Genomic DNA, 57671 nt, shown 5'->3' on the forward strand with positions numbered 1-57671 from the left:
ATGTCCGGCCGCCTCACCGACTACCGACCCGAACTCGGTACCGGAAACGTCCCGTACAGGCTCCGTGTTTCCTGTGCGGAGTGCTGGGCGATGGCGAACCTCCCGGTCGGATGCCTCGTCCGCGATAACCCGCGAGTCATCGGTTTTCACGCGGAACGCGGCGTCTCGCTCGACGACCGCTACCTCTGGGACCTCGATTGGGCGCTTCACCGCGACCATCTGACCGTCCTCGCCGAAAACCCCCCCCGCGTTCGGTTGGAGATTCCCATCGACGGCGACGAACTCCGGTTGACGTTCGACGACGGGGGAACCGTCGTTTCGGCCGCCGTCGTCGAAGGCTGAGAACTCGCAGAAGCACGGTCGGTACGCCGTTTGCTAGTTCGCGGACAAAACCTGTTTACGGTATGCTGTCATCCCACATAGTGGCGCAAAATACCAATGATTCAACTCATCGACATCGAGGTCGAACACACCATCGAGGAGTACGCCACCGATACGGTCCTCCGCGATTCTGTCCGAGCGATGCAGAACACGGTTACGGACGACGTGGCGGCGCTCGACGGGCGCACCGTCTGGATGGTGAATTCGACCGCAAGCGGTGGTGGCGTTGCCGAGATGATGCCAAAACTCGTCGGTCTCCTCCGCGCGCTCGGTGTCGAGACGCAGTGGGCGGTCATCGACGTGGACGAACCGGTGTTCTTCGAGTTCACGAAGGAAATCCACAACCTCCTGCACGGCGCGGGCGACCCCGAACTCGTGGACCACGAGCGGTCGGTTTACGAGGCGACGAGTCGGTCGGTCGCCGACGAACTCGAAGACAGAATCGACCCCGATGACGTTCTCGTCGTCCACGACCCGCAACCCCTCGCGGCGGGTGCGATGGTCGCCGACGGACTCGACGTTCCCGCCGTCTGGCGGTGCCACATCGGTTCCGAGGAACGGTCGGAAAAGTCCCGAACTGCGTGGGAGTTCCTCCGTCCGTGGATAGTCGACTACGACCGGACGGTGTTCACGCTCCCCGCATACGTCCCGGCGTTTCTGGAAACCGAGGCCGACATCATCCCGCCCGCAATCGACCCGTTCAGCGCGAAAAATCGCCGTCTCAAGCCACAGGAGGCCGCCACGGTTCTGGCACGGGCGGACCTCATCGACACCGGCCATCCCGTCGAGCGGTTCGACCAACCGGCGCGACGGTTACAGGCCGACGGCACGTTCGCCAGCGCGACGGACCCCGAGGACATCGGGTTGCTCTTTCGCCCCACCATCTGCCAGATTTCCCGTTGGGACGGTCTCAAGGGATTCGTCCCGCTGTTGCGCGGGTTCGCCGAACTCAAACGCGACGCCCGGTCGGCGGTCGATGCGAGTGCCGCCACAAACGGCGGCGACGATTCGGCCGAAGCGGGCCGCTCCGACGCTCACCGTCGGCGAATCGACGACGCTCGACTCCTTCTCGTCGGTCCCGACCCTTCTTCGGTGGCGGACGACCCGGAAGGTCGGGAGGCGCTCGAAAACTTGGAGGAGGAATGGCTCGCACTCGACCCCGAGATCAGGTCCGACATCGCCGTCGTCGTCATGCCGCCGGACCAACACGACAGCGCCCTCGTCATCAACGCGCTCCAGCGGTGTTCCTCCGTCGTCGCCCAGAACTCGCTTCAGGAGGGCTTCGGCCTCACGGTGACGGAAGCGATGTGGAAGCGGGCCGTCCTGATGGGTTCCGACACCGGCGGTATCGGCGCACAGATCACCGACGGCAAGAACGGCAGACTGGTTCCGGACTCCAGCGACCCGGCGTCCGTCGCACACACGCTAGACGACGTACTCGGGTCGCCCGAACGATGGGACGACTGGTCGTACAACGCCCAGCGCCACGTCACGGACAACTATCTCGTCTTCGAGCAGGTGACGCGGTGGTTGGACACGCTCGGTGAGGTCGTCGAGTAGCGCGCCGATTCGGCCCAACTCTTTGCCCACAACAGCTATTTTGCATCCCGAAGTACAGCTTCGTCCATGTCCGAAAAGACGCTTCACGAAGCGAAAGTATCGCGAGAGGAAGCGGCGGACCTCCTCGAAGGTATCGCAGAACAACTTCGCGGCGAGGGGGATGCCGACATCGACGTCGGAAACAAGACGGTCACGCTCTCTCCGCGGAAGAAAATCGGCTACGAAATCGGCACCCGCGAGTCGTCGTCCGTCCTCCGTGGGAACCGCGAGACGGTTTCCATCAAACTCGACTGGAAGCCGAAATAATCCCGTTTTCGCGCATTAAACCGATCGCTCACGGCGTTTCGTTCGCAAAAAGGTCCAGGTGCGAGAATCGAACCGAAGCCAGAGGGTCCTGCTCGCTTCCTGCGCTCCGCTCGGCTATCGCCTCGCGAACCCGCGGTCGCTGTGCGGGCTGCCACTGGCAGGATTCGATTCTCGTGCCCGAACTCGTCGATATCCGGTTTCAAATGCGAAACCGACCACTCACGGCGTTTCGTTCGCAAAAAGGTCCAGGTGCGAGAATCGAACCCGCGTCCCAGCCTCCACAAGGCTGGAGGATAGTCCACTACCCCAACCCGGACACGCATCTCTTGGTAATCGGGAGAGATTAAAATACGTTTCGGAAAGGAACGTCGCGTATGGTGGTTTCCCCCGTGTTACCCCTCCTCACTCCGTTTCGGTCGTCGGGTTCTCCAGCCGAAGTCGTCGGGTTCGATGGCCGTCGAACCACGGGCCGGGTTCGGTCTCCTCGAATCCGGCGCGTTCGGCGACGGAAACCGTGTCGGATTCCGGTTCGGGAAGCAGTATCTCGACCGGCATCGTCTCCTTTTCGGCGAAGCGGACCGGTTCGTCGAGGAGCAGTTCACAGGCCGTTTCCGTACCGAAGAGGTGTGTCACGTGTACCGTCTTCTCGTCGGCTTCGAAGCCGACGAAACCGTCGATGTCCCCGTCCGTATCCGCCACGCGGACGGTTCGGTCGTGAACCACGTCGGCCATCACGTCGGTCGGTACGTCTGCGAGCGCCGCGAGACGTCCTCCGTCTGCCTCCACCGCATCTCGGACGTTCATGATGGATACTTTCCGTCCCGAGCATTAAACCTTCAGCCGAACGCCCCGTCGCCGGTGTGAACGACACCGGTCGCTGGTCGAACGACGTCGTGGTCGACGTATCGCGTGGCCGGGGGCCTCGATTCTGACGCTACCCGTCGGTCCGGAAAGCGATATCTCGAAAAAATCGCGGTTCATTCGCGCGACGGAACCTTCGCTACTTGTCGTCTTTGCCGTGCTTACCGTGCTTGCCGCCTTTGCCGTGCCTCGGCTTACAGTGGTCGCCGCCGTGGTGTCCACCACCGTGGTGTCCCCCACCGCCGTGGTGACCGCGCCGTTTCTTCTTCAAGTGGACGTCCAAGTCGAGGTCGTACCAGATGCCGATGACCGAGTCCCGCGAGATACCGGTCACGTCGCCTTCGAAGCTGACGTTGAGTTTCGAGGCCTTGTAGATCTGACTTCGGAGTTCCCCGTCCGGGTACTCCTCGGTGTGAACGTTCACGTAGGCGTTCCCCGCGCGGATTTCGTGGAGCAGGTCCGCTATCGACTCGCCTTCGAGCGGTCCGACGAGGTCGGACGCTCGAATCGACCCCGCCGAAGCCACGTTGTTAAAGATGAGTCTCTGTTGTGCATCCACGTCTTCACCGATCAGCGACGCGACGACCGGTCCGTTTTCACCTTTCTCGCCGAGATGGATATGCGCGGCCGTGATCTGCGACGTCGCGTTTATGGCGAGCAGTGCGAAGTCGAGTCGCTTCTTGTCCGTCGTCGACCGGAACGCCGCGACGCCCTCTCCGGGGCTATCGTTCGGCGGAACCTCGTTTTCCCCGGTGAGTGTGCTCGTACTGTAAAGTTGTCCTTCGAGCGCTATCTGCGGGTAGTTCTTTCCTTTGCCTTTTCCTCCCTTCGACCCTTTGCCTCCCATCGACGTGTCGTTACCGTTCATCATCGCATTCCCGGAACTGATTCCGGCCAGTGCGGTGAGACCAGTGCCAAGAAGCTTCATCGTTCTGCGTTTTCGTTGATCAACCATTTGTGATCCAATCCTGCGTTATCGCTGTTGTATGTTTGTTATATGCTTCCTGAATACTGTAATATACATCCTGAATACAGTAATACGCGCCCTGATGGCAGTAATATTCGGTTACCGAGTCGATGAGAAATCGGCTCCTCCTCCCGATTATCCGGTTTTTACCCGGTCTACGCTCCGTCGGGAGTAGCTTCATCCCGTTCGGATGCTAACGAACCACTATGAGCGACATATCCGGATCCGCCGACCGGAGACTGTGCGATTTCTGTCGCCTGCCGTGTCCCGAGGAGTCGGTGCAACTCGCCTACGGCGATACGACCTACGAGTTCTGTTCGAACACCTGCCGGGACGAAATGCGGACGAGCGACCGCGTGTTTACGACCTATCACGGGTTTCGGCAGCTAAACACGGGCGTCTCGGCGCTCGACGACCACCTGCCGGAAGGGTTGCCGCGCAATTCGTTCGTCCTGCTGTCCGGCGAGGGCGGAACCCGCGACAACGCCATCGAGACGGAACTCGTCTGGCGGACGCTTCAGCGCGGCGAACCGGCCGTCGTCGTCAGTCTCACGGAACCCCCTATCTCCGTCGTCGAGCAGTTCCTCTCGCTCGAATGGAACGTCCTGCCGTACCTCGAAGTCGGTCTGTTACACGTCCTCGACTGTTTCACCTACCGCGTCAGCGACCGGGATCGGATGTTCACCCGCATGGACGAGTGGAACCAGTACCTCCACCGCGTCACCGCGTCCGCGACGACGACGGTCCGTGACCCCGGCGACACGAGCGAACTCCAAAACAAACTGGACAACTGCCTCGAATCCCTGTCGATGAGCGACACGGGTATCGTCGTCATCGATTCGCTGACCGAGTTCGGAACGCTCGTCCAACCCGTTCAGGCGTACGATTTCGTCAAGGACGTTCGGGCGGACGTCTGCAAAGGTCGCTTCGTCCCCGTCTTCGCCGGAGCCACGTTCACCGGCGAGGAGGACGTCTTTCCGCACGACATGGGCTACGTCATCGACGGTCTCGTCGACCTCCAGTTGAACGGGTCGCTGGTCGAGGACGTGCTCATCAAACGGGTTCGAATCCGGAAGATGAACGGCGTCCTCACGATTCCCGAGTGGGTCGCCTACGAGTACACCGGCGGGGACGGACTGGTCTCGTTTGACCCGATAGAGGAACTCGAAAAAGCGGAGGAACGGGGCGACGAATCGGTCGAATCCGAATCAGACGGGGAAACTCGATCTATTCGAAGCGCCGAATCGGAATTCGACACGTCCGAATGAACGGTAACGGGTCGATTTGAGGACGGCAGGTCCGCCGATAGCGCGTCTCAGACGTCGCCTTCGAAGACGGCGTAGCCGATGGTTTCCGGGTTGTGCGTGTCCTCCCTATCGACGCTTTGTTCCTCTTGAACCTTGATCTCGACGCCGCTTCCGGTGAGGTTTCGATAGCGGAGGGTGGCCGGATCCGTTCCGTCGAACGTCTGCATATCGGCGACGAGGCGGGGTGAATCGTACTGCTGTTCGAACGTAATCTGATTCCATTGGTCGTCGAACGTGTTTGCAGTACGCTGCACTTCGAACGGTTGACCGTCTATTTCTCCCGTCGCCTGTTGAAGCGCGACGTAACCGACCGTCTCGTCCGTGTGGGGTCCTTTGGCTTCTTCCTCCTGCAGTCTCACGGCGAACGAATCGTTCGTGACGTCGTCCAGTCGAGAGATGACGGGTTCCCCGCCGTTGTTCGTCTGTGGCTGTGCCAGCACGACCGGCGTTTGCGTCCCGAAGAAGTCGCCGAGGGAAACGGTGATGAAGTCGGTGTTTACCGTTACCCGTCCCCCTTTCACTCTGAACGCGGTACCGCTGTCCGTCCGGAACGTCTGTTCTCTGGTCTCCGCGCCGAGCGTGTGGAACGTCTCGCTGCCGTGTCTGCCATCGAGGTAGAACCACTCTTGGAGTTGATATTCGAAGCCGCCGTCCTCGACGTCTCGGAGACGAACGAACGTCGCTGCCCTGTCGTTGAACGACAGCGGTTTTGCGATCACGACGCCGTCCTGTGGGACGCCGGAATTCACCTGCCGCCATTGGGTTCTGTTCTTCTGTACGGGAGTGGTAATCCTCTGGGTCAACAGTTCTCCCGCATCGCCCGGGGTGAACGGTTCGCCGTCGACCGTCCAGTTCGCTGGCCCGGTTCCGTCGGTCGAGACGATACCGCCGGTCACGTAAAACACGTACACCTCCCCTGCCGGTATCGTCCCCGACGCCTCTTTCGAGTCATCGATCCGTTTTTCGGGAACGGTGGACGCCCAGTTCATGTACACCGTCGCGCCGTCGTCACCGCCCGGCCCGACGTACGTTCCCGCGGTGATATCGAACGTGGATTCGGTGCTGTTGCCGGTGTTGTCGATGCGGACGACCTGTGCGTTTTGCATCGGAACCTGACCGACCGGTGCGGGAGTCGGGGCAGGGGGGGTCGTGATCGGCTGAGTGGGGTTCCCGTTGATCGTCATCCGATCGCTGATATAGGTCGAGTTGGTCTGCGGGCCGCTTCCACCGAGGACACCCGAGACGGTCCCCCACGTCTGCGGTACCTGGCCGATGAAGATGGCGTACTCGTTGTCGTTGTCGTTGGTCACCTGAACGTTCTGAAGTTGGAGGTAATCGAGATCTCCAACGCCGCCGTTCTCGTGCGTGTAGATGGCGCTGTGATTCTTCGTCGAATCGTAACTGATACGGACGTTTCGGATGTCGATGCGCTGGCAGGGTGCCGGTGCCGTGATCGGTCCGCCACAACTGGACGACAAGTACCGATGTAAAAAGTCGCTTTCGCTGATTGCGAGGGTGCCATCATAGGTGTTGATTCCCCGCGACGGGTCCGCGGCGACCGTCGCTTCGGAGTTGACGCCACGTTGGAGCGACCCGCCCGACCACGCCTGTGTCGGGTGTTGAGCGTTTTTGATGGACACGCAGTTTCTGACCTCGGAATTGCCGCCGAGACGCATTCCGTTCTGCGTGTTGCGCTGGAAACAGTTGTAGATGCTCACCTTTCCCTCGGGATTTTTGGCATAAATCGTGTTTTCTGCCCAGCTTTCGAACCAACACCGGTTGAACGTGAGCGAACCGTTCGACGATTCTACGAGGATCGCCCGCCGGTTACTCGCTTCCGTCGGCGCACAGGACCCGTCCTGAAAGTAGCAGTCCTGTAAGAGCCCACGAGTACCCGCCGCCGATGAGAGGCGGAAGTACGTGCGTGCGTCGCCAGAATTGTTCGACCCGATGTTATTGTCGGTTGCCGCTCGAACTCTCCCGCGGGTGATGAGCCGTCTGAGTTCCCAGTTCCCCGAATTGGAGTTCATCTGTACGTACGGCGGCACCGGCGTGTTTCGCATGTCGAGTTCGAAGCCATCCATCACGAACCCCAGTGAGGAGACGCCGATCCACTGTATGCTGTTTCCCGACTGTCCGGGAACGAGTCGTGCCCCGTTGGGAGCTATAAGCTCGAAATTATCCGTTCCGGAGGGAACGGTGAGGCCGTTGAGTCGGTACGTTCCAGATGGGAATATGACCGTCGTATCGTCGCCGCGGAGACCATTAAGGACGCTATCGATGGGCGTGTTGCCGGTGTTGTCCGCACCTTGGTTTACGATGTTGTACGTCGGCATTCAGACGCCCCCCTTCGGCCGATGTTCCTCGTCGACTGCCCTCGAATCCCGACTCGTCCACGTTCGGTTCGAACGTCCTTTTCTGCGCTGTCGGTCTATTTTCCAGTACAGAGTGTCTATTTTCTTACCTCGTAAATCAGTAATCATTCTCTGAACCATGTGACACTCAAACACTAGGTTAGATATTGTTATACGCTACCTACGATGAAACAAGCACCTCAAGAAGACAACTTCAATAAAAATCTGATTTAAATTCGTGGAATAGGGGTGCTAGAGAGACGTTCGGTACGAACGAGCGAACGAGACGCGAAGCGTCTCGTCAACAGTCTCAGAAATCGGGCATTTCTGGTTGGCGGCTAAATTCCGGATGAAGTCCGGCAACCCATCGTTGTACTCCTGTCTCGTTCGCGCGTTCGATGAGTTGTTCCGCTCTCCCGTTTCTAACCTGTTTCTCGTAGTCGTAGGAATTGATTCGAGCGTGTCATGTGACGCTTCCAGCGATACTTCTTTCGGTGCTTGTCGATTCACGAACCGACGCTGTCCCCCGGATACGGTGTTGATTCAAACCTGTTTATCAAAATTACGTTCTATCATCAAAATAACTGCTTCGCGTTTTATTTTCTTTAGTACTCACTGATTAACTAATGCACGTGAGATAGATGTTGGAACCGAAGATGAGTAAAAACAATCTTGACCACGGTGGACACAACCGTCGGACGTTCTTGAAGACGGTTGGTATCACCTTGGGGGCGGCAGGGTTGGAGAGCACGACCGTTGATTCACAGGAAACGCCCGGAACACCAGCAAGTGGGTGGAACACTCGTCGTGGATCTTCGATTCGAACCGGTGTGATCAACGGTACCGGTCCCGTTCCGTATCCAATGCCCGAGTGGAAGACGGATCTGAACGGTACCATTTTCGGATATGAACCGGTCGTTAGTGACGGAACCCTTTACCTTCCAGTCACGACGGAGAACAGTCCTCCTGCAAACGAGGGGTTTGTCGGCGCGTACGACATCGAAACCGGCACGGAGTTATGGCGACAGTCCACGTTTCCGAGACCGGAAACACCGACAGTCAGCGGCGAAGAGGTATACGTTACGACGGAATTTTCGGAGTCCAACCAACCGCAAGAACTTGGCATTTACGCGCTCGATAGGGGGAGCGGCGACATCAGCTGGAGTCGAACCCAAGAGCCGGACTGGGCCGAGACAGCTGTCAATAACGACTTAGTCCTGTTGGCAAACACTGACGGTGCCGTGGCGTTAGATCCGCCAACCGGCGACCTCGTCTGGGAGACTCCGGGGGTAGGAGGCTTATCCAGCGGGTTCGATGGATTCGTCTGCGCTACCGATGAAACCGTTGTCTACGCCGACGGAACGGCACTCGATCCGGAAGACGGTTCGGTGCTATGGGTGATAGAAGACGAACCGATTCTCGGTGACCCGGGATTCCGCGGAGGGCTCGTGGTGTTCATTCGGACCGAGCTCGCCCAAGGCCAGATGCAGGTCTCCCTCGAAGCGAGATCGGAACAGACCGGAGAACTCGAATGGTCGTACGTTTCCCCCGACAACAGGTGGGGCGGGGACCACGCATTGACCGAAAATTGCGTCGTCATCGTCGAGGCTACCGGTGAAACGTCGAGCGTGATAGGACTCGATCTCTTCACCGGCGAGGAAAAATATCGGACGGAAATCCCGTTAAACTTCGCCAGTAGTCCGGCCGGAGACGATGAAAGAGTGTATATCGGTGGTCAGTATATCCCGAAAGACGACACTGAAGAGCCCAAAGCGGCTATCAGTACGCTCGAAAGATCGAGCGGTGACCTGTTGTGGACCTATCTATTCGATGACAGCGGTCTCCCAACGTCACCCGAAAATCCACCAGCCGCTGGGACGCCCGCTCTATCGAACGGTCAATTGGTTGCTGGAACGTATCCCGGCGGCTCGACACTCGATTACGAGTATCTGCAGTATTCCAATTTCTTCACTTTCGGAACGAGCGAGAGTCCACCGGATGGATACCGACCCCCGAACCGTGGAAAGTCGGACGACGGGGAGTCAGAGGAACTCAATGCACGTATCGACGCGCCCTCGAATCAGGATCTGTCCGACCTCTCTCCCGGCGAGAAAGTCCTCTTGAACGGGTCATCCTCCACCGGAACCGACCCGACGTACGAGTGGGACACCGACGGCGACGGGCAGTACGACACGTCCGGCCAGTCGGTCCGCGTCACCGTGCCCGCGTGCACGTCGTTGACCGTCACGCTTCGAGTCACGAACCCGAACGGCGACACCGATACGGCGACGGCTACGGTGTCGCCGAACTGACGCTGGGTTGCGATTTCGAGCCTCCCGTACCGTGATGACGGCGAATTTTTCCGAATAGTATCAAACGACTAACTGGCAGAAATGCTTGAGATGCAAGCAGTTATCTGGCCGCCGTTGCAATGGCCCCCCATGAATTACCGACCACGGACGGTGGTTCGGTGCGCGTAGTCGCCAAGTTCGGAGGCACCAGCCTCGGAAGCGGTGACCGCATCAACCGTGCCGCAGATTCCGTCGCCGCCGCAGTAGACGCGGGACACGAAATCGCCGTCGTTGCCAGTGCAATGGGCAACACAACCGACGAACTCCTCGAAGAGATTCACTTCGATGCGGACGAACCCGACCGCGCCGAAATCGTCAGCATGGGCGAGCGCACGAGCGTCCGAATGCTCAAAGCCGCGCTGTCCGCGCGCGGCGTGGACGCGGTGTTCCTCGAACCGGGCAGCGAACAGTGGCCCGTCATCACCGACAAACGCGGGGAAGTCAACGTCGAGGCGACGAAGGAACGCGCCGACGAACTCGCATCGGAAATGGACGGCACCGTGCCGGTCATCACCGGGTTCCTCGCCGAGAACGAGGACGGCGGCGTGACGACGCTTGGACGCGGCGGCAGCGACACGACGGCCGTGATGCTCGGCACCTACATGGACGCCGACGAAGTCGTCATCGTCACGGACGTGGAAGGCGTCATGACCGGCGACCCGAGCGTCGTGGAAGGCGCGCGGAACGTCGGCCAGATTACGGTGGATGAACTCCGCAACCTCTCGTTCCGTGGCGCGGAAGTCGTCGCACCCTCGGCGCTCTCGTACAAGGACGACGACCTGCACGTTCGCGTCGTCCACTATCAGCACGGGGACCTGCTCGCTGGCGGAACGAGCGTCACGGGACAGTTCGAGAACCTCATCGACATGCGCGAGTCACCGCTCTCCTGCATGACGCTGGCGGGACGGGCGATTCGAAACCGTCCCGGCATCCTCGCCGACCTCTCCACCGCACTCGGTGCCGGAAACATCAACATCGACGCGGTGGCGAGCGGCATGGACAGCATTACGTTCTACGTGGACAGGGAGGAGGCCGAACGCGCCGAGAACATCCTCCATCAGGAAGTCATCGACGAGGAGTCGCTCTCCAGCGTCACGGTCGATGACCCCATCGCCGTGATCCGGGTGACGGGCGGCGAACTGCCCAACGAACCCGGCATCATCCACGAACTCGTCGCCCCCGTCGCGGAGGCGCACATCAACATCCACGACCTCATCACCAGCGCGACCAGCGTCGCCCTGTTCGTGGACTGGGACGACAAGGAACAGACCCTCGAAATCCTCCAGAATCACTTCCAGCAGTAGGGACCGACGGCCGTCTCCCTTTCGGTCACGCCGACCGTCGTCGAGTGACCGTTCGTGTCGTCCGGGAGATTTCCGTATCCCGCATAAAAGCGGGTATCACAACGATAATTACCCGGCTTGACAACGTATCAATCCATGTTCGAGTCGTGGGACCTTTCGGGAACCTCCGGACGGCGTCTCATCATGGCTCTCGGCGGGATGTACGTCGTCGCCGGTTCCGGAATCTCGTTCACGAACGTCGCCATCGACTGGACGCTCGGTCTCGACTTGACCGTCTTCACCCTCGTCGCCGGTCCCGGCCTCGTCACTCTCTACGTCGGTTATTGGCTGCCCCGGAGCGAGGTTCGAACGGAACTCTTCTCCCGCATCGCCAAGTGGTGCCTGGGGGGTATCGCGATGATGCTCGGTATCTTCCTCTTCATCTATCTCGTCACCACCAACGCCGCTTCGGTCGGCAGCATGCTCATCCTCACGTCGCTCTCCTGTCTCTCCGGACTCGGAATGGGGTACAACGGCGCACGGGCGGGGACGCGAGCGCTCAACGCCGACGAACAACGGCGGGAGGCGGAACGATACAGCAAGGAACTCCAGCGCTACGAAACCATGATCGAAACCGTCAACGACGGTATCTTCGTCATCGACGAGGACGACTACTTCATCCACGTCAACGACGCGTACGCCGAAATCGTCGGGTACGACCGCGAGGAACTCCTCGGGTCGCACACGTCGCTCGTCGTGGTGAAGGGGTTGAACGACCTCTCGAACGAACTGCAAGACGAACTCCTCGCGGACGACGGCGAACCGAAGACCTACGACGCGATTTTGGAAACGTCGTCCGGCGACAGGATAGACGTCGAAGCGACGGTGGCGAACCTCCCGAAACAAGCGGCTAACGGTCGAGACATCGTCGGCGTCGTCCGCGACGTGACCGAGCGAAACGAGCGCGAACGGCAACTCGAACGGCAGAACCAGCGACTCGATAGCTTCGCCAGTATGGTCGCCCACGAACTCCGGAACCCGCTCATGATCGGTCAGATGTACTGCAACGAACTCCCGGCGGACGCGGCCCCGGTCGCGGTCGAGTACATCACCGAATCGTTCGACCGCATCGACGACATCATCGACGTGCTGTTGGTGGTCACACAGGGGCACGAGACGGTGCCCGAAAGTACGCCGGTGCGTCTCGGAGACACGGCGCGGAACGCGTGGAACAAGGTGGACTCCCCCGACGCGACCTTGGAGGTGCTGATGGACGGGACGATTTCCGCGGACGAGACGTACGTCGAACATCTGTTCAGAAACCTGTTCGAAAACGCCGTCGAACACGCTGGGGCGGACGTCACCGTCACCGTCGGCGAACTTCCGACCGGATTCTACATCGCCGACGACGGACCGGGCGTCCCGTTGGACGCCCGCGAAACCGTCTTCGAGATGGGCTACACGACCGCATCCGGTAACGGCGGAATGGGGTTGGGTCTCGCGTTCGTTCACGAGTTGGCGACCGTGTACGGCTGGAACTGTTCGCTGACCGACAGCGCCGACGGCGGCGCACAGTTCGAGTTTACGAACGTCACCGAAACGAAAAACCCCGTCTGAGAGCCCCGTTCGCACCGCTTCCGCACTCACGACCGCTGTATTTTCACGCCCGCTTTCGTTTCCTTCCCGACCCTTCGGTCGCGTTTCCCCTCGCCCATCTCTCGACACAAACTTTACGCGGGAGTCCGAACCGGCCGAACATGAACCGCGAGCGCTCTCGAAACCTGTACGACCGTGCGCTGTCCGTGACGCCGGGCGGCGTCAACTCCCCCGTTCGGGCCGTCCGCCCGTACCCGTTCTTCGTCGAACGCGGCGACGGCGCACACGTCATCGACGCCGACGGGAACAGATACATCGACTACGTGATGGGCTACGGGCCGCTCCTCTTGGGCCACGACCTGCCACAACCCGTCCAGTCGGCGCTCCAGTCGCAACTCGCCGACGGGCCGATGTACGGCGCGCCGACCGAAGTCGAAGTCGAACTCGCGGAGTTCGTCACCCGGCACGTCCCGAGCGTCGAGATGATTCGATTCGTCAACAGCGGAACCGAGGCGACCACCTCCGCCGTGCGCCTCGCCCGCGGCTACACCGGGCGCGACAAAATCGTCGTCATGCAGGGCGGCTATCACGGCGCACAGGAATCGACGCTCGTACAGGGAAAGACGGGCACGACGTCGGAACCGAGTTCGAACGGGATTCCAGCGTCGTTCGCCGAGGAGACCATCACGCTCCCGTTCAACGACGCCGAGGCGGCCCGCGAAGTGTTCGAGAAGCACGGCGACGAAATCGCCTGCGTTCTCACCGAACCGATTCTCGGAAACTGTGCGAGCGTCCCGCCCGTCGACGGGTATCTGGGGACCCTCCGCGAACTGACCGAGGACCACGGGTCGCTCCTCGTCTTCGACGAGGTGATGACTGGATTCCGCATCGGCGGGTTAGGGTGTGCACAGGGCAAGTTCGGCATCACGCCGGACCTCACGACGCTCGCCAAGGTCATCGGCGGCGGGTTCCCCGTCGGTGCCGTCGGCGGACGGGCCGAAATCGTCGAGCAGTTCACGCCGACCGGAAACGTGTTTCAGGCGGGCACCTACTCCGGGCATCCGCTGTCTCTCACCGCCGGACTCGAACTGCTCCGCTACGCCGCGAAAAACGACGTGTACGATCACGTGGCCGCGCTCGGCGACCGACTCCGGTCGGGCTTGACCGATATCCTCGAAGACCGCGCGCCGGAGTACACCGTCGTCGGCATGGACAGCATGTTCAAGGTCATCTTCACCCGCGACGGGCCGCGCGATTTGGAGGGCCAGTGCGAAGCGGGATGCCGCCAGAACCCCGACTGCCCCCGGTTCGACTACTGCCCGAAGGACAAGGGCGACGTGAACCGCGCCGAAACGGAGCGCTGGGAGCGCCTGTTCTGGCCCGCGATGCTCGACGAGGGCGTCTTCCTCACGGCCAACCAGTTCGAATCGCAGTTCATCAGCTACGCCCACACGGAAGAGGACATAGAGGAGACGCTGGAAGCGTACAAAGGAGCCCTCTAACCCGAGTTCTCGACGGTTAGTCTCTCTCCCGAAGGCCGGTTCGGGAGACGACATTCGTTTTACCCCCCGATTCCAAGGAACGAACAGATGCAACGTCCACAACTCTCCGGCGACCGGGTACGCTCGCGCTGGTGGTACTGGATCGCGGCGGTACCCGTGGTGTTCGTCTTCTGGCTCGTGACGGTCGCGTGGGTCACGTTCGCCATCATGCTGGAACCGTCCCTCCTCTCCTTTACGTCCGACTCGCCTGTCGTTCACGCGGTGTCCGTCTCGCTGGTCGCGGTCGGGATTCCGTTCGCCGTCCTCACCGTCGTGTTCCCGTTCGCGGTGTTTCAGGACACGCAGGCCATCCATCGCGCCGAACCGGGGTGGGAACCACCCAGCGGAAACTACTCGCTCGTCGGCCTCCTCGGCCTCGTGGCCGCCGTCGTCAGCGGTGTCCTGACGCGGAGCTTCTCGATTGCGGTCATCATCGGACTCGTTTTGAGCGTTCCGTTCGCGCTCTACTACCTCCGCGAACGACACGACAACCTCGGCGTTCCGTGACCGAGAGCGGCGCTCAGATATCGGTCGTCTCGGGAGGGTCCGCGGCACGCGCGGCAGCGAGTTCCGCCAGCATCTCTTCTTTCGATATCTCGGTATCCGCGTAGGGGTCGGTCACCGCCGCGAACGGTTCCGCGTCGTCGAGGCTCGCGGCGCGTTCGACGGAGCGAGCCATCCGTCCGCCGAAGACGGCTCTCAGCCGTTCCGCCGCTGCCTCGGGTGACATCCACTCGTAATCGTCGTGCTCATCGTTCAGGGTGATTTCCGTCTCGTCCGTTTCGCAGCGGTAGACGAGCGTCACGACCGGATTTCCGGTTTCGGCGTCCAACCACCCGCCGTACGCCGCATCGACCGGTGGTCCGATTCTGGCGTCCACGTCGAGTTCCTCCCGTAGTTCGCGTCGAAGTCCGCCGACGAGCGTCTCCCCGTACTCGAATCGGCCTCCCGGCGGTTCCCAGTGGTCCGATACTTTCGTCACCAGCACGTTCCCCTCCGGGCCGAAGAGGACGGCTTTCTGCGTGATTTGACCGACGTACCGTTCGCGTTCGTTCGTCATGCCTTCGTGTTAGCTCACTAACTATTCAATCTATCTCGACTGTTCGGAAATCATCGACGGTCGCCCGCGACGCCGTTCACGGGGCGTTCTCGCTATTCGTCGGCATCCCGCTCTTGGAAGTGGAAGTGGTCGAACGGTTGCATGCGACGCTGGCGCATTATCTCCGAACTCTCGACCGTGACCCCCGATTCGTGGAGCAGGTCCGTGATTCGTGTGATATCTTGCGTACTCGTTCCGACGACTTCGATGTGGATGTTCCGCCGTCCGGTGAGCATTTCGCGAACGTCGACTACCCCCTGAACGTCCAACATTCGTTCGACGTAGGTCGCTCGCTCCACTGCCGGAACCGTACAGACGAACAACACGCGGAGCGGCAGGTTTGCGGCCTCGTAATCGACTTCGGGATGGTAGCCTTTGATGATGCCGTCGTTCTCCAGTTGTTCGATTCGATTGCGGACGGTACTCGCCGAGACGCCTGCTCATGGCTCTCGATACGTCACTCGTCCGGTTGATTGTTTCCCACCACGCCACCCTTCTGACGGGTTTTCACTGTGCGATGTGGATTTGCTCTCGCGCGGTAATTCGCCGATTTTTGAGCGACGTTACTACCGACAATGTTGTCACTCACTTCCTCAACCTACTAGGTCCTGTGAAATACTCCGGTGTTTAACAAAAGGAACCGCTTAAATCTAGTCAGTGAATACCATGCTAAACCGTCAGCTAGATGTCCTCTCGAACGTTCACCGTCGAAGACTCTTGTTCGCCTTGAGGGACAAAAATCCACAAAACGACGGAACAAACGCGGCCAATGTGGAGAAAAGCCAAAGAGAGCGGGCGATTCTGATGCGACACGTGCATTTACCGAAGTTGGCAGACCACGGGTATATCGACTGGGATCAGGAGTCGAACCGCGTTACAAAGGGGCCACAATTCGACGAAATCCGGCCGCTGCTCACGCTTTTCGTTAAAAACCGAGAAACCCTTCTCGACGATGAGCGGTCGGACTGATTTTTGGTGCTTCTTCCCTCGTCACAAGGGTGATACGGAGTGACACGTGGTTGGGACCCTGTCGAACTCCGTACCATCTAGCCTTTCGGACTACCCCGGTATAACCTTACTGTGATTATCCGGGTGAACAATCTTCCCGCGGTAGCTGTCGATGTGTCCGTTCGTCGTCAACTCCCGTAACTTCTGTTCTCATCGTTCCAAGGGACAAATCAGGGCTCTCTCGTGAGACTGTGAAAAACCGAACTATTACCCACACTATCGCTTCATACCAACCTTATCCTGATGGATGTTGATTATTTCACGATATTGTTGCGGTATAAACAAATAGTATGAAATTTGATAAGAAAGATAATAGTGAGCGAGATACTTCGGATACATATGAAGCTCTGTTTCGCCGGGCGAACTCGATTGGTCAGACGGGAACTGACTTATGAGCGGCGGCAGAACACCGCAAACGGTACCGGAATCTCCGGTGGCATGGTTGGGACCCATGAAGGACGTATCTAATCACGATCGAGCTGTCGAATTGCTGCAAAAACTCGGGCTAAAGGAGTACGAGGCGAAGAGTCTCGTCGCGCTGTCGAGGCTACCGAAAGCGACTGCCAAGGAGATAAGCGAGACATCCGAGGTGCCCCGAACGCGCGTCTACGACGCGATACGCGTGTTGGAATCCAAGGGACTCGTCGAGATTCAACACTCGAACCCACAGCAGTTTCGCGCCGTTTCGATAGCAGAAGCGGGCGAAACCCTTCGCCAAAAGTACGAGTCACGAACGGAAACGCTCGTCGAGGCATTGGAGGATATCGAACCGGCACAGTCGACCACCGACGAGGAAGTCACGCACGAAGTCTGGTCGCTCACCGGAGGGACGGCGATTCGGAATCGCACGGCACAACTCATCGACGCCGCCGGAGAGGAGATAATCCTCATCATCGGCCGGGGGGAGGTCATCACGGACGACCTCGTCGAAAACCTGCAAACGGCACAGGAAACCGGAATTCGTGTTCTCATCGGAACGTCGGACGAAACGCTCCGCGAGCGAATTCAGGACGAAATCCCGAACGCCCGTGTCTTCGTCTCCGGGTTGGAGTGGCTGAACAGCTCGCCCGTTCAGGAGTCCGACGATACGGTCATCAGCAGGCTATTGTTGATAGACCAGAACACGATTCTCGTCAGCTCGGCGCAGGAAACGAGTACCGGCGCGATAGATACGGAAAAAGCGGTGTTCGGGAGAGGGTTCGACAACGGTATCGTCGTTATCGCCCGACGACTGATGGCGACCGGGTTGGCACCGATCGACGACCCCGAAGCCTCCGAGTACTAGCGACGGTCGTCACCTCCCTGTACAACTGGTAGCCGGGCCGTAGAAACATTCTCTCTCCACTGGCTCACGTCGTCACGCCTGACGATGGGAAATCGATTTGACGGGTTCCAGTCGGTTATCGCCCGCGCTCAGTCCGAGTCGTTCTTCCGTACGCTGACTTCACCGCTACGCAGAACGGTCACGTCGTACATGAAGGAAACGGAGTCCGTTGCCTCGCATCGGCAACCTGTTCCGGGAGAGACGAGCGCGTCCAACGCGTCCGGGTCGATATACGTATAGAGGGGTTCCATTTCGTCCGGTTCGTCGTTTACTGCCACTGCAACCGTTTCGGCGACGGCGGTACTCGGGGCTTTGGAAGCCCAATCGCACCGTACTCGCACTACTCCTGTCTCCTCTCCGATGTCGTCCTCGTTTCCCATCACGATTGACCTATACTACATCGTAGCGTATAATTGTGAGTGTATGTGCGTAATTATTTGAGGACAATCCCACATCCTCGCGGTTCTAAAGGGAACAGCGAGAGTTCCACGGGTCACCCGACCCGTGGTCGTTTACGCGGGTTTCGAGCCATGCAAGACGGTTGCGAAGGTGGTTTCAATGTCGGGTTCTCAGTTTCCCCTATGAGCAACCGCGGAAAGGAACTCCGTCTCGCTACGCGAGGTTCCAACCTTGCAATCCGACAGTCGGGGGAGGTAAAGGCGGCGTTGGAAGACCGCCGGTTCTCGGTCGAACTGGTCGAAGTGGAAACGACGGGTGACCAACTGGACGACGCACTCATCACGGAACTGGGGAAGACGGGCGCGTTCGTCCGTAATCTGGACCGAGAGGTGCTGGATGAGGCAGTCGACGGCGCGATTCATTCCATGAAGGACATGCCGACCGACCACCCGGACGAACTGGTCGTCGCGGCCGTCCCCGAGCGTGCGAGCGCGAACGACGTCCTCGTGACGCCGGACGGGAAACCCATCGACGCGCTTCCCGAGGGTGCCGTCGTGGGCACGTCCAGCCTTCGCCGGAAAGCCCAACTGCTAAACTTCCGTCCCGACCTGACCGTCGAACCGCTCCGCGGAAACGTCGATACGCGGATCGAGAAACTCCTCGCGCCGACCCTTCGGGCCGAACACGAGGAGCGAACCGAGGAGGAAAAGGAGCGGAAAGGCCACCTCGGGAAGAAGGACAGCTACGAGTTCCCATACGACGAGACCATCGACGAGTGGTTCAACGGCCTCTCGGAGGTCGAACGGCGGGCGCTCGAACGCGACATCGGGACGGAGTACGACGGCATCGTCCTCGCGGAGGCGGGACTCCAACGGAGCGGCCTCGCCCACCACGTCGAGTACGACCGACTGCCGCCGAAGCAGTTCGTCCCCGCGCCGGGTCAGGGCGCGTTGGCGGTCATGACGCTGGATTCGGAACTCGCACAGGACTTACACGCGGTCCTCGACCACCCGCGGACGCGGGTCGAAACGACCGTCGAACGGACGATTCTCCGCGAACTGAACGGCGGTTGTATCGCCCCCATCGGCGTCCACAGCATCATTCAGGGCGAAAACGTCCACGTCGAGGCGCAGGTGTTCAGCCAGGACGGTTCCGAAGCCATCTCCATAAAACGCGACGTCCCGGTCGAAACGCACGTTACCGGCGCGAAGAAGGTAGCGGAGGAACTCGCCGACCGCGGTGCCCGCGACCTCATCGCGGCGGCGCGCGAGGGGAGCGAATGAACGTCGCGGTCTTTCGCCCGGACGACGAACGGTTGGACGAGGCCGTCGATCTGCTGGAATCGCTCGACGTGACCCCCGTCCCCGACCCGATGCTCGCTGTCCGTCCGAGCGACACCGCGCCGCGACAGGCCGACTTCGTCGTCCTGACGAGCAAAACCGGCGTCGAACTCGCACACGAGGCCGGGTGGAGTCCCGGCGACGAGACGGTTTGTGCCATCGGCGAACCCACCGCCGCGACGCTCCGCGAATACGGCTACGATGTCCACATCGTTCCCGACCGGTTTTCCTCGCGGGGACTGGTCGCGACCCTCGCCGACCGCGTGGACGGCAAAACCGTCGAAGTCGCCCGGAGCGACCACGGGAGCGACGTGCTGACCGACGGCCTCGCCAACGCGGGCGCGGACGTTCACGAGACGGTGCTGTACGAACTCGTCCGTCCCGAGGACTCGGGTCGGTCGGCGGAACTCGCCGCCGAAGGCGGCCTCGACGGCGCGCTGTTCACCTCCTCGCTCACCGTCGAACACTTCCTCGACGCCGCCGAAGAACGCGGCATCCGAACCGAGGCGCTGGAGGGTCTCGAAGACGCGACCGTCGGCACCATCGGCGGCCCGACCCGCGACACCGCCCGCGAACGAGGTATTCGAGTGGATGTCGTCCCGGACACGGCTTCGTTCGACCTGTTGGCCCGCGAAGCCGTCGAACGCCTCCGCGACGGCCACGACGAGGCTGAAGTTTAAATCGAAAGCCGTGACAAGGATGTATCCATGAGCAGCCCGGTACCGGAACTGAGTGCGCGTGCGACGGCCTGTGCGGACCGATTACGCGATGCGAACGAGGTCCTCCTCGCCTCGCACATCGACGCCGACGGCCTGACGAGCGCGGCCATCGCGTCCACGGCCCTCGAACGCGCCGGACTCCCCTTCGAGACGGTGTTCTGCAAGCAACTCGATGTCGAGGCGCTCGCGGCAATCGCGGCGACCGAGTACGACACCGTCCTCTTCACCGACTTCGGGAGCGGCCAACTCGACATCATCGCCGACCACGAGTCTGCGGGCGACTTCGAACCCGTCATCGCGGACCACCACCAGCCAGCGGACGCGGACACCGAATTCCACCTCAACCCGCTCCTGTTCGGACTGGACGGCTCCTCGGAGCTTTCCGGGGCAGGTGCGAGTTACGTCCTCGCCCGAGCGCTCGAACCCGAAGCGGGTGACAATCGGGACCTCGCGGCCCTCGCCGTCGTCGGTGCGGTGGGTGACATGCAGATTTCGGACGGCGAACTCGTCGGCGCGAACACGGGCATCGTGGCGGAGGGAATCGACGCGGGCGTGGTCGAAACCGGGACCGACCTCGCGCTGTACGGCAAGCAGACGCGTCCGCTGCCGAAACTGCTGGAGTACGCGACGGACGTGTACATCCCCGGCATCTCGAACGACCAGAACGGCGTCCTCCGCTTCCTCAACGGCGTCGGCATCGATTTGAAGGAGGACGGCGACTGGCGTCGATGGGTCGATTTGACCGCCGACGAACGCCAGACCGTCGCCAGCGCGCTCGTCAAACGCGCGATGCGGAAGGGCGTCTCGGCGAGCAAAATCGAGGGCCTGGTCGGCACCACCTACACGCTCGCCGCGGAACCGGAGGGAACCGAACTCCGCGACGTGAGCGAGTTCTCCACCCTGCTCAACGCGACGGCGCGCTACGAACGCGCCGACGTCGGCCTCGCGGTTTGCCTCGGCGACAGAGACGCCGCCCTGGAACGGGCGCGGACGCTCCTGACCAACCACCGGCGAAACCTCTCGGAGGCAATCAGTTGGGTCCAGTCCGAGGGTGTCACGAAGGAGGAAAACGTCCAGTGGTTCCACGCGGAAGACCGGGTGCGCGAAACCATCGTCGGCATCGTCGCGGGCATGGCCGTCGGCGCGAACGGCATCGACCGAAACGTCCCGATTCTCGCCTTCGCGGAGAAGAACGACGACGAGGTCAAAGTCTCCGCACGCGGGACGCCCGCCCTCACTCGCAAGGGACTCGACCTTTCGGTTGTGATGAAAACCGCCTCACAGGCCGTCGGCGGCGACGGCGGCGGGCACAACGTCGCGGCAGGTGCGACGGTGCCGAAAGGGAAGGAAGAAGAATTCATCCAACACGCCGACGAACTGGTCGGCGAGCAACTCGGCTAGGTTTTCGAACTCGATATCGGTGTTCAGTATTTCGCCGCCAACTCCTCGAACCGTTCGAGGTCGTGGCCGTGCAACACGTCACAGTCGTGGACTCGTTCGAGTTCCTTCAGGGCGTACAGGCTGTCGCGCCACGCGCGTTCGCTCCACAGCAGACCGGGACCGAGCGGAACTTCGTCGGCGTAGTTCGCATCGACGTAACATTCGTCGCCCGCGATGAGAAGCGTTCCGTCGTCCGTGTCGATTCGTGCGCCGAGGACGCCGGGCGTGTGTCCCGGCAGGTGGAGGAGTTCGAATCCGTCGGCCATCGTGTGCCCGTCGCGGTGGACGATTTCCCAGTTCAAATCGCGGTCGAAATCCGAGGCGAGGTAGGCGATGGACCCGTCGTCCGTCTTCGCGGAGTAGTAGGCGAACTTCAGTTCCTCCTCGTGGACGTAGACCGGAACGTCACGGCCCTCGAACGCCCCGAGTTGACCCGCGTGGTCGAGGTGGAGGTGGCTCATCACGACGGCGTCGATGTCGTCGAGTTCGTATCCCGCATCCGCGAGGTCGTCTTCGAGGGCGTGTTCCTCGGCGTCGTAGGCTTCGAACGCGCCGTAGAGCGGGTCGGGCCAGTACTCCGCGGCGTTCGTGGGACAGCCAGTATCCCAGAGGAACGTTCCGGCGTCCGTTTCGACCACGGCGTTCCAGACGACGAAGTCGATGCGTTCGTGGTCGGGGTTCGGGTCCTCGGCGCTCGCCATCGAGTACCCGTCGATGACGTAGGCGGTGTCGGCGCGGACGCGGCCGCGGTCGATGAGCGTGACTTCGGGCATACATGGACGTTCGTCCGTTCGTACATAATCGCTCACGTTTTTACACCCTCGTCGCTACGGTTCCCCGTTTTCCGAGGGATTCGATGGGGTCGAATAGCCTCATTTTTACTTCTCCCTCCCCACGGTTCCGACATGACCGAGTTCGACGCCGAGAAATTCGAGGACAAGTACGTCCACTACTTCAACGAACTCCAGCGGGCGTACAAGAACGCCTTCAACCGCATGAACGACGAGTACGACTCCGAACTGATTCACGCCATCGACCAGCAGGTGTTGAACGAGAGCGAACCGTTTTACGAAGGGGATGGCGAGTTCCGTATCGAACTCCCCGAAAACCCGGTCGATCGCGTGCAGGGCATCCTCGTGGACGACGAGAAACTCGAAGGGGTACTTTCGGCGTACGTGGACCAACTGGAGTACCAACTGGCCCGCGTGTTCGGATTCACTTCGAGCGAGAACTGACCGTAAGGGGCGGTTCGGTCGTCGTTTTCGGAAACTGCCGAAATAGTGCCGATCAGCGGCGATTCGTGCCGGATTTCGCCCGTGAGACAGTGGAAAGGCCTAAGGAGGCTGGCACCATACCCCGATACATGAGCACAGAAACTCAGGAAGACGGAGACGACCTCGAAGAGCGGGTCAGCAACTTCCTGCGCCGTAACTTCCCGCAGATTCAGATGCACGGCGGGAGTGCTGCAATCCAGCAGATCGACCGCGAAACCGGCGAAGTCACCATCATGCTGGGCGGCGCATGCAGCGGCTGTGGCATCTCCCCGATGACGATTCAGGCCATCAAAAGCCGAATGGTCAAGGAGATTCCCGAAATCAACAAGGTCATCGCCGAAACCGGCATGGGCGGCGACGGCGGAATGGGCGGCGGCATGAGTCCGTCCTTCCCCGGCGAGTCGAGCGGCGACGGTGACGACGACGAAGGACCCCAAGCTCCCTTCTAACGGTTGTATTTTTAGTTTTCGGCCGATTCCAGGGCCTGAATCACGATATTTATCCCACCGGACGGTGTAGCAGGCGACAGTATGACGAACGACGACGCCGCGGCGCAAAACGTCGTATTCGTTGTGATGGATACGGTTCGGAAGGACCACCTCTCCGTCTACGGATACGACCGCCCGACGACGCCGGGCCTCGAACGGTTCGCCGAGGAAGCGACCGTCTTCGAGCAAGCGGTTTCTCCCGCTCCTTGGACCCTACCGGTGCACGCCTCCCTGTTCACTGGAATGTATCCCAGCGAACACGGTGCGAGCCAAGAAAACCCGTATCTGGAGGGTGCGACGACGCTCGCACAGACCCTCTCCGCCGCCGGGTACGACACCTCGTGTTACTCCTCTAACGCGTGGATTACGCCGTACACGCACCTGACGGACGGCTTCGACGATCAGGACAACTTCTTCGAAGTGATGCCGGGGGACTTCCTCTCGGGGCCGATGGCGAAGGCGTGGAAGACGATGAACGACAACGAGTCGCTCCGGAAAGTAGCCGACAAACTGGTCAGCCTCGGCAACGTCGCCCACGAGTACCTCGCCAGCGGCGAGGGCGCGGATTCGAAGACGCCGCAGGTCATCGACCAGACCATCGAGTTCATCGACGACTCGGACGGGCCGTACTTCTCGTTCATCAACCTGATGGACGCTCACCTGCCGTACCACCCGCCGAAGGAGTACCGCAAGGAGTTCGCCCCGAACGTCGATTCGACCAAGGTGTGCCAGAACTCGAAGGAGTACAACTGCGGCGCACGCGACATCAGCGACAAGGAATGGGGCGCGATCGGTGGGCTGTACGACGCCGAAATCCGCCACATCGACGACCAACTCCAGCGACTGTTCACGTGGATGCGGGAGAACGACGAGTGGGACGACACGATGGTCGTCATCTGCGCCGATCACGGCGAACTGCACGGCGAACACGACCTGTACGGCCACGAGTTCTGTATCTACGACCCGCTGGTCAACGTCCCGCTGATGGTCAAACACCCCGAGATGGACCCCGGCGTGAGCGACGAACAGGTCGAACTCATCGACCTCTATCACACCGTTCTCGACCACACGGGCGTCTCGGGGTCGGATTCGACCCGCCCGCTCGAAGAGGCGCGGTCGCTCCTCAACGCGGATTACCGCGCGTTCGCGGACGACGTCCCCGGCGACGGCGAGTGTGCCTTCGTGGAGTACTACCGACCCGTGGTCGAACTGAAACAACTGGAAGAGAAGGCAAAGGGTGCGAACATCACGCTGGACGAGAACTCGCGATTTTACTCGCGGATGCGTGCGGCCCGCAGACCCGACGCGAAGTACATCCGGAACGAGCGTATCGAGGACGAGTTCTACCATCTGGACGACGACCCTGACGAACTGAACGATGTCAAGGGCGAGGGAAGCGAGGAAGAGATCGAACTCGAAGCCGCCCTCTCCGCGTTCGAGGAGACGGTCGGCGGCGAGTGGAAGGAGGTCTCCGACGACGACGTCCTCGGCGATATGAGCGACGACGCGAAGGACCGACTCCAAGACCTCGGTTACATCGACTAGCGTGCCCGACGAGTCGGCATCGGACGGCGGGGAGGCGCTGTCCGCAGGACTGTCGGAGCGGTTGGGGACCGGGAAGCTACTGCTCGGGTTCGTCGTCGCGGTGGTCCTCATCTACCTCCTCGTCGTCGCCTCCGGATGGCGGCGGGTGCTCCACACGTTGGCGGGCACGGATTACACGTGGGTGTGGATAGCCTGCATCTCGACGTTCATCGGCCTCGCCGCGTGGGGCAAAGCGTGGCAAATCGTCCTCGCAGTCCTCGACATCGAGGTGGAGTTCAGACGACTCGTCGTCACGTACCTCGCGGCGACGTTCGCCAACTACGTCACCCCGTTAGGACAGGCGGGCGGCGAACCGTTCATCGCCTACATCCTCTCGCGGGACACGGAAGCGAACTACGAGGATAGCCTCGCGAGCGTCGTGACGGCGGACCTGCTCAACCTCCTGCCGTTTTTCAACTTCGCGGCGCTCGGGTTGAGCTACCTGCTCATTCGCGCGTCGCTCCCCGACAACGCGAAGACCCTCGCACAGGGACTCGTCGTGCTGGCGTTCGGCGTTCCGGCGATCGCCTACATCGGCTGGCGATATCGACAGCGCGTCGAGGACCTCGTAATTCGGCTCGCGGAACCCATCGCGAGTCGAACGTCTCGAATCTCGGTCGAGGGGGTTCGACAACGTATCGACCGGTTTTACCGTTCGCTGGAGCGCATCGCCAGCGAACCGCGAGAACTGCTGTTCGCGCTCGTCTTCTCGTACACCGGGTGGGTGTTCTTCGCCTTGCCCCTCTACTTCGCGGGACGGGCGCTCGGACTGCCGCTCCCGCTGGTGCTCGTGCTCTTCATCGTTCCGGCGAGCACGTTGGCCGGACTGACGCCGACACCGGGCGGACTGGCGGGCGTGGAAGCCGCGCTTACCGTCCTCATCGTCGCGCTCGTTCCGGCGATTCCGTGGAGTTCGGGTGTGGCCGCCGCCATCATCTACCGCGTGGCGAGTTACTGGTTCGTCCTCCTCATCGGCGGCATCGCGTCGCTGTTCGTGATCATGCGGTCGTGACCGCTTCCGCCGTCACATTTCGTTCTCCTGTTTTCACTTCACCTGTTTTCACTTCTCCCCTTCCCACGTCCGTACCAGTCCCGCGAGCGTCCGGTTGACGGGCGTTTCGATACCGCGTTCTTCGCCGCGAGCGACGACGTAGCCGTTTATCGCGTCGATTTCGGTCCGGCATCCCGCCTCGACGTCTTGGCGCATCGAGGAGGTGTTCGCCGCCGTCGCGTCGGCGACGTCCCGCATCGCCGCGACTGCGTCCGAATCGCTCAGGGAAACGCCCTCCGCACGAGCGACGGTGGCCGTCTCTCGGGCCGCCGCCGCGGCGAGTTCCGAGCCATCGCCGGTGAGGAGCGCGCCGTTCGCTACCCGTGCGAGTGCGGTGGTCGGGTTGATGCCCGCATTGACGGCGAGTTTTTCCCACAAGCGTCGCGGCATGTCGTCGGCCACCGTCGTCTTTATTCCGGCGGCGGAAAACGCCTCGCCGATGCGAGCGGCCAGCACGGAGCGTCCGCCGTCGCGCCCACCCAGAACGACTTCCCCGATGCCCGTACACTCCACCCGTCCGGGTTCGGTCAGTACCGCGCCGTAGGTCGCGGTTCCGGCGAGGACGGGACAGTCGAGGTGGGAAGCGAGTCGCTCCTCGTTTCCCATCCCGTTCTGGAGGGACAGCACGCCGTCGAACTCCCCGGTCCCCAACTGCCGGGCGGCGGTATCGGTGTGGAAGGATTTCACCGTCACGATGGCACAGTCCGCGCGGAGTTCCGTCCCGTCGGTGGTCGCGTCCAAATGCACGTGAAAGTCGAACTCGCCCCCGACCGACAGTCCGGAGTCGAGGACCGCGCTGGCGTGGGGGTCGCGGGCGACGAGCGTGACTGCGTGCTCACGGGCGAGCAGGCCCCCGACTAACGTTCCGAGGCTTCCCGCGCCGAACACGACGATGTTCATACCCGACCGAGGCGTTCGGGGGTGAAAAAGTGAGTCGTCCGCCGTTTCCGCTCAGTCTTCCGTCCTCTCAATCTTCCGTCCAGTAGTAGAGGTCCTCTTTCCGCACGCCGCAGTTGGGACAGGTGTCCGGGAGTTCGTCGTCCAAGTCGCCCATCTCACCGCAGTTCGAACAGCGCCACATCAGTTCGGCTTCGCCGAGTTCGTGGCCCGCTCGGGCGTGTTCGACGGACAGCGCCTCGAACCCTTCGCGCATGGTGACGTAGAACCCGGCGTCGTCGAAGCCACGGATGCTCCCGAGTTTGTTTCCCTCGTCGTCGTAGACGGCCAATCCGAGTTCGAGTTTTTCCATGTCCACGTCCGCGTCCGGCGTCTCTCCTGAATCACTCACCATGGCGGAACGTACTGCGCTCAGCATCTTAAACCCGACCGCCGTCTTGTGCTTTGCTGGCGTGTTTTCCTTCCCGCCCCGTTTTAAACTACCCTTGAATGTGCAACCGTGGAACTCAGGCGGATATGGGTTGAATAAACGACAACCACTAGATAATACATGTTGCAGAACGAAACCGATCCGAAACGCGGGCAGGTGACGACGAACCATCAGACGATAACGCAGTGGGTGGAGCAACACGGCGGTCGTCCGGCAACGGCCGAAGCGAGCGACCACAGCGTCGGCTATCTTCGAATCAAGTTCCCCGATATGGACGAGGCGGACGAGTTGGCGACCGTTAGCTGGCGCGAGTGGCTGAACGAGTTCGAGGCCGAAGAACTCGCGTTCGTCTACCGCGACCGAGCGGAACAGGACGACCTGAGTGTGGTGTACAAACTCGTCGACCGGACGACGGCCGCCGAACACACATAATCCACCGTTCCCGACGGGCTTTTTGCCTCCCACCCGAAATCACCCGGCATGCAAGCAGTTACCCTCGGACCGGCCGGCACGTACTCGCATCGGGCCGCGAGCGCAGTCGCGGACGAAGTCGAGTTTCGCGAGTCCGTCACTGGAATCGTCGAAGCCGTCGCCGACGGCGACTTTCCTCGCGGCGTCGTCCCCATCGAAAACAGCATCGAGGGGAGCGTCACGGCGACGTTGGACGCGCTCGCCGGCAACGACGTCGCGGTGGTCAGCGAACTCGTCACACCGATTCGACACGCCCTGATGGCACAGAGCGCGGAGTTCGATACCGTCGCCAGCCACGCACAGGCGCTCGCCCAGTGTCGGTCGTACCTCGAAACCGAGTACCCCGACGCGAAACGCGAGGCGGTGACGAGTACCGCCCGCGGCGTCGAACACGCCCGAACCGATTCGTCCGTGGCGGCGATCGCACACCCCGACAACGCGGAGGAGTTGGAAATCCTCGCCGAGGACATCCAAGAGCGCACCTCGAACGCGACTCGATTCTTCGTCGTCGCGCCCGCCGACGAACGCTCGCGTGCGGGCGGGAAATCGTCGCTGGTCGTCTATCCCGGCGCGAACTATCCCGGCCTCCTGCTCTCGCTCCTCGAACCGTTCGCGGACCGCGCCATCAACCTCACCCGCGTTGAGTCGCGCCCCAGCGGCGAACGGCTCGGCGACTACGTGTTTCACCTCGATTTCGAGGCGGGCCTGTACGAGGAGCGCGCGGAGGAAGCCCTCGAAGAAGTCGAAGCGCTCGCCGAAAACGGCTGGGTGAACCGGCTCGGTTCCTACGACACCCAACACGTCCTCGACGGCTGAGAGCGACCCGACAGTCGGCTCACGCCGATGTGTCGACGTGTCCCCGTGGTGTCGCTCGGCGTGAATTTTTAAGCGGTAGCGCGTCGAACGTTCGATGAGGCGATACAATGGCCGGACGACGAAATCCTTTCGACGAAATCGAGGAACTGTTCGAACGAATGGGCCGCCAGTTCGAGGACATGGGCGACCAGTTCGGCTCCCGAGGGGCGGGTTGGCAACACGGCAGTATGTCACTCGACGTCGCGGATCATGACGACGAACTCGTCGTCACCGCCGACCTACCGGGGTTCGAGAAGGACGACATCGACATCTCGCTTCGCGGCGAACGACTGCGCATCTCGGCCGAGAGCCGAGCCGAAACGGAGGCGGAGGACGAAGAGTACCTTCGACGCGAACGTCGCCAGCAGTCGATGAGCCGAACGCTGACGCTCCCGGAAGCGGTGGACGAGTCGGGCGTCTCGGCGGAGTACCGAAACGGCGTGTTGACCGTGACGCTCCCGAAAGCGAGCGGCGGCGACGACGCACACGACATCGAGGTCAACTGACGGTCCGCCACTCTCGGAAACAGTAGACGTATCGTAAACGGCGGGACTTACAGCAACCACAACTCCCTTGCTATCTCGCCGGTAATCGGGGTGTATGACGCTCGATGCAGGCGACGACGCGCCCGACGTGACCGCGCAGAACCAACACGGCGAGACGGTGTCCCCGTCCTTCGAGGAACCGACGGTCGTGTACTTCTACCCCCGCGACGACACGCCGGGATGCACCGTCGAGGCGAAGCAGTTCAACACCGAACTGGAGACGTACCACGACGCGGGCGTGACGGTGTACGGCGTCTCCACCGACGATGTCGAGAGCCACGAGGCGTTCGCCGAGAAGTTCGATCTGGAATTCGACCTGTTGGCCGACCCCGACGGGGAAATCGCGAACGCCTTCGGCATCGAAGTCGAGGACGGTTTCACCCCGAGAACCACGTTCGTCGTCGCGGACGGCACGGTGCAGGCCGTCTACCCCGGCGTGGACCCCGACGGTCACGCTCGTGAAGTCCTCCAGGAGATGCTGGACGACGAACTCGCCGCACTGTAGCGATATCCGAATTTTCGTTCGTCGCTTTTCGTCGTTCACCGATTTCCCTTCGAGCGGACGCCATCACCGGCGGACGCTGGACTCCCCCCCGACGAACCACCGCTGACCGCGCTACTCCTCTTGTTGCCTGCGCTACTCCTCTCCGACTCGCGGTGCGTCTCCGCGAACTTCTCCGACGATTTCCCGAATCGTCCCGTTCGCGACGGTTTCCCATCCGTCGGGCCACTCGTCGCCCCGCTTCGGCGGTTCGAGTCCGAACGTCACGGGGGCGAACGAGACGTGTTCGAACGAGTCGGCGGTGACGTTCCCCACGAACTCCGCTATTTCCCGCTTCGAGGAGACGCCGCCCGATGCCAACTCGTAGTACCCCGTGAACACCTGTACGACCGAAATCCGGTCGTATCCATCCAAATCGCCCGAATCGACGTAGTAGAACAGTTTCGCCGTGTTGTTCACGGGGTCGGCCCTGCGCCACTCCAGTTCGACGGCGACGAAGTGGTCGTCCGCGTGGCCGACGACATCGACGGGAGTTCGCCCGATTCGATGTTCGGTCTCCCAGTCGAAGCGCGGCAGTCGCTCGGCGAGGGTGTCGCGAATGTGGTCGCGAACGGTTTCGGCGAACTCACCCACGAGCTGGCCGACGGAGCGGGTGCCTAAAAACGTTGCAGTCGGTGGACCGGTCTCTCAGTCGATGTGTATCGCGGGCCGACCCGGACGGGCCTTCGACGCCACGTCGTCATCCGCTTCGTCCGCCGTCAGCAGACGAACGTCGGCGTCGAACTCGCGCTGGAACAGCCAGTTCGCCCGTCGAAGCGCTGTTCGCTCCCGTTCCGGCGAGAGCGTTTCCGGGAGCGACTGCCGGTCCTGCTGTAACTCCTGTCCGTACTTCGCGGCGGCATCGCCCTGCTTCCGTATCTCGTCTTTCTGCATGATCTCACCGATGACGTTGTCGGCGTCCGACTCGCGGGCCGCGTCGAGTGCCTCGAACTGCCACGGCGCGGCGACGACGATGTCGATTCGCTCCGGGTCGTCGATGTCCGCGATGGTGACGATGTGCCGAACGTCCTCCTGCGTGTTCTCGACCAACTGTCGGGCGAGTTCGAGTTCGGCGGGGTCCGACTCCGGTTCCGGCCACTCGGCCTCGACGACGAAGCCGTCGCCGCCGAGGTCGTCCCACAGTTCCTCGCAGACGTGCGGGGCGACGGGTGCCAGCAGTTTGACGACGGTTCGCAGTCCCCGTTCGACCGTCGGGCCGTGCGGTACCGTCTCCTCGCGGTAGCGTGCGAGCAGCGAGGTCAATTCCTGTGTCTCGCGGAGCGCACCGTTGAACGTCATCGATTCGAACTCCTCGTTCGCGATGGCGACGGTGGCGTCGATTTCCCGCTCGACGTACTCGGCGATTTCGTCGTGGTCGCCGTCGAACGACGATTCGGCGACCGATTCGACTGCATCGGCAAGTCGCTGGAGAAACTCGTGGCTCGACTTGACGCCCTCCTCGGTCCAGTCGAAGTCCTTCTCGGGTTGTGCGGCCTGCATCGTAAACAGGCGCGCCGTGTCCGCACCGTACTCCTCGACGATGCGCTGCGGCGAGACGACGTTGCCCTTGCTCTTCGACATCTTCTCGCCGTCGAGGAGCACCATGCCCTGTGCCAAGTACTCCGTAAACGGCTCACGGTGGTCGAGCAGGTCCATGTCCGCGATGGCCTTCGTCACGAACCGCGAGTACAGCAGGTGCATGACGGCGTGTTCGATGCCGCCGACGTATCGGTCGACGGGCATCCAGTCGTCCGCCCGTTCGGTGTCGAACGGTGCGTCGTCGAGGTGCGGCGAGACGTACCGCAGGAAGTACCACGACGAGTCCATGAACGTGTCCATCGTGTCCGTCTCGCGCCGCGCGTCGGCACCGCACTCGGGACAGTCCACGTGCTTCCACTCCTCGGCGGCGTCCAGCGGGTTGCCGGTGGTCCGAACGAACTCCGGCAGTTCGACCGGCAGGTCCTCGTCCGGGACGCTGACGGGTCCACAGTCCTCGCAGTGGACGATGGGAATCGGCGTTCCCCAGTAGCGTTGGCGCGAGATTCCCCAGTCGCGGAGGCGGTACTGTACGTCGTGGGCGGCGCTTTCGATGTCGCCCTCCAACCGGTCGCGGGCGTCGTCGCTGTCGAGGCCGTCGTAGCCGTCGCTGTTGACGAGGACGCCGTCCTCGGTGTAGGCCGCTTCGCTCACGTCCGGCACGTCGTCCTCGCTCGGCGCGACGACGGGAACGATATCCACGCCCATCGACGTTGCGAAGGCGTGGTCGCGGGAGTCGTGACCGGGAACGCCCATCAGCGCGCCGGTTCCCACGTCCGAGAGGACGAAATCGGCGACGAACACCGGAATCTCCTCACCCGTCGCGGGGTTCGTCGCGGTCAGGTCGGTGGGGATCCCTTGCGGTTCGTCGCCCTCCGGGTCGGCAACCTCGTTCACGAAGTGCGTGATGTCCTCGTCCTCTTCGGCCAGTTCCTCGGCGATGGGATGGCCGGGGGCGAGCGCGAAGAACGTGACGCCGAAAATCGTGTCGAGTCGGGTGGTAAACACCTCGATGGGACCGTGTCCTTCAACGTCGAATTCGACGGTGGAACCGTGTTGGCGGCCGATCCAGTTTCGCTGCATCTGGCGGACGTTGGACGGCCAGCCGTCGAGTTCGTCCAAGTCGTCGAGGAGTTCGTCCGCGTACTCGGTTATCTTCAGGAACCACTGGTCGAGTTCGCGTTGTTCGACCGGCGTGTCACAGCGCCAACAGAGTTCCGCGTCGCCTTCGACCTGCTCGTCGGCGAGCACCGTCTCGCAGGACGGACACCAGTTGATTTCGGCGGCTTCGCGCTCGACGAGACCCCCCTCGCGGAACTGGGTGAACAGCCACTGGTTCCATCGATAGTAGTCGGGTTGGCACGTCGTGATTTCGCGCTCCCAATCGTATCCGAAGCCCATCCCCTCCATCTGCTCGCGCATCGTCTCGATGCACGAGAGCGTCCAGTCGCGCGGGTTCGTGTCGCGCTCGATGGCCGCGTTCTCGGCGGGTAGGCCGAACGAGTCCCAGCCCATCGGGTGCAGGACCGCATCGCCGTCCATTCGTTTGTACCTGGCGTAGGCGTCCGTTATCGTGTAGTTTCGGACGTGGCCCATGTGGAGTTGACCGGAGGTGTAGGGGAACATCCCGAGGACGTACGTCGGGTCGGACGCGTCGTCCGGGATGTGGAAGACGTCGGCGTCTTCCCACGCCTCCTGCCAGCGGTGCTCGATTTCCGTGTGGTCGAACTGTCGTCGTGTTTGCATGCGAGAATCCGGGTTGTTCACCATTTGTTCCGTTCTGCTTCTATACGTTGTCATCTGCCAGCGCCGCGTGCCCCTCCCGCCGTCCGTTCGCGGTCCTGTCATGTGGACAGTTCTTTTACCGTCGCACGTCTCCGATAGGACATGAACGAGTACGAGCCGCGGGAAATCGAGTCGAAGTGGCAGTCTCGATGGGCGGAAGAGGGCCGGTACGAGGTCGACCCGTCCCAGTCAGAAGCCACCTTCGTCACAGTCGCGTATCCGTATCCGAGTGGCGGCATGCACATCGGGCACGCCAGAACCTACACCGTTCCAGACGTGTGGGCGCGTTACCGTCGTCTGCAGGGCGACAACGTGCTGTTCCCCATCGCGTGGCACGTCACCGGAACGCCAATCGTCGGCGCGGTGGAACGCCTGAAGAACCGCGAACCGCAGCAGATGTCCGTGTTGCAGGACACCTACAACGTCTCCGACGAGGATTTGGCCGGAATGGAGACGCCGATGGGGTTCGCCCGGCACTTCATCGAGGACAGTTACAAGAAGAACATGCAGTCGTTGGGCCTGTCCATCGACTGGCGGCGCGAGTTCACGACGAACGACGAGCGGTACTCGAAGTTCATCACGTGGCAGTACGAGACGCTGAAGGACCGCGGCTTGCTGGAGAAGGGCCTGCACCCCGTCAAATACTGCACGAACGAGGGGAATCCGGTCACGACCCACGACCTGCTGGAGGGTGAGGAGGCGGAGTTTCAGGAGTACACGCTGGTCAAATTTGGATGGCGCGCGGGCGAGAACGACGTGACGGTTCCGATGGCGACGCTGCGCCCCGAGACGGTCCACGGCGTCACGAACGCCTACATCGACCCCGACGCGGAGTACGTCGAGGCCGACGTCGATGGCGAGCGATGGTTCGTCTCGGAATCCGCGGCGGAGAAACTGGAACTGCAGGCACACGACGTCGAGGTTCGCGACCGCTTCACCGGCGAGCGACTGGTCGGCGAACACGTCACGAACCCCATCACGGGCGACGACGTGCTGGTCCTGCCCGCGAACTTCGTGGACGCCGAGAACGCCACGGGCGTCGTCATGTCCGTTCCGGCCCACAGTCCCGACGACTGGGTTGCTCTGCGGGAAGCAAAGGAAGATGGCGCCCGGATGGAGGAGTACGGAATCGACCTCGCCGAAGTCGCCGCAATCGAACCGAAGGCCATCATCGACGTGGAGGGCTACGGCGAGTTCCCGGCGAAGGACGCCGTGGAGGAACACGGTATCGAGGACTCCTCGGATCCGGCGCTGGAGGACGCCACGCAGGAGGTGTACAACCGCGAGTTCCACAGCGGGAAACTGCGCGAGATGTACGGGGACTACGCCGGGGAAATCGTGGAGGACGTGCGCGACGACCTGAAGGCCGAGTTTCAGCAACAGGGGTCGTTCGGCACGATGCACGAGTTCAGCGAGGAGGTCGTCTGTCGCTGTGGCGGGGCCGTCGAAGTCGCGGAACAGGACACGTGGTTCCTGTGTTACAACGACGAGGAGTGGAAGGCGAAGGCCCACGAGGCGGTGGCCGAATTGGACGCGATTCCGGAGAACACCCGCGAGCAGTACGACCACACGGTCGATTGGCTGAACGAGTGGCCCTGCATCCGAAACTACGGTCTGGGTACGCGCTTGCCGTGGGACGACGACTTCGTCATCGAACCGCTGTCGGACTCGACCATCTACATGGCCTACTACACCATCGCTCATCGCATCTCGGACGTGCCCGTGGAGGAGATGGACAAGGAGTTCTTCGATACGTTGTTTTACGGCAGCGAGGCGCAACGCGCCTCGGAAGACGCGAACGGCGACGCCGTGAGCGAGGCCGTCAAAGAACCGAACGAAACCGCGCTCTCGCTGCGCGAGGAGTGGGACTACTGGTATCCGGTCGATTACCGCTGTTCCGGGAACGATTTGGTTAGCAACCATCTGACCTTCTTCCTGTTCCACCACGCCGAGTTGTTCGAACCGGCGAACTGGCCCCAGGGCATCTCCGTGATGGGCATGGGACTGCTGGAGGGCGAGAAGATGTCCTCCTCGAAGGGTCACGTCGTCCTGCCCGAGAACGCCATCGAGAAGTACGGCGCGGACACCGTGCGCTTCTTCCTGATGAACAGCGCGGAACCGTGGCAGGATTACGACTGGCGGAGCGAACAGGTCGAAAGCACGGGGAATCAACTGCGACGGTTCTGGAACCGGTCGTTGGAGATAATCGATGGGCCGGAGGGTGAACGCGATCTGCAACGCATCGATCGCTGGTTGCTGTCGAAACTGCAGGCGACGGTTAGAGAGGCCACCGACGCGATGGACCGGTTCGAGACGCGCTCGGCCAGTCAGGCCGCCTTCTACGGCTTCGAGGAGCACCTGAAGTGGTATCGCAAGCGCACCGACCTCGACCGACCCGGCGCGCGCTGGACGCTCCGAACCGTGCTGAACGCCCGCCTGCGCCTGCTGGCCCCGTTCGTCCCGTTCATGGCGACGGAACTTCACGAGCGCCTGACCGGTAAGCCGATAGACGAGGCCGAATGGCCGGACGTGAACGCCGACTTCGAGAGTACCGTCACGGAAATCGAGGAATCGTTGGTCGAGGGACTGACCGACGACGTCCGCGATATCGTGAACGTGACGGACGCCGACCCCGAGACGATTCGGGTGTACGTCGCCGCCGACTGGAAGCGGACGGTGCTCTCGGCGGTCGTCGATACCGGGCCCGACGTCGGCGCGGTGATGGGCGAAGTCATGCAGGACGAGGAACTGCGCGAGAAGGGAGACGAGGTGAACCAACTCGTGCAGAAACTCGTCGAGGACGTGCGCGAACGCCCCGACGATCACGTCGCGGTGCTGGCCAACGTGAACGAAGTCGAGGTGTACGAGGACGCACGCGACTTCTTCGAACGCGAGTTCGACGCCGACGTCGAGGTGTACCGCGAGGGCGAAGACGTGCCCGACCCGGAGGACAAGGCGCGACACGCCACCCCGATGCGACCGGCCATCCATCTGGAAGGCTAAGGTCGCTCGACCGCTTTCATCACGCTACTCGGTGGACCACACAAGATCCATTTCGTAGTAATTATCAAAATTGTGGTCTGTCGTCAGACAGACCGTTTTTCACCGCTCCCGAGGAGGAACTCGATACGAATCAACTACTGTACGAAGCGCTCCCGCTCGCGAAACTCGTAAAAGAGCGCGAGGGCGACGACCAACGCGAACCCGAACGCGAGGAGGTGGGCCGTGTCCCCGAGCGCGTCGATGGCCGTTCCCATCACGACGCCCGGAAGCAGCGTCGTTACGAACCGGTCGATCCCCGCCCCCACGAAACTCGGCGTCCGCCCCGCGACGGCGAACGAGGCGGCGACGGCCAGCACCCTCCGACGGCGGCGACGAACGCGTCCCGACGTTGATTCATCGTCTCGAATCTGGAACCGAACCCGCAAAGCGGTTGTGCCGTGCGAACGCTTATGATTGAGCCCGTCGCTCGTTTCCACATGAGTCAGGGGGACTCGGGGGACCACCCCGTCACGAAGATTCTACGAACCGTCACACCACCTTCCCGTGGCCACTCGGATAGCGAGATGAACACCATCGGCTTCGCCATGTTTCTGGGGCTTCTCGTCCTGTTGGTTCCGCTCCTGCCGTTCCTGATTATCGTGTGGGTCATCTCGAAACTGACCGACGAACTCGCCGGACGGGCACCGATCGGGGACGAAGAGTAACCAACGGACGACGGGATTCGGTGACGGACGAATCCCGGTTCTGAACTCCTCGCGGAACAACTGTCAGCTAGCGGTCCGGTTCTTCGCTTTTCACGCCCCGTCCGCGTTCACGATGGCGTATCTTTCCACATCCTGAAATCGTTCCGCTCAGTGCGTATATAAAATGGTACTGATATCTCTACTCACGGGTCAGGGCGCGTATTCGACGCGGAATTATAGAACATCTGCCACTCTCGCGCCACTGGCGGTCGAAACGATATCTCATGACAGACGAACTATCGAAAACGGAAATGCAGCGGCGACGGGTACTGAAAACCATCGGTGCGGGAGCGCTCGCGAACGGCCTTGCGGGGTGTAGCTCGCTCTCGACGGGAGATGAGGCCGAGGCGGTGACGTCGGAAGCGACGGGCGGTTCCCCCTCGAAAACGACCGCGGACGGAACGACACCGGGGACCGAAACCGATGCGCCGTCGGGCGGAAAACGGGTCGCCTTCGGGGACTGTACCGGCGTCCTCCCCGAGGAATCCGACCCGCAGCGACTCGAAGCCGACATCGACCAAAACACCACGCTCGGCGACGACTGCGGTCGGTACGTCGTTAGCGGGACCGTCGACGTCACCGGCGCGACGCTCACGGTAAAATCGGGTACCGAACTCGTCTTCGAACAGAACGCGGGGCTCAAAATCGCCACGGACGCGACGCTCGTCGCCAAGGGGACGTGTAAGCGCCCCGTGCTCTTCACCGGTGCGCAAGAGACTCGCGGGTTCTGGCGGGGCATCTACTTCGAAGATTCGAACAAACCGAACGAGATGACCTACTGTGTCGTGGAATACGCTGGCGGTGGGGACGAGTTCTGGCAGGCAGACGTCGAGGCGAACCTCGCCGTCGGCGGGAACTCCCGAATCGCGGCGTCGAACTGCGCGTTCCGCGAGAGCGGGGCGTGGGGGTTCACCTTCGGATCGGAGGTGCACGTCGACGACTTTTCGAAAAACGCCGTCACCGCAAACGCTGCGGGTGCGGGGTTCGTGCGCGACGCCTCCGCCCACCACGTCGACGGGTCCGGAACGTACACCGGGAACGACGACGACGTCGTTCACATTTGGGGTCACGACGGACTCGGCGACGGGTTCGACGAGACGTGGAGCGCCCTCGACGCCCGCTACCGCGTCTCGAAACTCGTCGAACTCGGCACGGACGCCCACCTGACCATCGCGCCCGGAACGACCCTTTCGTTCGAACAGGAGGCCGGCCTCAAAGTCTCCGATTCGTCCCAGTTGACGGCCGCCGGTATCGACCCCGAAACCGAAGAATCCAAGCCGATCACGTTCACCGGCGAACAGAAGACCCGCGGATTCTGGCGCGGCCTCTACTTCGAGACGTCCGACCGCGTCCCGAGCGTCATCGAAAACTGCGTGATCGAATACGGCGGCGGGAGGGAATACTGGAGCGCGGACGCCAACGCCAACGTCGTCGTCGGTGACGGTGCCCGCGCTCGAATCACGAACACCACGCTTCGGGAGAGCGGGGGATACGGATTCAACTTCGCCGAGGAGGTGACGATAGACGCGTTCGTGAACAACACCGTGACCCGAAACGCGAACGGGGCGGGCTACGTCCGCGACGACCGCGCTCACTTCCTTTCGGACACCGGAACCTACGCCGGCAACGATACGGACCGGGTGTACGTCTGGCAGCACGACGACATCGGCACGGACCTCGACGTGACGTGGGACGCCATCGACGTCCCGTACTTCGTCGACACCGGCGCGATAAACACGTACGGCAACCTCACCATCGAACCGGGCGCGACGGTCGAGTTCGGACAGGAGGCCGGGTTGAAACTGCTGGACGGTGGCACCCTCACCGCCGTCGGCATCGACCCCGACACCGAGGTGTCTAAACCGATCACGTTCACCGGCGAGCAGAAGACGCGGGGCTACTGGCGGGGCATCTACTTCGAGAGCACCGACCGCACCGAGAACCAACTCCGAAACTGCGTCGTCGAATACGGAGGCGGCGGGAGGGAATACTGGAACGCGGACGCCAACGCCAACGTCGCCGTTTCCGACGGGTCGCGGGCGAGAATCGACGGCTGTACGATACGCGAGAGCGGCGCGTGGGGGTTCAACTTCGCCGACGACGTCTCCGTCGATTCGTTCACGACCAACACCGTGACGCGAAACGTGGAGGGCGCGGGCTACGTTCGCGACGACACCGCCCATTTCCTCTCCGATACCGGCACCTACGTCGGCAACGACGAGGACCGCGTCTACGTGTGGCAGCACGACGATATCCGCGAATCGATGGACGTGACGTGGGACGCCCTCGACGCTCCCTACTTCGTCGACACCGGTGCGGTGTCGGTGTACGGCAACCTCACCATCGAACCGGGCGCGACCCTCGAATTCGGACAGGACGCCGGCCTTCGGATGTACGACGGTGGCAGTCTCACCGCCGTCGGAACGGAGAGCGACCCCATCACGTTCACGGGCGAACAGAAGACGCGGGGCTATTGGCGGGGCATCTACTTCGAGAACACGAACCGCACCGAGAACAAGCTTCACTACTGTATCGTCGAGTACGCCGGCGGCGGCAACGAATTCTGGAACGCGAAGGAACACGCAAACGTGGCGGTCACGAACGGGTCGCGTCTCTCGATTCAGCACAGTACCATCCGCAACTCTGCGGGCTACGGCTACGAAGTCACCGCGGATTCGACGCTCACCGCGAGCGCGAACTCCGTCGTCGATAACGCGCTCGGTCCAAAAATCAACACCTGAAACGGAGACCCTGACCGGGTCGTATTAGATCCCGAGAAGGTCGAACGGGTAGCCGTTGTCGTTCTCGTTCGCGTGCTCGTAGACGACGTGGGCGGCCGCGACGTCTTGAATTGCCAGTCCGGTGCTGTCGAAGACGGTCACGCCGTCGTCCTCGGTGCGACCCTCCAGTTCGCCGATGACGATGTCGCCGATGTCGCCGTGGATGTCGTCGTCCGTGAGCGTCCCCTCGTTGTACGGGACGTTGATTTCGCCCGAGTGGGTGGTCTGGGCGTGGTCGTCGATGACGAGTTTCGCGTTCAACAGGAGCTCGTCCGCGAGTTCGTGTTTTCCCTCCGCGTCGGCACCCATCGCGTTGATGTGGGTGTGGTCGCCGACGGCGTCGGCGGAGACGATGGGCGTCTCGACGGGCGTCACGGTCGAGAGGATGTCACAGGAGGCCGCCTCGGAAATCGACCCGCTGTGAACGTCGAACTCGTCGCTGAAGTAGTCGATGAACTCCGCGACCGCTTCGTCGTCCAAGTCGCTGATGACGACCTCTTCGATGGGGCGAATCTTCGAGATGGCTTCGAGTTGCGTGTAGGATTGGACGCCGGCGCCGACCAGACCCATGCTCGTCGCGTCCTCGATGGCGAGGTGGTCGGTCGCCACGGCGGCGGCCGCGCCCGTGCGCTTCATCGTGAGTTCCGTCCCGTCCATAATGGCGAGCGGGAACGCCGTCTCGGGGTCGCTGTAGATCATCGTGCCCATGACGGTCGGCAGGTCGAACGACTCCGGGTTGTCGGGATGGACGTTGACCCACTTGATTCCGGCCGCATCCCACGTATCCGCGTCCAAGTAGGCGGGCATCGACCGAAAGTCGCCGTTGTACTGCGGCAGGTCGATGTACGATTTCGCGGGCATCTGTGCGCTCCCGGTCGCGTACGCCGCGAAGGCGTCCTCGATGGCCCGAATGAGTTCGGGCATCTGCGTGTTCTCGTCGACCGCATCCTGATTGAGCAGGAGTGTCTCCATGGTCGGAGGGAAACGCGGTTCCCACTTAGTTCCATCTTTTACCGATTTTTGACCGCTATCCCGCTCTCCTGTGGTGATTTCGAGAATATTTCGAAGGGTGTTATGTGATTATTAATGCCGCGGATGTTCAAACAGAATTCATTTTCGACGGTTTGATTGCATTCTAATCTGGCAATCGAGTCTCGATTCGACGCTGATTCAAAAATAAATCCGAATCCAATAGACAATTCCTTGACTGCGGTTGGGGCGAAAATCTGACAGGGGTCGGTTTTCGTTTCGCGGGTGACGACCGCTTGACGGGAGCGGTTTCGTGGAAACCTCGATTACCTCATTAGCACCCGTTTCCGTCGTCCGTCGCTCCTCCGTGCTGGTGTTGTCGGTCGTCCTCGTGCTGGTGTCCGCTCCCTTTGCCCCCTTCGCTCCCGTCCATCGGGTCGTCTTCTCCCCCGTCTTCGTCGCCGCGACCCACGATTTGCACGGAATCCCGGCCGGAAAACCCGTGTTCGCCGGACTCGTCCCGCTCCCAGCGGAGTTCGGCCTCCGCCTCGCCAGCGTCGAATTCGGCATCCGCAACGGAAAAGTGGAGCACTACGTCGTCGTTTCCGTCCCCATCCACGTCTTCGACGTGCCCGTCGTGAATCGGGCACGCTCCGCCGCCGTCGGCGACGGCGTCCGGAGCACCGAACCGATATCGAACCGCCTCGCTGGTCGGGTCGAACGCGTCGGTCTGGAGGACGGCGACGGGGACGACGCCCCGACTGCCGAGATCGATTTCGTTCGATTCGCTATCCGGTTTCACGTCGATGTCGAGTTTCTGCGGGAAGTGGGCGACCGCGGTACTGCTGAGGGCTGGAACCGTGACTGCGGTCAGGGCCACTCCGGCACCGGCCGTGAGGAGGCGGCGGCGACCGAATTTTCGTGATTGTGCCTCGGACTCGTCCGCGTTGTCTTTCGGTGTAGACACGGTACTTTCGACTCTTCACGGCACGAGAATAGGGATTCTGGCACGATTCTCGAAACGACCTGTTAGAACCAGTGACTGTACCGAAAACGTACCGCTATCCGGTACGGGTCTTCGAAAATCGGTTCGAGTTTAATCGACGATGATTCCTCGGATGGAGATTCAGTCGGCGGTTGTGACCCGTCCCCCTTCCGCGAGCGAAGTTCTCGTGAACGGAGTGAACGAGAGCACGGAAGAGCGAAGCGATTCCGGAGCGAGCGGGCCGACGACCGGACGGCGCAACGCGCCGTCCGGGAGGAGTGCTTTTGGTCGAGCTTTCACAGGGAAGCGACGGCGACTTCGGCGGTCGTCGCCGAAGTCGCCGTCATCTGACCGTCGTAAAAGGTCGTGTTACATCGCGCCGCCCATACCGCCCATGCCGCCCATGCCGCCTGCCGGTGGGCCGCCAGCGCCCTCGTCGCCACCCTTGTCGGTGGAGAGTTCGCCGGCCGAGATGATGTCGTCTATTTTGAGGACGAGGTTCGCGGCCTCGGTGGCACTGGAGAGCGCCTGCTCCTTGGCGTGAGCCGGTTCGACGATTCCGGCTTCGAAGGTGTCCTCGACGTCGCTGCTGAAGACGTTCAGTCCGGCGCGCTTGTCGCCGTCCTCGTGGGCCGCACGGAGGTCCACGAGCGTGTCAATGGAGTCCAGTCCGGCGTTCTCGGCGAGTACGCGCGGAACGAGTTCGAGGGAGTCGGCGAACGCTTCGACTGCGAGCTGTTCACGGCCTTCGACGCTGTCGGAGTAGTCGCGGAGTCGGGACGCGAGTTCGACTTCGATGGCACCGCCGCCGGAGACGACTCGGCCGTCGCTGACGGTCTGGGCCACGACGTCGAGCGCGTCCGTGATACCGCGTTCGAGTTCGTCGACCACGTGGTCGGTGGAGCCGCGGAGGAGGAGCGTGACGCCGTGTGCGTCGTCGCCGCCCGTGACGTAGAACAGTTCGTCGCTCTCGTCGCGGGTGACGCTGCCCTCGGCGACGTCGTCCGCCGAGGCGCTGTCGAGGTCCGAGACGATGGTCGTGTTGAGGACCTCGCGGAGGAACTTGATGTCGCTCTTCTTCGCGCGGCGGACGGCGAGGATGCCTTCCTTGGCGAGGTAGTGCTGTGCGAGGTCGTCGATGCCCTTCTGGCAGAAGACGACGTTCGCGCCGGTGTCCTTGATCTGCTCGACCTTCTCCTTCAACTGGGATTCCTCGCGGTCGAGGAAGTTCTGGAGCTGGTCGGGGTCGTTGATGGAGACTTCGGTGTCGACGTCAGTCTCCTCGACTTCGACGGCCTCGTTGAGGAGGAGGACCTTCGCGTCCTCGACGGCGGTCGGCATGTTGTCGTGGACTGGGTCCTTGTCGATGACCGCACCTTCGAGCAGTTCGGATTCGCCGGCCGAGCGGCCGGTCTGCGTCTCGATGTTGACGTATTCGAGGTCGACCGTCCCATCGACGGTGACGGCTCCGATCGCGTCGACGATGATCTCGCTGAGGGCTTCCTTGTTGAGTTCGGCACCTTTGCCGGTCATGCTGGTTTCGGCGACTTTGCGAAGGAGGTCCTCGTCGTCGGTGTCGACCTCGTCCGCGATGTCGTCGACCTCCTCGCGCGCTTTCTCGCTCGCGAGGTGGAACCCTTTGATGACCGCCGTCGGGTGGATGTCCTGTTCGAGAAGGTCCTGTGCGTTCTTGAGAAGTTCGCCCGTGACCGCCACGGCCGTCGTCGTACCGTCACCCGCTTCGTCCTCTTGGGTTTCGGCGACTTCGATGATCATCTCGGCCGTCGGGTTGTCGATGTCCATCTCCTTGAGGATGGTCACGCCGTCGTTCGTGATGGTGACGTCGCCCATCGAATCGACGAGCATCTTGTCCATCCCTTTCGGGCCGAGTGTGGAGCGTACAGCGTCCGCAACCGCTCGCGCCGCGGTGATGTTGTGTTCCTGCGCGTCCTTGTCCTTGACTCGCTGGGAATCTTCGGACATTACGATCATCGGCTGACCTTGCATGCGCTGACTCATAGTACAAGAGCGACTATGTTTGTGCTTCTATATAAATCTTTATCCACTCTCCGATCACGGCAAACGGTTCGGCCGAATCAGAAATCGGAAAATCACCATACGGCGGTTGAAGAGAGAAATATCCGTGTCATTAGTTAACACGGATCTTTTGGCTCGAACCGCTTTTCGAACCTTTATTTATATACACCGATCCCCCGTGGGTTTCGACCGTTCCCGCCCGTTCTCCATCTCGCTCGGCGCGTCCGCTCGGGTCTCGTTCGATTCCCTCTCCAATTCTCATGGATTACTCCTTCACTTCTCTTCGGGCACTTCCGAATGTCCGAGTCGGAGGTTCCGATAATAGTACATATGAGCGCCACCGGAAATAGTTACCAGCGCGGCGAGTCCGACCGCCCACCCGATGCCCGGAATGTGGCCGAGCGGTCCCGCGTTGAACCACGCCCCCGTCAGTAGCGTGAGGCTGATACAGCCCAGCACGAAATAGTACTCCGACCAGGGGAGGTTGTTGTCCGGAATGATTTCGAGATACGTGTTCAGCGGTTTCGCCCTGTCCGTCAGTGTGACCTCTCCGCGTGCGGGTTCGTAGTCGATGAATCCGGTCTCATCGAGTTTCGGGAGGTGGGCTTGTTGAAGCGTATTATACACCCGCTTGCGTTGTTGTGAGGTCACGTCCTCGACGGTAACGTCGTTTTCCCACGCCGCGATTTGGGTCGCGAGGTCCCCTATCTCGGCCGGCCCCTCGTTTCGCCGCAAGTAGTGGAGCGCGTACCGTCGTCGCTGATTGCTTAGAATCTGGAATATGACGTCTCTCGACAGTTCGGCTTTCTTCACTCCATCGGCTCGTTCAGTCATTGTGTCGTTTCGCACACGGCGAACGTTCGTCTTTGAGACGACTCTCGAACTATTTAATTTTTTGGACCTGGCTCAGCAGAAGTCCTCCGTCGCGTATATTCGCCCGTTCTCGGTGTGATAGACGCCGAGTCCCTCGCGCTGCCATCGCTTCGAGAGGATGTTCCTCCGATGGTCGGGCGAGTGCATCCACTGCGAGACGACGCCGCGAGCGAGTTCCTTCGCGGTTCGATACCGAACGACGTCCCCGCTATCGGTTCGTACCCGCCGGTCGAAGTAGGTGTACGCGATGTTCTCCCCGGCACCTCGGAGGCAGTGATAGTTCGCCCGCCGATAGCGGTCGCCGGGGTCGATACCGGACGGTGAAACGTGTGCGAAGTAGTCATTGCGACCCATATCGACGCTGTGGCCCCGCGCGATGTCGCGCAGTGCCGCGTCGAATTCGAGCGGGGCCAATCCTCGCTGTGTCCGTTGCCTATTTACCGCGACGTGGATGTAGAATTCGACCCACCGACGGAACCGCGTCTCGTGCGGGTCGGTGAGCCGTCCCGGTCGGTCCTGTGGGACGTCGACCACTCGTGCGCCCTGTGCCGAATCGAGCGTTCGCTCGCCGGGGACGTGATAGCCGGCGAAGTACGACCCGAAGAACAGCACCGTCAGGAGGACGAGGGCGACGGGGAGGAGCGAGCGCATTCGTTCCCCCCTTCGACCCCCGTAAAGATGAATGTCCGGGCAGGTCGGCCTGCCATCTACACGATTCAGCGACGGAGCCGACCGAAGAATGGGATGGGTGTCGGTGGATCGAACGCCTGACGGCGTTCCGAAACCGCCGTAAGCACACGCTCGGCGGTGCTCGGCGGTTAACTCATTCGAATACGCCGGGACTGGGATTTGAACTCGCCGAGACGGTCCGGGCGTGCGGCCTTCGGCCGTTCCGGGCATGCGACTCGTCTGCTCAAATCCAGTATGACGTTTTCTCGTTCGCGGCTTCGATGAACACCGCGGAGCGGGTGCTCATCGGGTAGCTCACTCGAAAACGCCGGGACTGGGATTTGAACCCAGAATCCCATACGGGAACACGCTTTCCAGGCGTGCGCTTTGCCATTCGGCCATCCCGGCCTATCACTTCGTTACCCCGTGTCGGTTTTAAACCCTTCTTTTCTAATCGAGTACCCCGTCGGCGACGTAGCTGAGAATCGGCGCGCCGATCGCCACGATGAGCGTCGCCCCTGCCTTCACCGCTACCGAATAGCGGTAGTCGGTCAGCAGTTCGTAGCCTTGCAGGAGGACGAGAAACGAGAGGACGCCGACGACGCCCCACAGGAGACTGGCCTTGACGCGGGGGTCCACGGTTATTCGGTGCTGGCGATGGCCTCGATTTCGACGCCGACGCCCTTCGGCAGGTTGGCGACTTCGACGGCGCTTCGGGCCGGTGGGTTGTCCTGGAAGTACTCCTGATACGACTCGTTCATCTCGTCGAAATCCTCGATGTCGTCCATGAACACCGTCACCTTCAATACGTCCTGCATGGTCAGGCCCTCCTCTTCGAGGATGCCCTTGACGTTCTCCAGACTCTGGCGGGTTTGGACCGCGATTTCCTCGTCGTCGAGGAGATCGCCGTCGGGCGTCATCGGTATCTGTCCGGCGGTGAACAGGATGTCGCCGTTGGTGGTCGCCTGACTGTACGCACCGACCGCCTCCGGTGCATCCTGCGTGCTGATGGTTCGCTTCATGCAGGTGACTTCGGTTCCCAGAACTTAAACCTACGTCAACAGGCGACGAAAAATCAAACGAACAGCAGGTTAGACGAGGACTTCCACGTCGAATCCGTTGTCGCGGAGCGAGTCGAGAAGCGCCTCCACGTGTGCCGGTCCGCGGGTTTCGAGGTCGAGTTCGACCTCCGTCGCGTTCATCCCGATGTCGCGAGAGGTGCGGTCGTGCTGGATCGCATAGATGTTCGCCTGCGCGTCGGCGATGACGTCGAGGAGCGTTCGGAGCGACCCCGGACGGTCCTTGAGGACGGTCTTGAGTTTCACGTACCGACCGGTTTCGACCAGTCCGCGCACGATGACCGTCGTGAGGAGGTTCATGTCGATGTTGCCGCCGCTCAGGACCGGGACGACTACCTCGTCATCCGCGTACTCGAACTTCCCTTCGAGAAGGGCGGCGAGCGGGACCGCGCCAGCGCCCTCCACGAGCGTCTTCCCCCGTTCGAGCAGGTAGGCGAGCGCCACCGCGATTTCCGAATCCGAGACGGTGACGACCTCGTCCACGCGCGTGTCTATCACGTCGAAGGTCCGCTGACCCACACAGCGCGTGGCGATGCCGTCCGCGATGGTGTCCACGCTGTCGAGGGTCTGTACCGACCCTTTCTGGAGCGAGTCGGCGACGCTGGACGCGCCTTTCGCTTGCACGCCGATGACTCGTGCGTCCGGATTTCGTCCCTTGATCGCGGTCGCGATGCCGCTGATGAGGCCGCCCCCGCCGATGGGGACGACGACGGTGTCCACCTCGGGCAGGTCGTCCATGATCTCCAGTCCGATGGTTCCCTGCCCGGCCATAACCCGCTCGTCGTCGAAGGCGTGGACGTAGGTTCGTCCCTCAGTCTCCTCGATTTCGTGGGCGTGCCCCGCGGCCTCGTCGTAATCCTCGCCGTACAGCACCGCCTCCGCGCCGTAGTTCTCCGTCGCACGGACCTTCGAAATCGGAGCGTGTTTCGGCATGACGATCTTCGAATCGACCCCGCTTCGCGTCGCCGCGAGCGCGACGCCCTGTGCGTGGTTTCCCGCGCTGGCCGTGACGACGCCGGCATCCTTTTCGGCCTCCGAAAGCGTCATGATGCGGTTGGTCGCGCCGCGAATCTTGAACGACCCCGTTCGCTGGAACGTCTCCAGTTTCAAGTGTACCTCCGCCCCCGTCATCCGAGTAAACGTGTGAGAATAATCGAGCGGCGTGTGCCGGGCCGTCTCGGCCACCCGGTCCCGGGCCGCCAGCACGTCTTCGAGCTCTAGCATGGTTGTCGGTAGTTTTTGCGACGCTTTATCGTTTGGGAACCAGCGCGGCGGATTCAGTGTCGGTTAGTGGATGAAAGTCTGTTTTGAGTGAACGTCTGGCAAATAACCCGTCGGTTCATATTTCTCCCTCAAGGAGGGTCGTCCGTCGAAATCGATGCTGGTTGGACGCCGTTCAACAGGGCACCGATTTCGTCCTTCGGTCGCTCGTTCCCTCTTCGAACACGACCGTCTCATCGAGCGAGTACCGGTCGTCCCCCGCTTCTTCGCTTCGATGTCGAACCCGAATTCGGTTCGGAACGTCGCCCTTCAGCGTTACCGTCGCGTCGTATCTGACCAGTGCTTCTTCCATCGTGCATCCGCTCATCCCTTGCTCCTTCCTGTCGGCAACCACGACCACGAGCGTCTCGGACCCTTCGTCGATTCCGACCGTCTCCAACGCCGTCTCCATACAACTCCGTCCCCCGCTTTCGATCTGCCCGGCAACCGCAACCCGTTTTTTCGTCGGAATCCGAGCGACCGTGATTCCGTCCTGCCAGCAATCGAACAGCGGTTCCATGTGAGTATCGGCCTCGAATTCGGTGTTTTCAATTCTATCGGTGCTGAGTGACGTACCGCTTCCGAATTCGGTGAGAACACCACTGCAACCGGAGAGAAAAGCTACTGCTCCGCCAACCGACGCACAAACGGTCCGTCGTTTCATATGGAACGGCAGTACCCCTCGTGACAACTATCTTGTCATGACTCAAAGAATCGTTTGAAATACCGGGATACGGGTATTTCGGTGGTCGTAGCGAGTCGGGTACGACCACCGTTCTCATCGACCCGCTACAGAAACGCCTTTCTGTTCCCCACTCCCCCTACGAAACGATGCAGGTCTCCGAGGCGGTTCCAGGGTTCGCGGAGGCGTTCGCCTTCGAGGAGTTCAACCGGATGCAGCGCGAGATGCTTCCCGCGCTGCTCGACAGCGAGGAAAACGTCGTCGCCAGCGCGCCGACGGCGAGCGGAAAGACGGCCCTCGCGGAACTCGCCATCTGCAAGGCGCTGCGCGACGATGGAACCGCGCTGTTCATCGCCCCACTTCGGGCGCTGACGAACGAGAAGGAAAGCGACTGGGAGCGGTTCGAGGACCTCGGCTACTCCGTCTACGTCGTCACGGGCGAACGCGATTTGAATCCACGACGCGCCGAGCGCGCCGACATCCTCGTGATGACGCCCGAAAAGACCGACTCGGCGACCCGAAAACACGATTCGGCCCGCTATTCGTTCATCACGGACATCGACTGCTGTGTCATCGACGAGGTGCACCTCCTCGATTCCGAAAAGCGCGGAGCAGTTCTCGAAGTGACCATCTCGCGCCTTCGCCGCCTCTGTGACCCCCGCGTCGTCGCGCTCTCAGCGACGATGCCGAACGTGAGCGACGTGGCTGATTGGCTCGACGCGCCGCCGGAGACCACCTTCGAGTTCGGGGACGACTACCGCCCCGTCGATTTGCACGCGGACGTGAAGACGTACTCCCACGGTGACAACTCCTTCGCGGACAAGTACCGCAGGCTGTACCGCGCGCTGGACCTCGCGGAACCGCACATCCGCGACGACGGGCAGGCCCTTGTCTTCGTCGCTTCGCGGCAGGACACCGTGCAGGCGGCGAAGAAGGCCCGCGACGAAATCGGGGAACGCGACATCCCCATCGGCGCTCGCGGCGACTACGATTTCCACACCGAAACGCAGGAACTGCGCAACGAAACCCTCCGAAACTCCGTCCTCGACGGGGTGGCGTTCCACCACGCCGGATTGTCGAAAAACGACCGCGATAGGGTCGAGGAGTGGTTCAAGCAGGGAAAGATTCAGCTCCTCTTTTCCACCTCGACGCTCGCGTGGGGTGTCAACCTCCCCGCCCGCTGCGTCGTTTTGCGCGACACCAAACTCCACGACCCGCTCGAAGGCGAGGTGGACATGAGTCCGCTCGACGTGCTTCAGATGCTCGGACGGGCGGGCCGTCCCGGCTACGACGACGTGGGCTACGGGTGGGTCGTCTGTGACTTCAACGACGCGGACAAGTACCGGAAACTGCTGCGCGACGGCAAGGAGATAGAATCCAGATTGGCGGAGGACTTGGACTCACATCTCAACGCCGAAATCGCCATGGGGACCATCTCGGATTTGGACGACGTGATGTCGTGGCTCAGGACGACGTTCTACTACGTCCGCGCCCAGAGCAAGCCCGACGAATACGATTTCGAAAACCACCGCGAGCGCGTCCGAAACACCCTTCAACGTCTCGTCTCGCGCGGATTCGTCGAGCAGGGTGACGACCTCAAAATCGAGGGCACGGCGCTCGCCGTTCTCGCCTCGAAGTTCTACCTCAACCTCGACACCGCGGAACGGTTCCGCCGTCTCGCGGAAACCGAGGAGATAGACGCGTCGAAAATCCTCGAAACGGTCGCCGGCGCGGCCGAGTTCGACAGCGTGAGTTCCCGCCAGTCGGAACGCGACGCCATCAACTCCGTCCTCGTGGGACAGGACTCGGGGGACCTCGAAGCGGGCGGGCGAAAGGTACTCGCCATCCTCCGGTCTAGCATGACGGGGTCGACGCCGGGCGACCTCAGGAGCGACGCGTGGGTCATCCAGCAGAACGCGGTCCGACTGTTCGCGGCGCTTCGGGCGTTCCTGAAGCGACTCGACAGGCCGTTCGCCGCGAACCTCGTCACCAGAATCGAGGCCCGCGTGGAGAACGGCGTGGGGAAGAGCGCCGTCGGCCTCACCGCAATCGACGGTGTCGGTGCTGGCCGGGCGAGCAAACTGGCGACGGAGGGCCTCGAAACGCCCGCAGACGTCTGTGACGCGGGCGTCGATGGTCTCGTCGGTGCGGGACTCACCGACGGCGTCGCGGAACAGGTCGAAGCGAGCGCTCAGAAACTCCCCGACGTCCAAATCGAGTGGGGGTCGTTCCCGACCCGAATCGGTCGCGGCGAAAACGACATGCGCGAAGTCACCGTGCGAAATCACGGGCAGGGCGAGCAGGCCACCATCGACGTGACCGTCAACGGCGTCGAGATGACGACGAAATCGACCTACCTCGACGGTGAAACCACCGTCCCCGTCGGCGTCTTCGGCGGCACCGACGACGAGATGGAGTTCACCGTCAGCGTCGCGTTCCCCGACCTTCCCCTTCTTCCGGTTACCGACGCTCGGTCCGTGCGGGTCGAATAACCCCAACCGGGTTTTATCGTGTTCAACTTGTGTGTTGAGCGCCGATCTTTGCTGTCGTACTTCTCGTTGACGCTTGTTTCGATAGACACCTGTTGTTATCCTCTCATTTCATGAATGTAGTGGATACTAGAAATAAAATCCGAGGCGAGGACTCCATGACAACAATATAGTCAATATGTTTCAGGTGAATTCACAATTCTAACACAAGACATTTATCGCGACCTACGATACAAGTTTACTAAACTTACTGCTAGGTGATATTGTGTCCCCAGATAAAATTTCCCGTCGATCTGTACTCGCCGCCGGTGGTCTCGTCGCCAGCATCGGTATCGTTGCTGGCACCTCCTCCTTCGAGTTCCTGTCGGACGACGGGACACCCGGTGCACTCGGATTTACGGCTGGTACGGCACCCATCGGGAGTGACCCGCTCGTGCTAGTCAACGCTGACGAAATTAGAGAGAACAACACGGCGAAGCGTGTCACCAGCACGCTGTTCGCCGCCAGTCAGTTCAATGACGTTCCTACCGCACTCACCGGAATATTTTCGACCAACTCGTCATCGCAAGTCGATATGAAACGTGTCGGGAAGTTGGTGTTGGTTGGTTCGAACCTATCCGACAATAGCGGTGGGGCCATCGTTTGGGCCGACTGGAACGACGACGATGTCGTTTCTGTCCTCAAACAAACGGACGAAGCGCAGGTTCGAACTGAATCCTACGGAGGCCAAACGCTGTACACGTCCGGTGCGACGAGCGCGGCGGTACTCAGCGACATCGCGTTTGCATTCGGCACGAGCAAGGTCGTTCGTACCATCGTCGATGTCTGGCACAATGATAGCGCCCCTGTCGGTGGAGAGACGCTGGACTCTTTCGAACGCACACCGCTTCGGGCGACCGTCCGATTCTCGTTCGACACTCTGGGAGTACCGTGCAACGACGTATCTTCGTCGAACGTGTACGACAACGTCACTCAAATTTACGGCTCAGTTCCATCTGACGAAAACGCGGTGCGGCTGCACTTGCGCGTCAAATCGAACGACGTTCGCCGCAAGGTCGCAACAGCAGTGATGGACGACCTCGAAACAGCTAGCGTCGAGAGTGAACAGAATCAGTCTAACACCGGCGGTGCGAAGCTACCGTACGATGCTGTCGAGAATATCTCGGTCGATGACAAACATGACACTGTCACGCTCACATACCGTCCAGACAACAAAGACGACGAGTACGTGCGTGCAGTCGTTGAGACGCTCGTGTGTCTAGTCGGTCGTTCACGGTAGGTCTATCTCTGCACTCCCGTTTTCGAACCACGTGGCAGTTTGGACCCTTCCAGCGGAATCTATCCCGTTTCTACAACCTTCGATAGCAGTTCCTCCCGCAACTCGGCGGGCGAGGAGACCACCATGTCCGCCATCGAGAGGTCGAGTTCCTTCGCGCCGTTCGGGTAGCCGACGCAGTACGTTCCGGCCCGAACCGCCGACTCGACGCCGTTTTCGGAATCCTCAACCGCCGCACACTCGTCCGCTCGATAGTCGAATAGTCCGGCCGCGTACTCGTAGATGGCCGGTTCCGGCTTGCCCGGCGCGTCGATGTCGTCCGCGCTGACGACCTCCTCGAACTCCAAATCGAAGCGCTCGGTGACGATTTCTATCCAGTCATGCGGGGACGACGAGACGAGAGCGACCTCCACGCCGTCCTCGCGCAGGCCGTCGAGCAGGTCGTGGAACCCGTCCATCAGCGAGACGTGTTCGCCGTACAGGTCCTCGGCGATTTCGTTGTAGAGGGCGACGAACTCCTCCTTCGTCACGTCCGTTCCGTACTCCGCGTCCAGATAGTCGTAGATTTCGCGGTAGTTCATCCCCGTTATCTCGTCGTCCTCGATGTCGTCGACGCCAACCTCCGGGAAGATGGTCTCCTCTTCGAGTTCCACCCAGAAGTCCTCGGAGTTCACGATGACGCCGTCCATGTCGAACAACACAGCGTTGGGTTCCTGCATTTCTGTCTTCCTCTGTTCTCCCGTTTCCCCCAAAACCCTTCGCCCAAAGATTTAAATCCGAACCCGCGACCAAACCGGCCCATGACCGACACGATTCGCGTGTTCGCCGGCGACTGTACGATTACGACGGACGGCGACACGGAAGAACGGCGGCGCGGCGAGATGGTCGCCCTGCTCAAACCCGACGACACCCTGCTCGTCCACGATGTGGACGGCTACCAGCCCGTGGAGTGGCTCACCCGCGCCGACACCGCCCACGCGTCGCTCGACGGGGATACCTTTACTCTCGTGGCGGCGACCGCCGACCGCCGCGTCCGCGTCGACTGTCACACCTGCCACGGGATTTCCCGCTATCCGGGGTCCGTCGCCGGGATTCCGGTCGGTCCCTGCCCGCACTGCGACGGCACGCTGACGCGAGCGAAGGGGACGGTTTCCTGTCTCCGCTGTCGTCGAGCGTACCCCATTCCGCGCCACGCCAGCGTCGGCGACGATACGTGTGACTGCGGCCTGCCGACCATGCACGTCGAACAGGGAGCGACGTTCGAACTCTGCATCGACCGTGACTGTGGTACCGTTCTGGACGCTGTTCGGGAGCACTTCGACCGCGAATGGGACTGTCCCGAATGCGGGGCCGATATGCGAATTTTACGCCGTGGCGGTATCATCGCCGGATGCGACCGCTATCCCGACTGCGACACCGGATTCGGCGTTCCGAACGGGACGATAATGGACTCGTGTGATTGTGGCCTTCCGGTGTTTCGAACGCGGTCCGGTCGGCGATGCCTGGACACGAACTGTGAGGAATTTCGGGAGGCGTCGCCGGTCAGGTGATGACTTCTCCCGTGCAAAAGTCGCAGTGCCTTTGATGCCCCACGCTACAGAAGAGGTATGGATGGAACCCTACGCGACGACGAAGTCCATGTCGGCGGCGACGCCCGCCAACGGTACTACGATTCGCGTGGATACGGTCGCCCACTCGGGGGCAACGAGGTAGCGTTTTCACGTGTCGAGGCCGCTCACCTGTTGCTCCGGGGCGACCTCGATTCGGTGGATGGCGACGGATTCCAGGAATTTCTACAGGATTCGACGGGGAACGGTTTCGCGGCGCGCTTTCTCGTCTACGCCGACCTGCGAGAACGTGGTTTCTACCTCTCTCCCGACCGGGAGGGATGGGTATCGAACGCGCAGGTGGGTTCGGATTTCGTCGTCTATCCTCGGGGAGGCGGGCCGTGGGACGACGAGGTGCTGTATCGGATTCGTGTCGCCAGTGAACGCGAGACTGTTCCCGTTTCGGAACTGGGCGATGTCGTCCTCGCAATCGTGGACGAGGAGAGCGAGATAACCTACTTCGAAACCGACCACGTCGCGGTCACGGGGACGACGAGCCACGACGTTCCGACCGACCTGTCCGGGTCGCTCATCGCCGACCGCGTGTTGCTGTGGAACCCACCGGACGAACTCCACGGCACGGCGTTTTACGGCCAGCAGATGGGTGGCCGCGATGTGACCGGCATCCTGCAGTTGTCGCTCGTGGAGGCGGCGTATCTCGTCGCGGACGGGAACCTGTCGGTCGACGGTGGCTACGAGAAAATCGTCGAGCGCGGTGAGGAGGTCGAGGGCGAGCGGTTCGACCGGCGGTTGCTGGTGTATCGAACCCTCCGGGAGCAGGGAGTCGTTCCGAAGACCGGGTTCAAATTTGGAGCGGACTTTCGAACCTACGCCGACGTGGAGTCCGTCGACGACCTCGGCCACTCGGAGTTCCTCGTTCGGGTGCTTCGCGACGACCACGAGTTCGTTCCGCGCGACCTCGCGCTGGACGTTCGACTGGCTCACGGGGTGCGAAAACAAATGATATTTGCGCTCATCGCGGAAAACGAACGAATAGACACTTGGCTGTCGGTGACACGACTTACACCATGACACGAGACGATTCATTCGAGACGGGTGTGGAACCCGTTCCCGACGGTGGCACCGCGACGGGGGAGGACGACGTCGTCCTCGACCCATGGGGTTCGGCGACGGTGTCTGACTACCGAAAGCTGTTCGAGGAGTTCGGCATCGAGGAGTTCGACGACGTGCTCCCCGGCGTTCCGAACCCGCACTACCTGATGCGCCGTAGCGTCATCTTCGGCGACCGCGGCTATCGCCGCGTCGCGGAGGCCATGCGAAACGACGAACCCTTCGCCGCGTTGTCGGGGTTCATGCCGACCGGCGACCCGCACATCGGGCACAAACTGGTGTTCGACGAACTTATCTGGCACCAACAGCAGGGCGGGGACACCTACGGCCTCATCGCCGACCTCGAAGCCCACAGCGCCCGCGGTCTGTCGTGGGAGGAAATCGACGAACACGCGCGCGATTACCTCCTCTCGCTCATCGCCCTCGGATTCGACCCCGAGGAGGGCACCCTCTACCGTCAGTCCGAGAACCGCGAACTGCAGGATTTGGCGTTCGAACTCGGGTCGAAGGCGAACTTCTCGGAGTTCCAGTCCATCTACGGCTTCGACGGCGAAACCAACGTCTCGCACGTCCAGAGCGTCGTCACGCAGATGGCCGATATCCTTTACCCGCAACTCTCCGAACCGAAACCCACCGTCATTCCCGTCGGTCCCGACCAGGACCCGCACGTCAGGTTGGCCCGCGACTTGGCGGTTCGGATGCGCTACTTCGGCGTGACCGAAGCCTACGCGAGTTTCGAGGCCGACGAGGAGGAACTGCCCCACATCACGGCGGCGTACGAAGCACGCGAGGAGTACGCAGAGGACCCCGACATACCCCGATGTGAGGACGCGGCGGCGTGGCTATCGGAGAACGGCGACACCGATGTTCCGGCCGTCGAGACGACGATTTCGAAGCTCGAAAACGCCGGTATGGAACCGCTTCGACCGCGCATTCGATTCCTCGACCGCAACGCGACGGAGGACGCATTTCAGGCGCTAATTGAGGCCATCGACGGCGAAAAGCGGGTCTTCGACGAGCATATCGACGTGTTCGACTACTTGCGGGAGGACGCCAAGGCGCTCGCCCGCGACGTGGAGATGGAAAACGGCGGCTACGGGTTCATCATGCCTTCGTCCATCTACCATCGGTTCATGACCGGCCTGACGGGCGGCAAGATGTCCTCGTCGGTTCCGGCGAGTCACATCAGCCTGATGGACGACCCCGAGGACGGCTACGACAAGGTGAAGTCGGCGACGACCGGCGGGCGCGAAACCGCCGAAAAACAGCGTGAGTTGGGCGGCAAGGCCGACGAATGTCCGGTGTACGAACTGTACGCCTACCTGCTCGCGGGGGACGACGACGAGTTCACGAAGCGGGTGTACGACGAATGTGTCGGCGGCGAACGCCTCTGTGGCGACTGCAAGGAACAGGCCGCGCAGTTGATGTACGAGTTCTTGGAAGACCACCAGGAGAAACGCGAGGAGGCAGAGGAACTGCTGGACGGTCTCGACATCGAGTTGGAGTCCTCGCGGCGATAGTGCGACTCGATTCGCACTTCGAAAAGCGCTTTGGGGACGCCCATCTACATCGAAGGGATATGAACCGCCTCCGCTCGCTGCTCGGATTCGGCGCGTTCGGTATCATCGGTGGTGGCCTTTCGATCTGGTACGGGTTTCGACATCAGATGTGTACCGCTGCTGGCGACGTCCAGAACCAATGTGGCCCGAACTTTCTCTTTCTGATTCCCGGCATCATCCTCGTCCTCATCGGAATCGGTCTCCTGTTGATGGCCTACCGGCACGACTCGTCCTCCCGCTCCTCGAACGCGGACGGGTGAGGGGACGACCGCTCCCCGATTCGCCGGTCGCCCTCGTTCCTCCCGCTAGTCGAGCGGGACCTCACCCGTCCGAATCCGTGTCGCCATCGTCGCCGTCCGAGTCCGAATCTCCGTCGTCGCTATCCGAATCGGTGTCTCCACCATCGCTGTCGGAATCCGTATCGCCGTCATCGCTATCCGAATCCGTATCACCGTCGTCGCTGTCGGAGTCGGCGTCTCCACGATTCTTCTCGGAGTCCGAATGTCGTCTCGGCTCGGTATCTCGCCTCGCCCCGGCATTTCTCTCCGATTCAGTCCTCGTCCCCGTTTCGGTATTCGCTCTCGTTTGGGAACTCGGCCGGTCGGGTTCCGTCTCGGATTGTGTCCGCGTCGTCTTTCCGATTTCCGAGTCGAGGCTGTAGAGGAGGACGGGCGGGAAGACGTAGCAGGCGATCGCCAACAGCACGAAGAATCGGTTGACGAAGATGAGCAATCCGAACGCGGTGAGCGCCGCGGCCGAAGCGGCGTGAACCGCCGTCTGGGTGTACTCACGGTAGTACTCCCATAGCCCACGCAGCCATTGTACCGCCGATGATCCCCCCTCGCCGGTCGCGGTTGTTGGCATAGTGAACGACTAGCGACCGACGGCTAAGAAACCTCTTCCCCCTTGCGGTGATACGTTCGTGGTCGGTTCCCGTGCCTACTTTCGGACGACGACGCACGGGGTGGCGGCGTCCACAAACGCCTCGTCCTTGGCGTCGACCAGTTCCCAGTAGTTTCGAGTATCCGCGCCCGTGGCCTCTCGAACGACCTCCTCGCTAATGATGTTCGCGCCGCTCAACACGAGTTCGAACGACTCGCGTTTTCTGCCCTCGAACTCCCTGTCGAACGTCGCTTTGCTCGTTTGGTTCGGGTAGTTCAAGACGAGGCATCCTCCCGCCCGAACGTGTGCGTACAGGTTCTCGATCGCCCGTCGTGGCTGCTCGACGAAGTACAGCGTGGCGACGCAGTACACCACGTCGAATTTCCGATTCCTGTCGAGTTCGGGGAGCGAATC

General features: G+C 61.7%; 55 protein-coding genes and 2 tRNA genes (2 of these 57 only partly in view). 30 read left to right on the forward strand and 27 right to left on the reverse strand.

Annotation, left to right across the window (positions count from 1 at the left end; all coding sequences use genetic code 11):
* The 3 genes from LJF34_RS15825 to LJF34_RS15835 all read left to right on the forward strand — a co-directional run.
* Positions 1 to 342 carry the final stretch of a hypothetical protein gene (locus LJF34_RS15825; protein ID WP_231186254.1) on the forward strand. The gene continues 531 nt to the left of window position 1, outside the view, so only the last 342 of its 873 coding nucleotides appear in the window; the start codon falls outside the window, past its left edge; its stop codon occupies positions 340 to 342.
* Positions 343 to 438: 96 nt separating this feature from the next.
* The gene (locus tag LJF34_RS15830) at positions 439 to 1941 is read left to right on the forward strand and encodes a glycosyltransferase (RefSeq protein WP_231186255.1); all 1503 of its coding nucleotides are present in this window, start codon (positions 439 to 441) and stop codon (positions 1939 to 1941) included.
* Between the two features lie 66 nt (positions 1942 to 2007).
* Positions 2008 to 2247 carry an amphi-Trp domain-containing protein gene (locus LJF34_RS15835; protein WP_231186256.1) on the forward strand — a complete coding sequence of 80 codons (240 nt, stop codon included), beginning with the start codon at positions 2008 to 2010 and terminating at the stop codon, positions 2245 to 2247.
* A gap of 243 nt (positions 2248 to 2490) precedes the next feature.
* Here LJF34_RS15835 and LJF34_RS15840 read toward each other — a convergent pair.
* From LJF34_RS15840 to LJF34_RS15850, 3 genes are all read right to left on the reverse strand, one after another.
* A tRNA-His gene (locus LJF34_RS15840) sits at positions 2491 to 2563 on the reverse strand.
* A gap of 86 nt (positions 2564 to 2649) precedes the next feature.
* The gene (locus tag LJF34_RS15845) at positions 2650 to 3051 is read right to left on the reverse strand and encodes a hypothetical protein (RefSeq protein ID WP_231186257.1); all 402 of its coding nucleotides are present in this window, start codon (positions 3049 to 3051) and stop codon (positions 2650 to 2652) included.
* 196 nt (positions 3052 to 3247) lie between these two features.
* Positions 3248 to 4036 carry a CHRD domain-containing protein gene (locus LJF34_RS15850; RefSeq protein ID WP_231186258.1) on the reverse strand — a complete coding sequence of 263 codons (789 nt, stop codon included), beginning with the start codon at positions 4034 to 4036 and terminating at the stop codon, positions 3248 to 3250.
* Positions 4037 to 4281: 245 nt separating this feature from the next.
* Here LJF34_RS15850 and LJF34_RS15855 point away from each other — a divergent pair, with 245 nt between their 5' ends.
* Entirely contained in the window at positions 4282 to 5343 is a 1062-nt protein-coding gene (locus LJF34_RS15855; RefSeq protein ID WP_231186259.1) for an ATPase domain-containing protein, read from the forward strand.
* Positions 5344 to 5390: 47 nt separating this feature from the next.
* On the opposite strand, the gene LJF34_RS15860 is transcribed toward LJF34_RS15855, so the two are convergent.
* A complete protein-coding gene (locus tag LJF34_RS15860; protein WP_231186260.1) occupies positions 5391 to 7718 on the reverse strand; it encodes a hypothetical protein in 2328 nt (775 codons plus the stop codon).
* A gap of 674 nt (positions 7719 to 8392) precedes the next feature.
* On the opposite strand from LJF34_RS15860, the gene LJF34_RS15865 reads away from it, so the two are divergent.
* The 5 genes from LJF34_RS15865 to LJF34_RS15885 all read left to right on the forward strand — a co-directional run bounded on the left by LJF34_RS15865 (position 8393) and on the right by LJF34_RS15885 (position 15014).
* Positions 8393 to 10048, forward strand: coding sequence for a PQQ-binding-like beta-propeller repeat protein (locus tag LJF34_RS15865; protein WP_231186261.1), 1656 nt, complete (start codon positions 8393 to 8395; stop codon positions 10046 to 10048).
* A 158-nt stretch (positions 10049 to 10206) separates the two neighbouring features.
* Positions 10207 to 11391, forward strand: a complete 1185-nt coding sequence (locus LJF34_RS15870) for an aspartate kinase (RefSeq protein ID WP_231186333.1) — start codon at positions 10207 to 10209, stop codon at positions 11389 to 11391.
* 135 nt (positions 11392 to 11526) lie between these two features.
* Complete coding sequence (locus LJF34_RS15875; RefSeq protein WP_231186262.1) at positions 11527 to 12987, forward strand: PAS domain S-box protein; 1461 nt, start codon at positions 11527 to 11529, stop codon at positions 12985 to 12987.
* A gap of 140 nt (positions 12988 to 13127) precedes the next feature.
* Entirely contained in the window at positions 13128 to 14468 is a 1341-nt protein-coding gene (locus tag LJF34_RS15880) for a glutamate-1-semialdehyde 2,1-aminomutase (protein ID WP_231186263.1), read from the forward strand.
* Positions 14469 to 14555: 87 nt separating this feature from the next.
* Positions 14556 to 15014 (forward strand): hypothetical protein, encoded by a 459-nt coding sequence (locus LJF34_RS15885; RefSeq protein WP_231186264.1) that lies wholly within the window; start codon positions 14556 to 14558, stop codon positions 15012 to 15014.
* Between the two features lie 13 nt (positions 15015 to 15027).
* On the opposite strand, the gene LJF34_RS15890 is transcribed toward LJF34_RS15885, so the two are convergent.
* Together LJF34_RS15890 and LJF34_RS15895 are read right to left on the reverse strand one after the other, a co-directional pair.
* Positions 15028 to 15567 carry an NUDIX domain-containing protein gene (locus LJF34_RS15890; RefSeq protein WP_231186265.1) on the reverse strand — a complete coding sequence of 180 codons (540 nt, stop codon included), beginning with the start codon at positions 15565 to 15567 and terminating at the stop codon, positions 15028 to 15030.
* A gap of 92 nt (positions 15568 to 15659) precedes the next feature.
* Entirely contained in the window at positions 15660 to 15932 is a 273-nt protein-coding gene (locus LJF34_RS15895; protein ID WP_231186266.1) for a hypothetical protein, read from the reverse strand.
* Between the two features lie 1169 nt (positions 15933 to 17101).
* On the opposite strand from LJF34_RS15895, the gene LJF34_RS15900 reads away from it, so the two are divergent.
* Positions 17102 to 17899, forward strand: coding sequence for a helix-turn-helix domain-containing protein (locus LJF34_RS15900; protein WP_231186267.1), 798 nt, complete (start codon positions 17102 to 17104; stop codon positions 17897 to 17899).
* A 128-nt stretch (positions 17900 to 18027) separates the two neighbouring features.
* On the opposite strand, the gene LJF34_RS15905 is transcribed toward LJF34_RS15900, so the two are convergent.
* Complete coding sequence (locus tag LJF34_RS15905; RefSeq protein WP_231186268.1) at positions 18028 to 18318, reverse strand: HalOD1 output domain-containing protein; 291 nt, start codon at positions 18316 to 18318, stop codon at positions 18028 to 18030.
* Positions 18319 to 18519: 201 nt separating this feature from the next.
* Between LJF34_RS15905 and hemC the strand changes: the two genes are divergently transcribed.
* From hemC to LJF34_RS15920, 3 genes are read left to right on the forward strand one after another with little or no spacing between them, the layout of a single operon-like run.
* Positions 18520 to 19620, forward strand: a complete 1101-nt coding sequence (hemC, locus tag LJF34_RS15910; protein ID WP_231186269.1) for a hydroxymethylbilane synthase — start codon at positions 18520 to 18522, stop codon at positions 19618 to 19620.
* A complete protein-coding gene (locus LJF34_RS15915; RefSeq protein ID WP_231186270.1) occupies positions 19617 to 20357 on the forward strand; it encodes a uroporphyrinogen-III synthase in 741 nt (246 codons plus the stop codon). Before hemC ends, LJF34_RS15915 begins: the two co-directional genes overlap by 4 nt.
* A 27-nt stretch (positions 20358 to 20384) precedes the next feature.
* A complete protein-coding gene (locus LJF34_RS15920; RefSeq protein ID WP_231186271.1) occupies positions 20385 to 21797 on the forward strand; it encodes a DHH family phosphoesterase in 1413 nt (470 codons plus the stop codon).
* Positions 21798 to 21820: 23 nt separating this feature from the next.
* On the opposite strand, the gene LJF34_RS15925 is transcribed toward LJF34_RS15920, so the two are convergent.
* Positions 21821 to 22609: an N-acyl homoserine lactonase family protein gene (locus tag LJF34_RS15925; RefSeq protein ID WP_231186272.1), complete on the reverse strand. Its 789-nt coding sequence runs from the start codon at positions 22607 to 22609 to the stop codon at positions 21821 to 21823.
* A 132-nt stretch (positions 22610 to 22741) separates the two neighbouring features.
* On the opposite strand from LJF34_RS15925, the gene LJF34_RS15930 reads away from it, so the two are divergent.
* The 4 genes from LJF34_RS15930 (at position 22742) to LJF34_RS15945 (ending at position 26194) form a co-directional block, all read left to right on the forward strand.
* On the forward strand, positions 22742 to 23071 hold the full coding sequence (locus tag LJF34_RS15930) for a DUF5783 family protein (protein WP_231186273.1): 330 nt from the start codon (positions 22742 to 22744) through the stop codon (positions 23069 to 23071).
* 128 nt (positions 23072 to 23199) lie between these two features.
* The gene (locus tag LJF34_RS15935; RefSeq protein ID WP_231186274.1) at positions 23200 to 23559 is read left to right on the forward strand and encodes a NifU family protein; all 360 of its coding nucleotides are present in this window, start codon (positions 23200 to 23202) and stop codon (positions 23557 to 23559) included.
* 81 nt (positions 23560 to 23640) lie between these two features.
* Positions 23641 to 25143, forward strand: coding sequence for a sulfatase (locus LJF34_RS15940; protein WP_231186275.1), 1503 nt, complete (start codon positions 23641 to 23643; stop codon positions 25141 to 25143).
* 1 nt (position 25144) lies between these two features.
* The gene (locus LJF34_RS15945) at positions 25145 to 26194 is read left to right on the forward strand and encodes a flippase-like domain-containing protein (RefSeq protein ID WP_231186276.1); all 1050 of its coding nucleotides are present in this window, start codon (positions 25145 to 25147) and stop codon (positions 26192 to 26194) included.
* Between the two features lie 48 nt (positions 26195 to 26242).
* Here LJF34_RS15945 and LJF34_RS15950 read toward each other — a convergent pair whose 3' ends face one another.
* Positions 26243 to 27133, reverse strand: a complete 891-nt coding sequence (locus LJF34_RS15950) for a ketopantoate reductase family protein (RefSeq protein ID WP_231186277.1) — start codon at positions 27131 to 27133, stop codon at positions 26243 to 26245.
* A 67-nt stretch (positions 27134 to 27200) separates the two neighbouring features.
* Positions 27201 to 27524 (reverse strand): rubredoxin-like domain-containing protein, encoded by a 324-nt coding sequence (locus LJF34_RS15955; protein WP_231186278.1) that lies wholly within the window; start codon positions 27522 to 27524, stop codon positions 27201 to 27203.
* A 156-nt stretch (positions 27525 to 27680) separates the two neighbouring features.
* Here LJF34_RS15955 and LJF34_RS15960 point away from each other — a divergent pair, with 156 nt between their 5' ends.
* The 4 genes from LJF34_RS15960 to LJF34_RS15975 all read left to right on the forward strand — a co-directional run bounded on the left by LJF34_RS15960 (position 27681) and on the right by LJF34_RS15975 (position 29936).
* The gene (locus LJF34_RS15960; RefSeq protein ID WP_231186279.1) at positions 27681 to 27992 is read left to right on the forward strand and encodes a hypothetical protein; all 312 of its coding nucleotides are present in this window, start codon (positions 27681 to 27683) and stop codon (positions 27990 to 27992) included.
* A gap of 48 nt (positions 27993 to 28040) precedes the next feature.
* Entirely contained in the window at positions 28041 to 28847 is an 807-nt protein-coding gene (pheA, locus tag LJF34_RS15965; protein WP_231186280.1) for a prephenate dehydratase, read from the forward strand.
* Positions 28848 to 28954: 107 nt separating this feature from the next.
* The gene (locus LJF34_RS15970) at positions 28955 to 29392 is read left to right on the forward strand and encodes an Hsp20/alpha crystallin family protein (RefSeq protein WP_231186281.1); all 438 of its coding nucleotides are present in this window, start codon (positions 28955 to 28957) and stop codon (positions 29390 to 29392) included.
* 94 nt (positions 29393 to 29486) lie between these two features.
* On the forward strand, positions 29487 to 29936 hold the full coding sequence (locus LJF34_RS15975; protein ID WP_231186282.1) for a peroxiredoxin: 450 nt from the start codon (positions 29487 to 29489) through the stop codon (positions 29934 to 29936).
* A gap of 132 nt (positions 29937 to 30068) precedes the next feature.
* Here LJF34_RS15975 and LJF34_RS15980 read toward each other — a convergent pair whose 3' ends face one another.
* Together LJF34_RS15980 and leuS (LJF34_RS15985) are read right to left on the reverse strand one after the other, a co-directional pair.
* A complete protein-coding gene (locus LJF34_RS15980) occupies positions 30069 to 30566 on the reverse strand; it encodes a hypothetical protein (RefSeq protein WP_231186283.1) in 498 nt (165 codons plus the stop codon).
* A gap of 54 nt (positions 30567 to 30620) precedes the next feature.
* Positions 30621 to 33254, reverse strand: coding sequence for a leucine--tRNA ligase (leuS, locus tag LJF34_RS15985; RefSeq protein ID WP_231186284.1), 2634 nt, complete (start codon positions 33252 to 33254; stop codon positions 30621 to 30623).
* A gap of 141 nt (positions 33255 to 33395) precedes the next feature.
* On the opposite strand from leuS (LJF34_RS15985), the gene leuS (LJF34_RS15990) reads away from it, so the two are divergent.
* A complete protein-coding gene (leuS, locus tag LJF34_RS15990) occupies positions 33396 to 36296 on the forward strand; it encodes a leucine--tRNA ligase (protein WP_231186285.1) in 2901 nt (966 codons plus the stop codon).
* Positions 36297 to 36430: 134 nt separating this feature from the next.
* Here leuS (LJF34_RS15990) and LJF34_RS15995 read toward each other — a convergent pair whose 3' ends face one another.
* The gene (locus LJF34_RS15995; RefSeq protein WP_231186286.1) at positions 36431 to 36772 is read right to left on the reverse strand and encodes a hypothetical protein; all 342 of its coding nucleotides are present in this window, start codon (positions 36770 to 36772) and stop codon (positions 36431 to 36433) included.
* Here LJF34_RS15995 and LJF34_RS16000 point away from each other — a divergent pair, their 5' ends adjacent.
* Both LJF34_RS16000 and LJF34_RS16005 read left to right on the forward strand, forming a co-directional pair.
* On the forward strand, positions 36773 to 37000 hold the full coding sequence (locus LJF34_RS16000) for a hypothetical protein (protein ID WP_231186287.1): 228 nt from the start codon (positions 36773 to 36775) through the stop codon (positions 36998 to 37000). It abuts the gene before it with no gap.
* A 263-nt stretch (positions 37001 to 37263) separates the two neighbouring features.
* Positions 37264 to 39780: a hypothetical protein gene (locus tag LJF34_RS16005; protein WP_231186288.1), complete on the forward strand. Its 2517-nt coding sequence runs from the start codon at positions 37264 to 37266 to the stop codon at positions 39778 to 39780.
* A gap of 24 nt (positions 39781 to 39804) precedes the next feature.
* On the opposite strand, the gene LJF34_RS16010 is transcribed toward LJF34_RS16005, so the two are convergent.
* The 11 genes from LJF34_RS16010 to LJF34_RS16060 form a co-directional block, all read right to left on the reverse strand.
* On the reverse strand, positions 39805 to 40791 hold the full coding sequence (locus LJF34_RS16010; protein WP_231186289.1) for an ornithine cyclodeaminase family protein: 987 nt from the start codon (positions 40789 to 40791) through the stop codon (positions 39805 to 39807).
* Between the two features lie 331 nt (positions 40792 to 41122).
* Positions 41123 to 41755 carry a hypothetical protein gene (locus LJF34_RS16015; RefSeq protein ID WP_231186290.1) on the reverse strand — a complete coding sequence of 211 codons (633 nt, stop codon included), beginning with the start codon at positions 41753 to 41755 and terminating at the stop codon, positions 41123 to 41125.
* A 159-nt stretch (positions 41756 to 41914) separates the two neighbouring features.
* Complete coding sequence (locus LJF34_RS16020; protein WP_231186291.1) at positions 41915 to 42073, reverse strand: hypothetical protein; 159 nt, start codon at positions 42071 to 42073, stop codon at positions 41915 to 41917.
* 69 nt (positions 42074 to 42142) lie between these two features.
* Entirely contained in the window at positions 42143 to 43780 is a 1638-nt protein-coding gene (gene thsB / locus LJF34_RS16025) for a thermosome subunit beta (protein WP_231186334.1), read from the reverse strand.
* Positions 43781 to 44083: 303 nt separating this feature from the next.
* Complete coding sequence (locus LJF34_RS16030) at positions 44084 to 44644, reverse strand: hypothetical protein (RefSeq protein WP_231186292.1); 561 nt, start codon at positions 44642 to 44644, stop codon at positions 44084 to 44086.
* Positions 44645 to 44716: 72 nt separating this feature from the next.
* Positions 44717 to 45334, reverse strand: a complete 618-nt coding sequence (locus LJF34_RS16035) for a CAP domain-containing protein (protein WP_231186293.1) — start codon at positions 45332 to 45334, stop codon at positions 44717 to 44719.
* A 344-nt stretch (positions 45335 to 45678) separates the two neighbouring features.
* A tRNA-Ser gene (locus LJF34_RS16040) sits at positions 45679 to 45760 on the reverse strand.
* A 42-nt stretch (positions 45761 to 45802) separates the two neighbouring features.
* Positions 45803 to 45991 (reverse strand): hypothetical protein, encoded by a 189-nt coding sequence (locus tag LJF34_RS16045; protein ID WP_231186294.1) that lies wholly within the window; start codon positions 45989 to 45991, stop codon positions 45803 to 45805.
* A 2-nt stretch (positions 45992 to 45993) separates the two neighbouring features.
* A complete protein-coding gene (locus LJF34_RS16050; RefSeq protein WP_231186295.1) occupies positions 45994 to 46374 on the reverse strand; it encodes a Rid family detoxifying hydrolase in 381 nt (126 codons plus the stop codon).
* A gap of 69 nt (positions 46375 to 46443) precedes the next feature.
* A complete protein-coding gene (gene ilvA / locus LJF34_RS16055; RefSeq protein WP_231186296.1) occupies positions 46444 to 47655 on the reverse strand; it encodes a threonine ammonia-lyase in 1212 nt (403 codons plus the stop codon).
* Positions 47656 to 47827: 172 nt separating this feature from the next.
* Positions 47828 to 48211, reverse strand: a complete 384-nt coding sequence (locus LJF34_RS16060) for a hypothetical protein (RefSeq protein ID WP_231186297.1) — start codon at positions 48209 to 48211, stop codon at positions 47828 to 47830.
* Positions 48212 to 48522: 311 nt separating this feature from the next.
* On the opposite strand from LJF34_RS16060, the gene LJF34_RS16065 reads away from it, so the two are divergent.
* Positions 48523 to 50865: a DEAD/DEAH box helicase gene (locus tag LJF34_RS16065; RefSeq protein ID WP_231186298.1), complete on the forward strand. Its 2343-nt coding sequence runs from the start codon at positions 48523 to 48525 to the stop codon at positions 50863 to 50865.
* Between the two features lie 262 nt (positions 50866 to 51127).
* Positions 51128 to 52141, forward strand: a complete 1014-nt coding sequence (locus LJF34_RS16070; protein WP_231186299.1) for a hypothetical protein — start codon at positions 51128 to 51130, stop codon at positions 52139 to 52141.
* A gap of 59 nt (positions 52142 to 52200) precedes the next feature.
* Here LJF34_RS16070 and LJF34_RS16075 read toward each other — a convergent pair whose 3' ends face one another.
* Positions 52201 to 52857: an HAD family phosphatase gene (locus LJF34_RS16075; RefSeq protein WP_231186300.1), complete on the reverse strand. Its 657-nt coding sequence runs from the start codon at positions 52855 to 52857 to the stop codon at positions 52201 to 52203.
* Between the two features lie 81 nt (positions 52858 to 52938).
* Here LJF34_RS16075 and LJF34_RS16080 point away from each other — a divergent pair, with 81 nt between their 5' ends.
* The 4 genes from LJF34_RS16080 to LJF34_RS16095 are packed head-to-tail and all read left to right on the forward strand — an operon-like array spanning position 52939 to position 56635.
* Positions 52939 to 53688 carry an endonuclease NucS domain-containing protein gene (locus LJF34_RS16080; protein ID WP_231186301.1) on the forward strand — a complete coding sequence of 250 codons (750 nt, stop codon included), beginning with the start codon at positions 52939 to 52941 and terminating at the stop codon, positions 53686 to 53688.
* 57 nt (positions 53689 to 53745) lie between these two features.
* Complete coding sequence (gene endA / locus LJF34_RS16085) at positions 53746 to 54777, forward strand: tRNA-intron lyase (protein WP_231186302.1); 1032 nt, start codon at positions 53746 to 53748, stop codon at positions 54775 to 54777.
* Positions 54774 to 56336 carry a tryptophan--tRNA ligase gene (locus LJF34_RS16090; protein ID WP_231186303.1) on the forward strand — a complete coding sequence of 521 codons (1563 nt, stop codon included), beginning with the start codon at positions 54774 to 54776 and terminating at the stop codon, positions 56334 to 56336. The genes endA and LJF34_RS16090 overlap by 4 nt, the downstream gene beginning before the upstream one ends.
* A 59-nt stretch (positions 56337 to 56395) precedes the next feature.
* Positions 56396 to 56635: a hypothetical protein gene (locus tag LJF34_RS16095; RefSeq protein WP_231186304.1), complete on the forward strand. Its 240-nt coding sequence runs from the start codon at positions 56396 to 56398 to the stop codon at positions 56633 to 56635.
* A 61-nt stretch (positions 56636 to 56696) separates the two neighbouring features.
* Here the strand turns inward: LJF34_RS16095 and LJF34_RS16100 are convergent, their stop codons facing one another.
* The gene (locus LJF34_RS16100) at positions 56697 to 57239 is read right to left on the reverse strand and encodes a hypothetical protein (protein WP_231186305.1); all 543 of its coding nucleotides are present in this window, start codon (positions 57237 to 57239) and stop codon (positions 56697 to 56699) included.
* A 75-nt stretch (positions 57240 to 57314) separates the two neighbouring features.
* Positions 57315 to 57671, reverse strand: partial view of a class I SAM-dependent methyltransferase gene (locus LJF34_RS16105; RefSeq protein ID WP_231186306.1) — the 3' portion only. The gene runs 279 nt beyond the window's last position; only the last 357 of its 636 coding nucleotides appear in the window; the start codon falls outside the window, past its right edge; it ends in the stop codon at positions 57315 to 57317.

The sequence above is a fragment of the Haladaptatus sp. DYF46 genome (genome assembly GCF_021083305.1).
In the GTDB taxonomy this organism is placed as follows: Archaea; Halobacteriota; Halobacteria; order Halobacteriales; family Haladaptataceae; genus Haladaptatus.

Coding starts and splice junctions, on each gene's coding strand:
- LJF34_RS15830 (WP_231186255.1), top strand. CDS start 439: ATGATTCAACTCATCGACATCGAGGTCGAACACACCATCGAGGAGTAC.
- LJF34_RS15835 (WP_231186256.1), top strand. CDS start 2,008: ATGTCCGAAAAGACGCTTCACGAAGCGAAAGTATCGCGAGAGGAAGCG.
- LJF34_RS15845 (WP_231186257.1), bottom strand. CDS start 3,051: ATGAACGTCCGAGATGCGGTGGAGGCAGACGGAGGACGTCTCGCGGCG.
- LJF34_RS15850 (WP_231186258.1), bottom strand. CDS start 4,036: ATGAAGCTTCTTGGCACTGGTCTCACCGCACTGGCCGGAATCAGTTCC.
- LJF34_RS15855 (WP_231186259.1), top strand. CDS start 4,282: ATGAGCGACATATCCGGATCCGCCGACCGGAGACTGTGCGATTTCTGT.
- LJF34_RS15860 (WP_231186260.1), bottom strand. CDS start 7,718: ATGCCGACGTACAACATCGTAAACCAAGGTGCGGACAACACCGGCAAC.
- LJF34_RS15865 (WP_231186261.1), top strand. CDS start 8,393: ATGAGTAAAAACAATCTTGACCACGGTGGACACAACCGTCGGACGTTC.
- LJF34_RS15875 (WP_231186262.1), top strand. CDS start 11,527: ATGTTCGAGTCGTGGGACCTTTCGGGAACCTCCGGACGGCGTCTCATC.
- LJF34_RS15880 (WP_231186263.1), top strand. CDS start 13,128: ATGAACCGCGAGCGCTCTCGAAACCTGTACGACCGTGCGCTGTCCGTG.
- LJF34_RS15885 (WP_231186264.1), top strand. CDS start 14,556: ATGCAACGTCCACAACTCTCCGGCGACCGGGTACGCTCGCGCTGGTGG.
- LJF34_RS15890 (WP_231186265.1), bottom strand. CDS start 15,567: ATGACGAACGAACGCGAACGGTACGTCGGTCAAATCACGCAGAAAGCC.
- LJF34_RS15905 (WP_231186268.1), bottom strand. CDS start 18,318: ATGGGAAACGAGGACGACATCGGAGAGGAGACAGGAGTAGTGCGAGTA.
- hemC (WP_231186269.1), top strand. CDS start 18,520: ATGAGCAACCGCGGAAAGGAACTCCGTCTCGCTACGCGAGGTTCCAAC.
- LJF34_RS15915 (WP_231186270.1), top strand. CDS start 19,617: ATGAACGTCGCGGTCTTTCGCCCGGACGACGAACGGTTGGACGAGGCC.
- LJF34_RS15920 (WP_231186271.1), top strand. CDS start 20,385: ATGAGCAGCCCGGTACCGGAACTGAGTGCGCGTGCGACGGCCTGTGCG.
- LJF34_RS15925 (WP_231186272.1), bottom strand. CDS start 22,609: ATGCCCGAAGTCACGCTCATCGACCGCGGCCGCGTCCGCGCCGACACC.
- LJF34_RS15930 (WP_231186273.1), top strand. CDS start 22,742: ATGACCGAGTTCGACGCCGAGAAATTCGAGGACAAGTACGTCCACTAC.
- LJF34_RS15935 (WP_231186274.1), top strand. CDS start 23,200: ATGAGCACAGAAACTCAGGAAGACGGAGACGACCTCGAAGAGCGGGTC.
- LJF34_RS15940 (WP_231186275.1), top strand. CDS start 23,641: ATGACGAACGACGACGCCGCGGCGCAAAACGTCGTATTCGTTGTGATG.
- LJF34_RS15950 (WP_231186277.1), bottom strand. CDS start 27,133: ATGAACATCGTCGTGTTCGGCGCGGGAAGCCTCGGAACGTTAGTCGGG.
- LJF34_RS15955 (WP_231186278.1), bottom strand. CDS start 27,524: ATGGTGAGTGATTCAGGAGAGACGCCGGACGCGGACGTGGACATGGAA.
- LJF34_RS15960 (WP_231186279.1), top strand. CDS start 27,681: ATGTTGCAGAACGAAACCGATCCGAAACGCGGGCAGGTGACGACGAAC.
- pheA (WP_231186280.1), top strand. CDS start 28,041: ATGCAAGCAGTTACCCTCGGACCGGCCGGCACGTACTCGCATCGGGCC.
- LJF34_RS15970 (WP_231186281.1), top strand. CDS start 28,955: ATGGCCGGACGACGAAATCCTTTCGACGAAATCGAGGAACTGTTCGAA.
- LJF34_RS15975 (WP_231186282.1), top strand. CDS start 29,487: ATGACGCTCGATGCAGGCGACGACGCGCCCGACGTGACCGCGCAGAAC.
- leuS (WP_231186284.1), bottom strand. CDS start 33,254: ATGCAAACACGACGACAGTTCGACCACACGGAAATCGAGCACCGCTGG.
- leuS (WP_231186285.1), top strand. CDS start 33,396: ATGAACGAGTACGAGCCGCGGGAAATCGAGTCGAAGTGGCAGTCTCGA.
- LJF34_RS16000 (WP_231186287.1), top strand. CDS start 36,773: ATGAGTCAGGGGGACTCGGGGGACCACCCCGTCACGAAGATTCTACGA.
- LJF34_RS16005 (WP_231186288.1), top strand. CDS start 37,264: ATGACAGACGAACTATCGAAAACGGAAATGCAGCGGCGACGGGTACTG.
- LJF34_RS16010 (WP_231186289.1), bottom strand. CDS start 40,791: ATGGAGACACTCCTGCTCAATCAGGATGCGGTCGACGAGAACACGCAG.
- thsB (WP_231186334.1), bottom strand. CDS start 43,780: ATGCAAGGTCAGCCGATGATCGTAATGTCCGAAGATTCCCAGCGAGTC.
- LJF34_RS16030 (WP_231186292.1), bottom strand. CDS start 44,644: ATGACTGAACGAGCCGATGGAGTGAAGAAAGCCGAACTGTCGAGAGAC.
- LJF34_RS16035 (WP_231186293.1), bottom strand. CDS start 45,334: ATGCGCTCGCTCCTCCCCGTCGCCCTCGTCCTCCTGACGGTGCTGTTC.
- LJF34_RS16050 (WP_231186295.1), bottom strand. CDS start 46,374: ATGAAGCGAACCATCAGCACGCAGGATGCACCGGAGGCGGTCGGTGCG.
- ilvA (WP_231186296.1), bottom strand. CDS start 47,655: ATGCTAGAGCTCGAAGACGTGCTGGCGGCCCGGGACCGGGTGGCCGAG.
- LJF34_RS16060 (WP_231186297.1), bottom strand. CDS start 48,211: ATGGAACCGCTGTTCGATTGCTGGCAGGACGGAATCACGGTCGCTCGG.
- LJF34_RS16065 (WP_231186298.1), top strand. CDS start 48,523: ATGCAGGTCTCCGAGGCGGTTCCAGGGTTCGCGGAGGCGTTCGCCTTC.
- LJF34_RS16075 (WP_231186300.1), bottom strand. CDS start 52,857: ATGCAGGAACCCAACGCTGTGTTGTTCGACATGGACGGCGTCATCGTG.
- LJF34_RS16080 (WP_231186301.1), top strand. CDS start 52,939: ATGACCGACACGATTCGCGTGTTCGCCGGCGACTGTACGATTACGACG.
- endA (WP_231186302.1), top strand. CDS start 53,746: ATGGATGGAACCCTACGCGACGACGAAGTCCATGTCGGCGGCGACGCC.
- LJF34_RS16090 (WP_231186303.1), top strand. CDS start 54,774: ATGACACGAGACGATTCATTCGAGACGGGTGTGGAACCCGTTCCCGAC.
- LJF34_RS16095 (WP_231186304.1), top strand. CDS start 56,396: ATGAACCGCCTCCGCTCGCTGCTCGGATTCGGCGCGTTCGGTATCATC.
- LJF34_RS16100 (WP_231186305.1), bottom strand. CDS start 57,239: ATGCCAACAACCGCGACCGGCGAGGGGGGATCATCGGCGGTACAATGG.